We start from the raw sequence: 55,766 nt of genomic DNA on the forward strand, positions 1-55,766 counted from the left end.
GAGGCAATGCCTCGGCCCCCGAGGTATTTGCGGCAAGATGAAGACAAAGGGCGCTCCGATCGGGGCGCCCTTGCTCTTTCCTGGTGCAAATACTCCGGGGCGGAGGCGAAGCCGAGGGGCCTCACTCCCGCGCCTTGGGCGGCGTGCGCAGCCGGCTCGGGCTTTCGCCGGTCCAGCGCCGCCAGGCGCGCCAGAAGGCGGTGCCGTCGGCATAGCCGAGCGCGGTTGCCACCGCCTCGACGCTCATGCCATGTTCGCGCAGCAGGGTCTCGGCCCGGGCGCGCCGCACTTCGGCCAGCAGCCCGCTCAGGCTTTCGCCCTCGTCCGCCAGTCGCCGCTGCAGGCTGCGCGGCGCGATCCGCATGGCGGCGGCGATCGTCTCGAGCGTCACCGGCCGCACGCCGAGATGCAGCCCGATCAGCGCCGTCACCTGCTCGCGCGTCGTGTCCGCGTGATGCGCCTCGCCGACCAGATCGCCCAGATGCCGCTCGATCAGCGCAATCATGTCGGCATCCTCGGTCCGGTGCGGCCGGTCTGCCTCGGCGGCGGCCATGACGATCGCGTTCGCGCCCTGCGAGAACAGCACCGGCGCGCCGAACATCCGCGCGAGTGTCAGCGCCCCCGGACCCTCGGGATGGGCGAAATGCACCTCCTCCGGGCGCCAGCGGGTGTCAAAGCCGGTGCGGATCAGGGTGCAGATCCCGGCGAGGGTGAATTCGCTGTCCTGCCGGCAGGGGCGGGACTGCGGCGCGCTGATCATGTAGCGCAACACCAGATGCGCGCCGTCATCCTCGAGGCTGACCTGCGTGCCGCTTTGCAAGGCCCCGGACCAGCGCGCCAGCGCCGCAAGCCCGCGCCGGATCGTCGCCGCCTGCACCGCGCGCAGCCCGATCGGCGCGAGCGTGCCCGGCCGCATGCCGAAGCCGAGCCGCGCGCCAAGCAACGGGTCGCCCGCCAGCTCGGCCGCCTGTTCGAAGATGTCGAGATAGGCGGCGAGGGGAATCGGGGTGTAGAGGTCGTCGAAGATCTCGGCCGACAGCCCGTTGCGATGGAGCAAAATTCCCATTCTGCTCAAATCGTTATCAAGGTACGCGAAAATCGGCTCAAGAATTAGGGCCCGGACGGACGTGATTTTCGGCAGCGGCGCGTTGGACGGCGGCATTGGCGCGGTTTCTCCGTTCGAAACGGCCATTTGGCGTGAAGTATCGGATTTCTGGCGCAAGATGCAATGGTCTCGGGCCGGAGGCGGCAGGGTAACTCGTCCTTAAATGACATAACGCTGACAGGGATGATCACCAGATGGACAATCAGACAGGCGCAAATCGTCTGCAGGGAAATTCGATCGGCTTGACCCATATCGTGTTCTTCGTGGTCGCGGCGGCGGCGCCGATGACCGCGGTGGTGGGGGCGACGCCGCCGGCCTTTGCCTTCGGCAATGGCGCGGGCGTGCCGGGCGCCTTCATCCTGTCGGGCATCCTCTACCTGCTGTTCTCGGTGGGCTTCACCGCGATGACGCGGCACGTGACCGGGGCAGGGGCGTTTTACGCCTATATCTCGCGCGGGCTCGGCAGCGGTGCGGGGATCGGCGGCGCGCTGATGGCGCTGCTCGCCTATTTCGCGATCCAGATCGGCATCTATGCGCTCTTCGCAGTGTTCATGGCGGGGGCGATGGAAAGCCTGGGCGTCTCGCTGCCGTGGTGGGTGTGGTCGCTGGCGGTGCTGGCCGTCGTCGTGCTTTTCGGGCGGCGCAACATCGCGATCTCGGGCCGCATCCTCGGCCTGTGCATGATTGCCGAGCTGGTGATCTTGCTGCTTCTCGACATTGCGATCGTGATGCACGGCGGCGCCGAGGGGCTGAGCCTTGCGGGGTTCCGCCCCTCCGAGGTCTTCGGCCCCGGGCTTGGCGTCACCATGGTCTTCGTTCTGGGCGCCTATGTCGGCTTCGAGGCCACCGCGATCTTCGGTGAGGAAGCCTGCGATCCCGACCGCACCATTCCGCGCGCGACCTATGTCGCGGTGCTGCTGATCACCGCCTTCTATGCGGTCTCGACCTGGGCGATCGTGCAGTTCTACGGCCCGGCCGCGGTGACGGGCGCGGCGACCGAGAACCTCGACGGTTTCTACTTCGCCGCCGCCGAGACCATGCTTGGCCACTGGTCGGTGCAGGTGATGAATGTGCTGCTGCTGACCAGCCTCTTTGCCTGCCTGCTCTCCTTCCACAACACGCTCAACCGCTATTTCTATGCGCTCGGCCACGAGGGGCTGGCGTGGAAATCGCTCTCGGCGGTGCATGAGACGCATGGCTCGCCGCATGTCGCGGGGCTGGTGCAGGCCGGGCTCGTGGCGCTGATCATCCTGGGCTTCGGCCTCTCGGGTGCCGATCCCTACACCCTCGTCTTCTCCTGGATGTCGGGGCTTGCGGTGCTGGGCATCCTGGCGGTGCAGGTGCTGGTCTCGGTCGCGGTGATCGTCTTCTTCCGCCGCACCGCGCATCAGCGCTCGGTCCTCACCGTTCTCGTGGCGCCGGTGCTGGCCACGGCGGGGCTCGTCGGAGCGTTCCTCCTCGTCTCCTCGAACCTCACCCTGCTCACCGGCTCGGAAAACCCGATCGTGCTCGCCTTCCCCGAGATCGTGATCGCCACCGGCGCCTGCGGGCTGCTGTTCGCCGCCTGGATCAAGCGCACCCGGCCCGAGCAATTCGCCCGCCTCGGCCGCGCCTTCGACTGACCTTTCCCCCTGCCGCGACGATCCGTTGGTGCCCCCGGTGCGGGCGGCGCGCGGCAGGGCTCACCCTTTCTGCAAGCAGTGAAAGACCCAAGATGACTGCCCTTCCCAAGATCGACTTCCTCTACCTCTCCGAACCCGAGATGATCCGCGCCGGTGTCACCGACATGCCCGCCTGCGTCGATTGCATGGAAGAGATGTTCGGCCTGCTCTACAGCGGCGATTACCGCATGGCCGGCGCCAACAACGACAGTCACGGCGCGATGGTGATGTTCCCGGAAAACTCGCCCTTCCCGGACATGCCCAAGCCGACCGCCGACCGCCGCTTCATGGCGATGCCGGCCTATCTCGGCGGCAACTTCCGCACCGCGGGCGTCAAGTGGTACGGCTCGAACATCGAGAACCGGGAAAAGGGCCTGCCGCGCTCGATCCTGATGTTCACCCTCAATGACGCTGACACCGGCGCACCGCTGGCCTTCATGTCGGCGAACCTGCTCTCGGCCTATCGCACCGGCGCGGTGCCCGGCGTCGGCGCAAGCCACCTGGCGCGCAAGGACTCGAAGATCGTCGGCATCCTCGGGCCGGGGGTGATGGCGCGCACCGCACTTGCGGCCTTCATCGCGGTCTGCCCGCAGATCGACACGGTCAAGGTGAAGGCGCGCGGGCAGAAGAGCCTCGACACCTTCATCGCCTGGGTGAACGAGCATTACCCGCAGGTCACCACCATCGAGGTCGTCGACACGCTCGAGGCGGTGGTGCGCGGTTCCGACATCGTCACCTATTGCGCCTCGGGCGAGACCGGCGATCCGAGCCTCTATCCGATCGTGAAGCGCGAATGGGTGAAACCGGGCGCCTTCCTCGCGATGCCCGCCGGCTGCGAGATCGACGCCGGGATGGAGGCGCGGGACGTGCGCAAGGTGCTCGACAACACCGGGCTTTACGAGGCCTGGTTCGAGGAATGCCCGAAGCCCGCGCATCACACGATCCCGGTGATCGGGGTGAAGTTCATGGACATGATCGCCGAGGGCCGGATGGCGCGCGCGGATCTGGAAGACCTTGGCGCGATCGTCGCCGGCGTCACCCCGGGCCGGCGCAATGACGACGAGATCGTGCTGATGTCGGTGGGCGGCATGCCGGTCGAGGACGTGGCCTGGGGCACGATGATCTATCGCAACGCGCTCGCCCGGGGGATCGGCACGAAGCTGAACCTCTGGGACGTGCCGGCACTGCGCTGAGGAGAGCCGTCATGCAGGTGACCAAGATCAAGACCGGCTCGCCCTTCGAGGATCACGGCAGCTATTCGCGCCTTGTCGCGGTGGATGACTGGATCTTCGTGTCGAACACCGCCGGGCGCGACCCGGTGACGAAGGAGATCCCCGCCGAGATCGGCGCGCAGACCCGTCAGGTCTTCGCCAATGTCACGCGGGCGCTCGCCGCCGTCGGCTCGGGGCTCGAGGATGTGGTGATGAGCCGCGTCTTCATTCAGGACCCCGCCGACACCCAGGCGGTGATGACCATCGTCGGCGAGATGTTCCGCGGTATCGACCCGGCCACCACCGTGACCTGCCCGCCGCTCGGCTCGACCGTCTACCGCGTCGAGATCGAGGTGACGGCGCGGCGCGGCGCGGGCCGGGCCGAGACTGAACGGCGCGTGATCGCGCTGTGACCGACGGGCCCGCCGCCCTGTGTGCGGCGGGCCCTACCGACTTCCCCGACCGATTGTCCCGACCGAAGGAGATCCGCCATGGCGCCCGTTCAAACCCCCGTCCTGACCAGCCGCGACGCGCCCGAGAAGACGTCGGTCGTGGTGATCGGCGGCGGCATCGTCGGCCTGTCCGCCGCGCTGGTGCTGGCCGAGCGCGGCATCCCCGTCACCGTGCTGGAAAAGGGCCGGATCGGGGCGGAACAATCCTCGCGCAACCTGGGCTGGGTGCGCAAGATGGGCCGCGCGGCCCCCGATGTGCCGCTTGCACAGGCGGCGGACCGGCTCTGGGCCGCGATGCCGGCGCGGCTTGGTGCCGAGGTCGGCTATCGTCAGGCCGGGATCATGTATCTGGCCCGGACCGAGGCCGAGATGGCGATGCATGCCGACTGGCTGAAATCGGTTTCGGATCTGTCGCTCGACAGCCGGTTGCTGCGCCCCGCCGACATCGACGCGCTGGTGCCGGGCGGGCGCGGGCAGTGGGCGGGCGGCATCGTCACCCCGTCGGACGGGCGTGCCGAACCGACGCTTGCCTCGGCGGCGATTGCCGCGGCGGCGATCGCGAAAGGCGCGGTGATCGTGGAAAACTGCGCGGTGCGCACGCTTTCGCGCGCCGCCGGCCGGGTCTGCGGCGTGGTGACCGAACGCGGCGAGATCGCCTGCGAACAGGTGCTGCTGGCGGGCGGGCTCTGGTCGCGCCGCTTCCTCGGCAATCTCGGGATCTCGCTGCCGACGCTGCCGCTCGTGTGCTCGGTCTTCCGCACCGCGCCGATGGAGGGGCCGACCGAGATCGCCGTGGGCGGGCCCGACTTCTCCTTCCGCAAGCATCGCGACGGCGGCTTCATCATCACGCAGCGGGGCGCGCTTGGCGCGCCGCTGATGCTTGACCACCTGCTGATCGGGATGCGCTATCTGCCGATGCTGCGCGGCCAGCGCAAATTGCTGCGCATCGGCCTCGGGCGCGAGGCGCTGACCGATCTTTCCCTGCCGCGGCGCTGGCGGGCCGAGGCGATCTCGCCCTTCGAGCGGCTGCGCACGATGGACCCGCCGACGCGACCCGACCTGAACGCCGAGGCGCTGGCCAACCTGCGCGCCGCCTGGCCGGCCTTCGCAACTGCCCGGATCGTCGAGTCCTGGGCGGGGATGATGGACATCACGCCCGATTCACAACCGGTGATCGGGCCGGTCGAAAAGGTGCCGGGGCTGATGCTGGCCACCGGGTTTTCGGGCCACGGTTTCGGCACCGGGCCGGCGGCGGGGCAGCTTGCGGCGGATCTGCTGTGCGGCGCGCCGCCGATCGTCGACCCCGCGCCCTACCGGCTCGAGCGGCTCTGAAACGGAAACGGCGCCCCCCACAGGGGGCGCCGTCGTTTCGGGAGAGGGGGCCGGGGCCGGCCGCCCTTCAGAACAGGAAGTCGTTCGCCGAATAGGCCTGGTCCGCGCCGAAGTCGGTGACGTGGACGTTGTTCAGCAGGATGCTGTTGGCACCATCGACGATCATCGCGAAGCCGGTGCCGGCATCGGTGATGAGGTGGTTGCTCACCAGATCATAGAAATCGGTGATCCCGGTGACCCCGGTCAGCACGATCCGCTCGGCATCGTCGGCGCTGAAGTCCTGGATCACGTCGTTGCCGAAGCCGTTGGTGAAGACGAAGCGGTCGGCACCCAGTCCGCCATTCATCGTGTCGTTCCCCGCACCGCCGAACAGCCAGTCAGCCCCTGCGCCGACCCCGCCGATCAGCAGGTCGTTGCCGTTGCCGCCATTCAGCGCATCGTTGCCGTAACCGCCATAGAGACGGTCGTTGCCATCATTGCCACTCAGGCTGTCGTTGCCGTTGCCGCCGTCGAGGATGTCGTCGCCGGCCTCGCCGAACAGCCGGTCGGCGCCGTTCTGACCATAGAGCGCGTCGTTCTGCGTGCCGCCATAGACCGAGTCGTTGCCGTCGCCGCCCAGCAGCCTGTCGGCTCCGGTTCCGCCATAGAGCGTGTCGTTGTCGAGGCCGCCGTCGATCGTGTCGTTGCCGTCGCCGCCGCCGAGGGCGTCGTTGCCGGCGTCGCCGAACAGCTGGTCGGCACCGGCGTTGCCGAAGAGCACGTCGTTCTCGGTGCCGCCAAAGAGATTGTCGTTGCCGTCGCCGCCAAACAGCCTGTCGGCGCCGGCGCCGCCCGCGATGCTGTCGTTGCCAAGGCCGCCGTCGATCGTGTCGTTGCCGGCCTCGCCGAACAGCCGGTCTGCGCCGGTGTTGCCGTAGATCGCATCATTGCCGAGCTCGCCATGGATGACGTCGTTGCCTGCGCCCCCGCTGATGAGGTCGTTGCCGTCGCCGCCATAGATCAGGTCGGCCAGATCGGCTGCCGTGTCGCCGCCCTGGATCGTGTCGGCCCCCGTGCCGCCGAAGATCGTGTCGCGCCCGTCGCCGCCGCTCAGGCTGTCGTTGCCGTCGCCGCCCGCGATGCTGTCATCGCCCAGACCGCCGAGCAGCGTGTCGTCGCCGCCATTGCCGATCAGCGTGTCATTGCCGAGGTCACCCAGATAGTTGTCGTTCCCCGCGGTGCCGACGAAGTTGTCGTCGCCGTCGGTGCCCACGCCCTGGACCTGGCCGCCGGCGACGATGAACTGCCACACGCCGGTGACGCCGGTGTTGCCGGCGGTGTTCTCAAGCGAGAGCATCGCCCCCTGATAGCCGGAGGCGGGCAGCTCGTAATAGGTGTCGCCAAGCGAGAAGCCCGCCCGCGCCACGGTGCCGCCAAGTCCGCCGGTGCCGCCCGAGGCGTCGCCCGTCGTCCATTCCACGTCGGTATAGCGGAAGACGATCTCGACGTTGCCGTTGCCGCGGTCGAGCAGCTCGAGCTGGAAGGAGTTCTGCAGATCGGTGTGGGTGTCGTAATAGCCCACGTCGTTCCAGGTGATGACGAGCGAGTCGCGTGCCGCGTTGAAGTCCCAGAAGACGTCGCCGGGGTTGGTCACCGAGGTGCTGTCGCTGGTGTCGACGTCGGCCCAGAACGGGGCGACGATTTCGTAGTTGGTGTCGTCGATCGCGCCGGGGGTGTAGGTGCTCAGCCCGCCGCCGAAGGTGACGTTGCCGTTCGTGTTGACCGAGAAGGTGGTATAGGTCACGCCCCCGATCGTCAGCCCGTCCTCGAAGATCGAGGTGATGTCGATGTCGCTCTGGTATTCGTCATCGTTGTGATAGAGCACGTTGGCGCCGAAGGGCAGGAAGGCGTTGTTCGCGATCGGGGTGAAGTCGAGCACCGGCGGCGGGGTGATCCCGGTCAGCTGCACCAGCTGGTCGTCGAACTGTGCCTGTTCGACATCCCACAGCGTGTCGGTGCCGTCGACACCGCCGTTGTGGGTGATGGTGAAGGAGTTGTTCGCGTTCGCGGTGATCGTGTATTGCGCACGCACCCCCGAGAAGGCCACGGTATCGGTGCCGAGCCCGCCCTGCAGGATGTCGTTGCCCGCACCGCCGATCAGCACGTCATCCCCGCCGTTGCCGGTCAGGGTATTGTTCAGCTCGTTGCCGATCAGCAGGTCGGCCTGCGCCCCGCCCGCGGCATTCTCGATCTGCGCGCCATTGGCGATGGCGAAGCCGCCGTCGATGCCGCTGTAGGTGCCGCCCGAATTGGTCAGCACGCGCGAGAAGAAGCCGCCGGCGTTGTAATCGGGGTCGATGATCTCGGTCTGCAGGCTGGCCGAGAGATGCGAGAACATCGAGGTGTTCTGCAGCGCTGCGATCGAGGGGGCGGCGTCGTCGGCGATCTGGCTGCGGTCGAGCGTCGCGTCGTTGAGGTTGATCATCACCGAGTTGGCGCTGTTGCCGTAGCGGATCGTGTCGGTGCCACCGCTGTCCCAGATCGCGGCATAGGCGCGGCCGATGCTCATTGCGCCCTCGGCAAGCGACAGCGCCCCGCCGCGTGCGTCAAAGAGCGTATAGGTCGAGTTGCCCGCGGCATAGGTCTCGGCGCCGTATTGCTGCTGCAGGGCGGCGATGTCGAGCGCCATCATCGTGACGGCATGGCCATAGGAATCGGCATTGGTGGCGCCGGTGTAGGACATCACCGTGTAGCGCTCGTTGTCGAGGGCCGGGCCGACGCTGGTTGCCGCGGCGCCCTGGAACGGGTGATAGAGCCCGAGCCCGTGGCCGATCTCGTGGATCAGGGTCCAGTTCGCATATTCGCCGCCGCCCAGCTCGGCCGGCGTGTTCATGTAGTCGAGATTGCTGGTGAAGGTGCCGAAGCTCCAGTAATCGCCCGCGGTGCGCGCGGCGCTTTGCGGGAACAGGCAGAACCCCTCGAGCCCGGCATAGGCCGGGTCCGGCGTGTCCGAACTCACCAGCACGAGATCGGCGGTGGCCGCGGCGGTGGTGCGATCGGTCACCCGGCTGAAGTCGGTGGCGATCACGCTGTCGATCATCCGGAAGGCGCGTTCGGTCAGCGAGGTGAAGGCATAGGTCGTGTCCGCCATCGTCCCGTCGACGAAGTATTCGTTGTAATTGGTGCGGAATTCGCTGTCGAGATCGATGTCGCCACCGGTGCCGAGATAGTATTGCAGCGTCCCGTCGGCCCACACACGGTTGTTGGTGATGTCAGCCAGCATTTCCTGACCGGTTGCGGGGAGCGCACTGGAAATTGCGGCTTCTGCCTTGGTCTGGGCCATGGGGAATTCCCTCCGTCTCAAAATCTGTAAGGCGGAGTCATCCTGCCCTGATCCGGCGCCATTCCGGCCGCCGATCGCGGAACCTCCCCCCACGTCAACAAACTTGCCGAAAACGGCTCAACCGTCAATCGGACAAACGGCCGCGAGCACCGCGGAAAACTGTGCCGGGTGCGCCGTGGCGAGATGGGCGAGGGTGACGCGCCGGCCGGGGCCAAGGCCGCACAGGGTCACCCGCACCGCGGCCTCGGGGCGGTCGACGGCGATCCGGGCGAGGGCAAAGCCGGGCTGCGCGCTGCCGAGCCGGTAGCCAAGGATGACCGTCGGCCGGGTGAACTTGCCCGGGCCGAAGATCGCCGTGGCGAGCGCGTCGATCGTCACGCCGCGCGCCGCGGCCGCCGCGGTCACGTCCTGGCCATCAGGGCCGGCGGGCAGGTCCGCAAGCCGGGCGAACAGGTCCATCTGCACGCGCACCGAGGCGGGCGGCGCGGGGCTGTCGTCGCTGCGATAGCGGCGCAGGGTGCCTTGCGGCAGGGGCTCGCCATCATCGCGTGCGAGCGCGCCGGTGACACCCGTCCAGCTTGCGGGGATCGGCAGGTCGCGGCCTGCCTGCGGCAGGGAGGTTTCGGCGCCCATGGCGTGGCCTTTCGTGAACGGGGGGAGAAGCGGTGCGAGGGCGGGGGCGATCAGCGCCCCGGTCAGGCCGCGCAGCAGCGTCCGGCGACGGGAAAACGGCATGGCGGGCCTCCTTCTGCCGCGGGTCGGGTTGGCGGCATTTGGCGCCGAGGGCGGCGGTGCCGTCAACCCCCGGCGCGGGGCTTCGGCAATCCGCCGCAGGCCGGCGGGTGAAAAGGGGGGTTGCCGGCGCGCCGCCCGCGGCACATCTGTTGCCCAAACCCGGGCGGCAGGCAGGAGGCGCGGATGCACGGCGAATACAAGGTCCATGGCGGCAAGCTGGTGGTGGCCGATCTCGAGCTGCGCGAGGGCCGGCTTGCCCAGGTGCAGATCTCGGGCGATTTCTTCCTGGAACCCGGCGAGGCGATCTTCGACCTTGGCGCCGCGCTCGAGGGGCTGCCGGCCACGGCGACGGTCGAGGAGATCACCGCCGCGCTGCGCGCCGGGCTGCGCCCCGAGGCGGTGCTGGTGGGCTTCAGCCTCGAGGCCGTTGCGATCGCGGTGCGCCGCGCGCTCGGCGTCAGCCGCGGCTGGCGCGATTTCGAATGGCAGGTGCTTGACGGGGCGCCGCTGTCGCCGGCGATGCACCTGGCGCTTGACGACGTGCTGGCCCACGAGGTCGCAGCCGGCCGCCGTGCGCCGACGCTGCGCTTTTGGGAATGGGAGCGCCCGGCGATCATCATCGGCAATTTCCAGTCGCTGAGGAACGAGGTCGACCTCGAGGCGGCCGAGGAGCTGGGCGTCGAGACGGTGCGGCGGGTGACCGGCGGCGGCGCGATGTTCGTCGAGCCGGGCTCGACCATCACCTATTCGCTCTATGCGCCCGCCGAACTGGTCGACGGCATGAGCTTTGCCGACTCCTATGCCTTCCTCGACACCTGGGTGCTGAAGGCGCTGAACGATCTGGGCATCGATGCGGTCTACAAGCCGCTCAACGACATCGCGAGCTCGAAGGGCAAGATCGGCGGTGCGGCGCAAAAGCGCTATGCCGGCGGCGCGGTGCTGCACCATGTCACCATGGCCTATGACATGGACGCCTCGAAGATGATGCAGGTGCTGCGCATCGGCCGCGAGAAGCTGTCGGACAAGGGCATCGCCAGCGCCGGCAAGCGCGTCGATCCCGTGCGCAGCCAGACCGGGCTGGAACGCGGCGCGGTGATCGAGCGGATGAAGGCCACCTTCCTCGACCTGCACGGCGGCACCCCAGGCGCAATCACCGCCGAGGAGCTGGCCGCGGCCGAGACGCTCGCGCGCGAGAAGTTCGAAACCCCCGCCTGGCTGCACCATATCCCCTGAGCGCTCAGGGGCTCATCCAGCTCTGCTCCACCACCGCCTCCATCGCGACATAGCTCGAGGTGGCATGGACATGGGGCAGGGCGGAAATCTTCTCGCCCATGATCCGGCGGTAATCGGCCATGTCGTGCGAGCGCACCTTCAGCAGATAGTCGAAACCGCCGGCGATCATGTAGCACTCCTCGACCTCCTCGATCGCGCGCACCGCGGCGTTGAAGGCCGCAAGCGCGCGCTCGCGCGTGTCGCTCAGCCGCACCTCCAGATAGGTGACATGGGTCATGCCCAGCTTCAGCGGCGACAGGATCGCGCGATAGCCGGTGATCAGCCCCATCTCCTCCATCGCCTTGATCCGCGCCGCGACCGGCGTCTTCGACAGGCCGACGCGACGGGCGAGTTCCGTGATCGGCAGCCGGGCATTGGCGACGAGCTCGCTCAGGATCTTGCGGTCGGTGGCGTCGAGTGCGGGTTCCATGGTCTGAAATCGTCCTTCATTTTGGTCTGATCGGCTGCAGTATCGGCAATCATTGGTCACAGCGTCCAGTGCGATTCGGGTACAGAATCCGGAAATCGCCCTTCCGGAGTGCCGCCATGATCGCCAAGCCCGTCCCCGTCTTCCCCGCCCTCGAAGGGCCGGAAGTGAAATTCGCCCCCGAGGCGCCGCTGCTCGAACGGCTGGTCGCCACCGCGGCGATCTCGGCCGAGACCCGCGCCGCGATCTCGGCACGTGCGGCGGCCCTCGTCGGGCGCATCCGCTCCGAGGCGAAACCGACGCTGATGGAGCATTTCCTGGCCGAATACGGGCTGTCGACGCGCGAGGGCGTGGCGCTGATGTGCCTAGCCGAGGCGATGCTGCGCGTGCCCGACACCCAGACCATCGACGCGCTGATCGAGGACAAGATCGCGCCGGCGGAATGGGGCAAGCACCTCGGCACCGCCGCCTCGTCGCTGGTCAATGCCTCGACCTGGGCGCTGATGCTGACGGGCAAGGTGCTTGATGACGATTACCCGGGCGTGGCGGGCACGCTGCGCGGCGCGATCAAGCGCCTTGGCGAGCCGGTGATCCGCGCCGCGGTCGGTCGCGCGATGAAGGAGATGGGCCGGCAGTTCGTGCTGGGCGAGACGATCGAGGGGGCGCTGAGCAATGCCCGCACCCGCGAGGCGATCGGCTTCACCTACAGCTATGACATGCTCGGCGAGGCGGCGATGACCTCGGCCGATGCGGCGCGCTATGACGCCGACTACACCCGCGCCATCGCGGCGATCGGCAAGGCGGCGACCAAGGCCTCGATCCACGACAACCCCGGCATCTCGATCAAGCTCTCGGCGCTGCATCCGCGCTATGAGCTGGCGAACGAGGAGCGGGTGATGGCCGAGCTGGTGCCGGTGGTGCTGCGCCTTGCGCGGCAGGCCGCGGCGGCAGGCATCGGCATGCATGTCGACGCCGAGGAACAGGCGCGGCTGTCGCTGTCGTTCAAGGTGATCGAGGCGGTGATGGCCGATCCCTCGCTCGCCGGCTGGGAGGGCATGGGCATCGTCGTGCAGGCCTATGGCAAGCGCGCGGGCCTTGCGATTGATGCGCTTTACGACATGGCCTGCCGCTATGACCGCAAGATCTGCGTGCGGCTGGTGAAGGGCGCCTATTGGGACGCCGAGATGAAGCTGGCGCAGGTCGAGGGCCATCCGGGCTTCCCGCTCTTCACCTCGAAGACCGCGACCGACGTCAGCTATATCTGCCTGGCGAAGAAGCTCTTCGGCATGGGTGACCGGATCTTCCCGCAATTCGCCGGGCACAACGCGCATACCGTCTCGTCGATCCTCGAACTGGCCGAGGGCCGTCCGTTCGAGTTCCAGCGCCTGCACGGCATGGGCGAACGGCTGCATGACATCGTGCTGAAGGAAACCAAGGGCCGCTGCCGGATCTACGCGCCGGTCGGTGCGCATCGCGACCTTCTGGCCTATCTGGTGCGCCGCCTGCTCGAGAACGGCGCGAACTCGTCCTTCGTGCACCAGCTCGTCGACGAGAGCATCGCGCCCGAGACGATCGCACGCGACCCCTTCACCGCGCTTGCGACGGCCAAGGCGCCGGCCAGCCTTCTGGCGCCGGCCGATCTCTTCGGGCCGCGCCGCAAGGCCTCGAAGGGCTTCGATCTGACCGACGAGCGCGTGGTCGAGGCGATCGAGGCGGCGCGGGACTGCACCATCCCCGATGCCGCGCCGCTGACCGTCTCGCCCGCGACCGGCACCGCGCTGACCGTGACCAACCCCGCGACCGGCGCCGCCGTCGCGCAGGTGATCGAGGCCGATGCGGCGACGGTTGCCCGCGCCCTCGATGACGCCCGCGTCTGGGACGTGCCGGCCGCCGAGCGCGCTGCGGTGCTGCGCCGCGCCGCCGACCTGTATGAGGAGAACTTCGGTCCGATCTTCGCCACCCTCGCCGCCGAGGCCGGCAAGAGCTGGGGCGATGCGGTGGGCGAGCTGCGCGAGGCCTGCGACTTCCTGCGCTATTACGCCGCCGAGGGCGAGACCTCGGCCGCCGCGCCCCGTGGCATCATCGCCGCGATCAGCCCGTGGAACTTCCCGCTGGCGATCTTCACCGGCCAGATCTCGGCCGCGCTGATGGCGGGCAATGCGGTGCTCGCGAAACCGGCCGAGGCGACGCCGCTCATCGCCGCGATGGCGGTGCGGCTCCTGCATGCGGCGGGTGTTCCGGCTTCGGCGCTGCAGCTGCTGCCGGGGCCGGGCTCGGTCGTCGGCACGGCGATCACCTCGGACCCGCGGGTGAAGGGCGTGGTCTTCACCGGCTCGACCGCCACCGCGCAGCGCATCGCCGCGGTGATGGCCGACACCCTGGAACCCGGCACGCCGCTGATCGCCGAGACCGGTGGTCTGAACGCGATGATCGTCGATTCGACCGCGCTGCCCGAACAGGCGGTGCGCGACATCGTCGCCTCGGCCTTCCGTTCGGCCGGGCAGCGCTGCTCGGCGCTGCGCTGCCTCTATGTGCAGGAAGACATTGCGCCGCATCTTCTGGCGATGGTGAAGGGCGCGATGGACGAGCTGAAGCTGGGCGATCCGCGGCACTTCGTGACCGATGTCGGCCCGGTGATCGACGCCCGCGCGCAGGCCGGCATCCTCGACTATGTCGCCGCCCGCGAGGGCGCGGTGCTGCACCGCACCGCGGCGCCGGCCGAGGGCACCTTTGTCGCCCCGGTGATGCTCAAGGTCTCGGGCATCGCCGATCTCGAACGCGAGGTCTTCGGCCCGGTGCTGCATGTCGCCACCTTCCGGGCGGGCGAGCTCGGCACCGTGATCGAGGCGGTGAACGCGCGCGGCTACGGGCTGACCTTCGGGCTGCACAGCCGCATCGACGCCCGTGTGCAGGAGGTGTCCGAGGCGATCCGCGTCGGCAACACCTATGTCAACCGCAACCAGATCGGCGCCGTGGTCGGCAGCCAGCCCTTCGGCGGCGAGGGGCTCTCGGGCACCGGGCCGAAGGCGGGCGGGCCGCTCTACCTTGCGCGCTTCTTCGCGCCCGAGCCGGTCGCCGCGCCGAATGCGGCGCCGGCGGGCGTGGCCGATCTTGCGGCGATCCGCGCGGCGCTGGCGGGCTTTGCCGAGACGCAGGTCGAGGAACGGCTGATGCCGGGCCCGACGGGCGAGCTGAACCGGCTGAGCCTGCACACCCGTCCGCCGGTGCTCTGCCTCGGCCCGGGGGCTGCGGCCACCGCGGCGCAGGTCGCGGCGGTGCGCGCGCTTGGCGGCGTGGCGTTCGCCGTCGAGGGGCGGCTTGACCCGGCGGCGCTGGCCTCGCTCGAGGGCTTTGGTGCCGTGCTGTGGTGGGGCGATGCCGAGACCGGCCGGGCGATCGCGCGGGTTCTGGCCGCGCGTCCGGGCCCGATCGTGCAGCTGGTCACCGGCCGGCCCGACCGCGCCCATGTGCTGCACGAGCGGCACCTGTGCGTCGACACCACGGCGGCGGGCGGCAACGCGGCGCTGCTGGCGGGCTGAGCCCGACCGCCCTCAGATCGCGCGGTAATCCTCGGCGAGCCGCGCGATCTGGTCCGGCCGGTGATCGGCAAGGCCTGGCAGATCGACGATCAGCAGGGTCTCGCGGGTGCCGGCCATCGCGATCGGCCGGGCATCGGGCCCGGCGATCACCGACTGGCCCGAAAACGCCAGCCCGCGCTCGACACCGCAGTAATTCGCATAGGCGATGACCTGACGGTTCTCATGCGCGCGGGCCGGCACCAGCACGTTCTGCACATGCTCGGCCCCGGCCGGGTTCGCCGTCGGCACCAGGATCAGATCGACCCCGCGCGCGGCCAGCGCCGCGGCGTGCCCCGGAAACTCGATGTCATAGCAGATCAGCAGACCGCAGCGCCGCCCGTCGAAGTCGAAGACCGGCGGCGGCGCCTCGCCCGGGACGAAGCTCGTCTTCTCCATCTCGCCGTAAAGCTGGATCTTGCGGTAATGCGCGAGCAGCCGCCCCTCCGGGCTCAGCGCGACGGCACTGTTCCACACCCGGCCCTCGGCACGCTCGGCCCAGCCAAGGGTCAGGCCACAGCCCTCGGCCGCGGCCAGCTCGGCGAGCCGCGCGAGCCACGCGCCGCCGATCGGTTCGGCATCGCGGGCGTGCAGCTCGGGGCGGTTGTAGCCGGGCAGGTAAAGCTCGGGCGCAACCAGCATCCGCGCCCCCATGGCCGCGGCCGCGCGCAGCGCGTGGGTCAGCCGGTCGAAGGCGCCGGCGATGTCGCCGTCGGTGGGCAGGGCCTGATAGAGCGCGAGTTTCATTCTGTCTCCGGGAACGCAGGGCAGGGGCGGCGTGCATTCGACACGGCCCGCCGGCGAAGCGCAACCCCGTCCGCGCCGCGGCCCCCTGACACTTGCCCCGCGAGGGCATTTCCTCTAGGCCATTTCGCAACGCGAAACAAACCGTCGGACACGCCATGCGTCTTACCCGCTATTTCCTCCCCGTCCTCAAGGAAAACCCCGCCGAGGCGCAGATCGTCTCGCACCGCTACATGCTGCGCGCGGGGATGATCAAGCAGCAGGCGGCGGGGATCTATTCCTGGCTGCCGATGGGCTTCAAGGTGCTCAAGCGCCTCGAGCAGATCGTGCACGAGGAACAGATCCGCGCCGGGCACATCCCGCTGCTGATGCCGACGCTGCAATCGGCCGACCTGTGGCGCGAGTCGGGGCGCTATGACGCCTACGGCCCCGAGATGCTGCGCTTCAAGGACCGCCACGACCGCGAGATGCTCTATGGGCCCACGAACGAGGAGATGATCACCGACATCTTCCGTTCGCATGTCGAAAGCTACAAGTCGCTGCCGCTGACGCTCTACCACATCCAGTGGAAGTTCCGCGACGAGGTCCGCCCGCGCTTCGGCGTGATGCGCGGCCGCGAGTTCCTGATGAAGGACGGCTATTCCTTCGATCTGACGAAGGAAGACGCGCTGCATGCCTACAACCGCCACATGGTCAGCTATCTGCGCACCTACGAGCGCATGGGCCTGACCGCGATCCCGATGCGTGCCGACTCTGGCCCGATCGGCGGCGACAACACCCATGAATTCCTGGTGCTGGCGAAGACCGGCGAGTCGGAAGTCTTCTATGACGCCAAGGTGCCCGAGCTGAAGCTGGGCGACCGCACCGTCGATTACGACAACCGTGACGAGGTCGCCGCGATCTGCAAGGAGTTCACCACGCTCTACGCCCGCACCGACGAGACCCATGACGAGGCGCTCTTCAACCAGATCCCGGAAGAGCGGCGCTGCATCGGCCGCGGCATCGAGGTCGGGCAGATCTTCTACTTCGGCACGAAATATTCGGAACCGATGGGCGCCACCGTCACCACCCCCGACGGCGCCAAGGTGCCGGTCGAGATGGGCAGCCACGGCATCGGCGTCAGCCGCCTGATCGGCGCGCTGATCGAGGCGAACCACGACGAGAAGGGCATCATCTGGCCCGAGGGCGTGACGCCCTTCCACGTCGGCCTCGTCAACCTGAAGCAGGGCGATGTCGCGACCGACGCCGCCTGCGAGGCGCTTTATGCCGCGCTGAAGGCGAAGGGGCTCGACCCGCTTTACGACGACCGCGAGGAACGTGCCGGCGCCAAGTTCGCCACCATGGACCTGATCGGCCTGCCCTGGCGCATCACCGTCGGCCCGCGCGGGCTCGCGAACGGCCTCGTCGAGCTGACCTCGCGCCGCAGCGGCGAGAGCGAGGAGATGACCCCCGAAGCGGCCGTGGCGAAGATCGTCGAGATCTACGCCGGGATCTGATCCGGGCGACAGTTTCGCGAAAGGGGCGGGGCCACGGGCCGCCGCCCCTTTTTGCTGCGCCGCTGGAAAAGCTGGACTTGAGTAAAAAACTCGGGTAATCGCGTCTCCATCATTTGGAGGTGTCGATGAAACGGGCTGTGCTGATCGCGATGGCGTTCACTGCGCTGGCTGCGCCGCTGCGTGCCGGGGAGGGGGCCTATCCCTCGCTCGAGGCCTGGGGCGAGGCGCTGTTTTCCGACACCAACCTGTCGAAGAACCGCACCGAGGCCTGCGCCACCTGTCACGACCCGGCCGCCGGGTTCAGTGACCCGCGCGAGACCGCCGTGGGCCGCGCCGTCAGCTTGGGCGATGATGGCGCAAGCCTGGGTGACCGCAACGCGCCGACGGCAAGCTATGCGCGCTTTTCCCCGCCCTTCGGCCGCACCGCCGATGGCAAGTGGCAGGGCGGGCAGTTCCACGACGGCCGCGCCGCGACCTTGGCCGATCAGGCGAAGGGGCCGCCGCTGAACCCGATCGAGATGGGGATGCCCGATGTCGCGGCGGTCGCCGCGCGGCTGCGCGAGAACCCGCGCTATGTCGCGACGCTCGCCGCGCTGCGCCCCGGGGCCGACGACGCGGCCGCCTTCGACGCCATGGCCGAGGCGATCGCGGCCTACGAGGCAAGCGACACCTTCGCGCCCTTCGACTCGAAATACGACCGCTTCCTGCGGGGCGAGGCGAAACTGACCGATCAGGAGGAGCTTGGCCGGCTGCTGTTCTTCTCGAACCAGTTTACCAATTGCAACCTTTGCCATCAGTTGCGCGGCACTCCGGGGGCAGAAGAAGAGACCTTTTCCAACTATCAGTTCCATAACATCGGCGTGCCGGCGAACCGCGCGGTGCGCGCGGCGAATGGCGCGGCGCCCAACCGGGTGGACAGTGGCCTGCTGGAAAACCCGGCCGTCTCCGACCCCGCCGAGGCAGGCAAGATCAAGGTGCCGACGCTGCGCAATGTCGCCGTCACCGGCCCCTACATGCACAACGGCGTCTTTGCCGATCTGCGCACGGTCATCCTGTTCTACAACAGCTACAACACCAGGCGCCCCGAGCGGCACATCAACCCCGAGACCGGCGCGCCCTTCGATCCGCCCGAGGTGGCGCAGAACCTCTCGCGCACCGAGCTTGAGACCGGGCCGGCGCTTGACGATCAGCGCATCGACGCGCTGGTGGCATTTCTCAAGACGCTGACCGACGCGCGCTACGAACCGCTGCTGACCGATCCGTGAAGCGTGCAGAGGGGCAGCGGGCTTGACCTTTGCGCCCCGAAAGGCAAGGGTCCGGCGACCCTTGGGACGCATGTCATGGCCACTCGCACCGCACCTTTCTCCGGCTTCGAATTCCTGATCGCCTGGCGCTATCTGCGCGCCCGCCGTGCCGAGGGCGGGGTCTCGGTGATGACCTGGATCAGCCTGATCGGCATCATGCTGGGCGTCGCCGCGCTGATCATCACGCTCGCCGTGCGCGCGGGCTTCCGCGCCGAGTTCGTCGACACCATCCTCGGCTCGAATGCCCATGTCACCGTCTATTCCGCGCCGCAGGAGGTGGTTCCGGGCACCGGCATCTTCTCCTCGCTGATGCCCGACTATCAGGACCGCGCCGAACGGATCCGCAAGGTGCCGGGGGTGACCCGCGCCGCGCCGCTGATCCGCGGCCAGGCGATGGCGACCTTCGACGACCGCTCGAACGTCGCCGATGTCTATGGCATCTCGGCCGAGGATCTGGCCACCATCCCGCGCGTCGCCAATCCGAAGACCTCGCAAGGCGATCTTTCCCGCTTCGGCGAGGGCATCGCGATGGGGTCGGAACTCGCGCGCGAGCTCGGTGTGACGCTCGGCGACCGGGTGCGGCTGATCTCGCCCAACGGCGCCAAGACCGCCTTCGGCACCAGCCCGCGGGTGAACGCCTATGAGGTCGTCTATATCTTCACCGCGGGCCGCTGGGACATCGACCGCACCCGCGTCTACATGCCCTTCGCCGAGGCGCAGAGCTATTTCAACCGCGAGGCCGGCGCCGACGAGATCGAGGTCGACGTGACCGACCCCGAGCGCGTCGACGACTGGACGCCGCAGCTGATCGCGGCCGGCGGGGCGGGCACCATGCTGTGGAGCTGGCGCGACGCCTCGGGCAGCTTCCTGCGCGCGCTCGACATCGAGGACAACGTGATGTTCGTGATCCTTGCCGTGCTGGTGCTGATCGCGACGATGAACATCACCTCGGGCCTCATCATGCTGGTGAAGAACAAGGGCCGCGACATCGGCATCTTGCGCACGATGGGGCTGACCGAGGGCTCGGTGCTGCGCGTCTTCTTCCTGTGCGGCGCCTTCACCGGGGTGATCGGCACCGCGGCGGGCGTCGCCCTCGGCGTCGTCTTCGCGCTGTATATCGACCAGGTGATGGCCTTCGTGAACTGGCTGAACGGCGGCGGTGCCTGGGACCCTTCGATCCGCGGCATCTATGCCCTGCCGGCCAAGCTGCAGCCCTGGGACGTGACCAAGGCGGTGGCGCTGTCGCTCGGCCTGAGCTTCGTCGTGACGATCTTCCCCGCCCGCCGTGCGGCGCGGCTGAACCCCGTGGAGGCGCTGCGCTATGAATGACGTGCTGACGCTCGAAAACCTGGAGAAATGCTATAACCGCGGCAAGCCCGGCGAGATTTCGGTGCTGCGCGGTGTGAATTTGTCGATCCCGCGCGGGCAGGTCGTGGCCCTTGTCGCGCCCTCGGGCGCCGGCAAGTCGACGCTTCTGCACATCGCGGGGCTGCTCGACACCCCCGACAGCGGGCGGGTGGCGATCAACGGGCAGGAGCTGAGCGGCGCCTCCGACCGGCGCCGGACAGAGGCGCGGCGCAACGAGCTGGGCTTCGTCTATCAGTTCCACCACCTGCTGCCCGAGTTCACCGCCGAGGAGAACGTGATGCTGCCGCAGCTGGCGAATGGCGCGGGGAAGGCGGCGGCGCGGGCGCGGGCGGAGGCGCTGCTCGACCGCGTCGGGCTGTCGGGCCGCATCGACCACCGGCCTTCGGCGCTCTCGGGGGGCGAGCAGCAGCGCGTCGCCTTCTGCCGGGCGCTCGCCAATGCGCCGAGCCTTTTGCTGGCCGACGAGCCCACCGGCAACCTCGACCCGGCGACGTCCGACACGGTCTTCGGCGTGCTGATGGATCTGGTGCGCGAGACCGGCATGTCGGCGCTGATTGCGACCCACAACCTCGACCTTGCGGCGCGGATGGACCGCGTGCTGCGGCTCGAGGCCGGCGCGCTGACGGAGTGAGCGATGGAGCTTTACGGCATCAAGAGCTGTGACACGGTGAAGAAGGCGCTGAAGGCGCTCGACGCTGCCGGGCGCGAGGTCGCGTTCCGCGACGTGCGCGTCACGCCGCTGAGCGCGGCCGAGATCGACACCTTCCTGGCGGCCTTTGGCGAGAAGCTGGTGAACCGCTCCTCGACCACCTGGCGGGGGCTGAGCGAGGCCGAGCGGGCCCGCCCCGCGGCCGAGCTTCTGGCCGAGCATCCGACGCTGATGAAGCGTCCGGTGATCCGTGACGGTGCGAAGATGACGCTGGGCTGGGGCACGGCCGAACAGGCCGCCTGGCTTTGACGCCGGGGCCGCATCACGAAAATCCGACTCCGGAGGCGTGATTCCAAGGGGCGGGGCGGGGGTGTTTGGTCCTTGCGGGCGAGTCGTGCACCGCCTTGCCGGCGCTCTTCCGAAAGGAAAGATCCGGGCAGGGGCTGCCCGAATCGGGTCGGTTATCCGGTGCGTCTTGCCCCGGGCCGGCCGTCACGGACCGGGCACGGGGCGACGTGATCAGAGCAGCTTCAGATCGCCAGCCGAGGACCGGCCGTCGCGGCCCGAGATCATCTCGAAGCTGACTTTCTGGTTGTCGGCCAGGGACTTGAGGCCAGCGCGCTCGACAGCCGAGATGTGGACGAAGACGTCCTTGCCGCCACCATCGGGGGCGATGAAACCATAACCCTTGGTGGTGTTGAACCATTTCACGGTGCCAGTGGCCATACCGTATCTCCTATCAGTGTTCCCGGTGCGATATTGCGCCGGGCCGTGCAGCCAGGTCTTTCAGGTCGTCCGGCTGCCCCGAGAAGGGAGCGGTAGAAAGTCTGCGGTCACGCGTAAGAAAACCTGCCACAGGCGGACAAAAAATCAACGAAAAAAAAGGTGAGGGCCGAAGCCCTGCACCTTGTGGCATGAAAATCCGGCACTGCCTGTTTCGCGAGCGTTCAGCGCAGGTCGGGGGCCAGGGCCTCGGCGGTGAGCCGCGCGACGATCTCGTCAAGGCCCACGGTCTCGGTCCGGGTCTCGCCCAGATGGCGCACGGAAACGGTGCGCTCCTCGACCTCCTTCATCCCGATCGCGAAGATGTAGGGCACCTTGCCAAGCGAATGCTCGCGCACCTTGTAGTTGATCTTCTCGTTGCGGGTGTCGCATTCGGCGCGGATGCCGGCCTCGATGAGCTTCGCGGCGACCTCCTCGACGTAATCGTCGGCATCCGAGACGATCGAGGCGACGACGACCTGCCGAGGCGCCAGCCACAGCGGCAGCTTGCCGGCGTGGCTTTCGATCAGGATGCCGATGAAGCGCTCGAACGAGCCGAGGCAGGCGCGATGCAGCATGATCGGGCGGTGCTTCGCGCCGTCGACGCCGATGTAGCTCGCATCCAGCCGTTCGGGCAGGTTCGGGTCGACCTGCAGCGTGCCGCATTGCCAGTCGCGGCCGATCGCGTCGGTCAGCACGAATTCGAGCTTCGGCCCGTAGAAGGCGCCTTCGCCCTCCTGGATCTCGAAGTCATAGCCCGCCGCCTTGCAGGCATTGCCAAGCGACGCCTCGGCGTGGTCCCAGCTTTCCTCGCTGCCGATGCGCTTCTCGGGGCGGGTCGACAGCTTGATGCGCCAGTTGGTGAAGCCGAGGTCGGAATAGACCTGCGCGAGGAAGTCGATGAACTTCTTCGTCTCGGCCTCGATCTGGTCTTCCATGCAGAAGATATGCGCGTCGTCCTGGGTGAAGCCGCGCACGCGCATGATGCCGTGCAGCGCGCCCGAGGGCTCGTAGCGGGCGCAGGACCCGAATTCGGCCAGACGCAGCGGCAGGTCACGATAGGACTTGATGCCATGGTTGAAGATCTGCACGTGGCAGGGGCAGTTCATCGGCTTGAGCGCGTTGACGACCTTTTCCTTCGCGCCTTCCTCGTCGACCTCGACGATGAACATGTTCTCGCGGTAGTTCGCCCAGTGGCCCGATTTTTCCCACAGGTTCCGGTTCACCACCTGCGGCGTGTTCACCTCGACATAGCCGTCCTTGCGCTGGCGGCGGCGCATGTAGTCCTGCAGCGTGGTGTAGATCGACCAGCCGTTCGGGTGCCAGAACACCTGACCGGGCGCCTCTTCCTGCATGTGGAACAGGTCCATCTCCTTGCCGAGCTTGCGGTGGTCGCGTTTCGCGGCCTCCTCGAGCATGGTCATGTGCGCCTTCAGGTCATCGCGGGTGCGGAAGGCGATGCCATAGATGCGCTGCAGCATCGGCCGCGTGCTGTCGCCCAGCCAGTAGGCGCCGGCGACATGGGTCAGCTTGAAGGCGTCGGCGGGCACCTGGCCGGTCGACTGCAGATGCGGGCCGCGGCACAGGTCCTGCCAGTCGCCGTGCCAGTACATGCGGATGTTCTCGCCCTCGGGGATGCGGTTCACCAGCTCGACCTTGTAGGGCTCGCCGGTCTCCACATAGTGCTGGATCGCCGCCTCGCGCGACCAGACCTCGGTGCGCACGGGTTCGCGGGCGTTGATGATCTGCTTCATCTTCGCCTCGATCGCGCCCAGGTCCTCGGGGGTGAAGGGTTCGGCCCGGTCGAAGTCGTAGAACCAGCCGTAATCGCGCACCGGCCCGATCGTGACCTTCACATCCGGCCAGATCTCCTGCACGGCGCGGGCCATGATATGGGCGAGGTCATGGCGGATCAGTTCCAGCGCCGGCACCTGATCCTTCATCGTGTTGATCGAGATCCGGGCATCGGCGTCGATCGGCCATTGCAGGTCGAAATGCGCGCCGTTCACCTGCGCCGAGATCGCCGCCTTGGCGAGCGATTTCGAGATCGAGGCGGCAACCTCGCCCGCGGTCACGCCGGCCGCGAATTCGCGCTTGCTGCCATCGGGAAAGGTGAGGGTGATCTGAGACTGGGACACGGTTGGTCCTCCTCGTCGGTTTGGCGCCCACGGAGCGCCCGGTTGCGGGTTATGATCGCGCGGGTATGCGCCCGAAGCCGGGGCAAGTCAACATGCCGCGGCGCGGCGCCGGGGGCGGCTCAGCGGCGGAAGCTGATCGGCAGGGTGAAGCTGTAGCTTGGCTCGGTCAGCGAGGCGGGGGCGGGCGGGAAGCGGCCGGCGCGGCGCACGGCGTCGAGTGCCGCGGCATCGAGCGCGGCGCTGCCCGAGCCCGTGGCGATGCGCGCCGCGGCAAGTTCCCCCGCCCGCGTCACCGTCAGGAGCACCGTCACCCGGCCCTGCGCGCGCCCCGCGGCAGTGGGGTAGCGCTTCTGCCGTTCGATCCGGGCGCGGATCGCGGCGCCCCATTCGGCGCGGGCCGAGCGGATCACGCCCTCGGTCAGCGAGGGCACGTCGGCGCTGCCGTTCACGCCCTGCGCGCCGCGCCCGCCGCTGCCCGCGGCACGCTGCCCGGCGACCGAGGCGGTGGCGCCGCCCGGCTTGCGCGGGGTCTCGGCCGGCTCGCGGCGGTTTTGCTTCGGCGCGGGTTTTGCGGTGGGTTTGGGCGGGGCCGGGTCCGCCTGCGGTGCGGGGGGGCTGTCGGGGGCGGCGGCGGCCGGGGCAGGGGCCTTCGGCGCTGCCGGCAGGGGCGGCGCGGTGGCCAGCTCGGGCAGGGCGATCTCGGGCGGTGCCTCGATCGTGGGCGGGCTCGGCGGCAGGGTCAGTTCGGGTTCGGGAACCTCAACCCGCTCCCAGCTGTCGACGAGCGCCTGAAGGTCGGCATCGGCCGCGGCAAGGGTGATCATCGCGTCACCGCCGTCCCCCGCCGAGGGCGCGCCGCCTTCGGGCAGCCCGATCCCGAAGACCGCCAGATGCAGCCCGAGCGCAAGCGCGAGGCACGTCAGGGCTTCGAGGGCGGGGCGGGCGCGCATCGCTCAGCTCCCCGTCGCGATCAGGTCGACGCGCGCAAAGCCAAGCGCACCGAACTGCGGCAGAAGCGCGGCCAGCGCCTCGGCCGGCGCGGCGCGGTCGGCGCGCAGCGACAGCCGAGGCGGCACCGTGGCGCAATCGGTCCGGTCACAGAAGGCCGCGCGGGCCGAGGCGAGGGCCGGCAGCACCGCGGCGGCGTCGCCCGTCGCCTCCTGAAAGCCAAGCTGCCCGTCTGCCCCGAGGAACAGGGTGAACTCGCCTGCCGCCTCCTCGGCCGCCCGCGCCTCGGGCGGGTCGGTCGCGAAGGGCTCGGGCGGGGCGATCTTCGCCGCCAGCAGGAAGAAGATCAGCAGCAGGAAGACGACGTTGATCATCGGCAGCAGCGTGACATTTGGCGGCCGGCGCGGCGGGGGCGAGAAATCCATCGCTCACTCCACCACGATCAGCCGGGTGAAGCCCGCGCCCCGCAGCGCGTCCATCACCGTCACCAGATCCTGCACCCCGGCCGCGCGCGGGCGCAGCACCACCGGGTCGTCGGGCCCGGTGGTCAGGGGCGCAAGCGCGGCGCCGAGCCCCGCAAGCGGCGTCGCGATGCCATTGAGCGTCACCGCCCCCGCGGGGCCGACCTCGACCAGCCGCGGCGGGCCCTGCCAGTCGCCACCGGTGCCGGTGGCCGCGACAAGGGGCAGCGCGGTTTCGGTGTTGAAGCGCGAAGCCAGCATGAAGAAGACCAGCAGCAGAAAGACCACGTCGATCATCGGCGTCAGGTCGGGGCGCCGGCGCGGGCGTCTTGCGCCGAAGGCGAACATCAGCCGGCATCCCCGGGATGGTCGGCGCCCGAGCGGCCGGCGGCGACGAAGATCCGGGTCGCAAGGTCTTCCATGTCGTGGCGCAGCCGGTCGATCACCGACTCGAACCAGGTCAGCGCGACCTGGGCCGGAATCGCGACAGTCATGCCGGCGGCGGTGGTCAGCAGCGCCTCCCAGATGCCGCCTGCAAGCGTTGCCGGGTCGGCGTGGCTGCCGGCCTCCTGCAACGCCTGAAACGCGCCGATCATGCCCGTCACCGTGCCGAGCAGGCCCAGAAGCGGCCCGATCGTCGCCGCCAGCTCCAGCCCGCGCAGCCCGGACTGAGCTTGCGCCAGCAGCGCACGGGCCTCGCGTGCGGTCTCCTCGCGCGCCTCGGTGTCGCCCATGGCTGGATCGCCCGCCGTGGTCATCGCCGAGCGGGCGAGCCGTGCGCGCAGGCTGCGCCGGCCCGACAGCATCGCCAGCGCCGTCGCCCGCTCGCCCTGCCGCCACAGCGCGACGGCGGCCGCGCTTTGCGCCCCGCCCGACCAGGCGCCAAAGGCAATCAGCCGCCAGATCTTCCACAGGATCAGCGCCACCGTCGCGACCGAGAGTGCGGCGATCGCCCACATCGCCGGCCCGCCAAGGTCCAGCATGCCGCGCAGCCGCTCGGCCCCCGCCATCACCGACAGCCCCTGTGCCGTTCCCGTTTCCATCCGCCCGCTCCTTCGCCTTTGCCAGCAGGGATAGGGGCGCGCGCGGCGTTTGTCGATGCCCGGGCGGGGCGCGGCTTGAGCCTGCGACCGCGCGCCGCTAGGGTGGCCGCGACCGGAGGCAGACCATGACCGATTTCATCACCACGCCCGAGGGGCGCCGCATCGCCTATAACCGCTCGGCCGGCGAGGGGCCGGGCATCGTCTTCCTGCACGGGCTGAAATCCGACATGGAGGGGGTCAAGGCGCTGGCGCTCGAGGCCTGGGCGCAGGCGCAGGGGCGCGCCTTCCTGCGGCTCGACGTGTCGGGGCACGGCGCCTCGGGCGGTGTCTTCGAGGAGGGCGCGATCGGCGACTGGTTCGAAGATGCCCGCGCTGCGATTCGTGCGCTGTGCGCCGGGCCGCAGGTGGTGGTGGGCTCGTCGATGGGCGGCTGGCTGGCGCTTCTGCTGGCCCGCGACTGCCCCGATCTGGTGGCCGGGCTCGTCACCATCGCCGGCGCCCCCGATTTCACCGAGGACGGCTATGTCGCCGCCTTCACCCCTGCGCAGGCCGCGGAACTCGAGGCGCAGGGCTACGTCGATCTGCCCTCGGAATACGGCGCGCCCTATCGCATCACCCGCCGCCTGATCGAGGAGGCGCGCGGCCGGCTGGTACTGCGCGATCCGCTGCGGCTCGCCCTTCCGGCGCGTTTCCTGCAGGGCACGGCCGATACCGCGGTGCCGGTGTCGGTGGCGCTGCGGCTGTTCGAACATGCCGAGGGCGCCGATATCCGCCTGACGCTGGTCAAGGGCACCGATCACCGCTTCTCCGACCCGGACGATCTGCGCCTGATCGAGGCGACGGTGGGCGAGGTGCTGTCGCGCCTGTGATCCGCGGAACCTTGCCCGCCGTGCCGTGCATGGGGTTTCCCCGGCCACCGATCCGGGGCACACTGGCGCAAAGAGCGCCACAGGCGCCACAGGCAGAGGTGAGCAGGCATGACGGCAGACCCGCTGGTCTTCCTTCCGGGATTCTTGTGTGACGCAAGGCTGTTCTGGCATCAGATCCTCGATTTCTCGGCCGATCGCACGGTGATTGCGGCGCCGCTGCTGGGCGCCTCGGTCGAGGAGATGGCCGAGACGGTGCTCGCGACGCTGCCGCCGCGCTTCTCGCTCGTCGGGCACTGGCTCGGCGGGCTCGTGGCGATGGAGATCCTGCGCCGCGCCCCCGACCGGGTGGCCGAGATCGCGCTGATCGACGTCTCGCCGCTTTCCGAAAGCCCGCAGGCCGCCGCGATGCGCGAACAGCGCATCGTCAAGGCCCGCGCCGGACGCCTCGACGAGATGGTGCTCGAGGAGATCCCCGCCACCGCGCTTGCCCCCGGCGAGGGGCGCGAGGCGGTGCAGGCGCTGCTGCTCGAGATGGCCGACGCCTTCGGCCCCGAGGGGTTCGCCCGGCAAAGCCGCGCCCTGATGCGCCGCCCCGACCAGCAGCGCGCGCTGCGCAATACCCGCGTCCGGGCAATGCTGATCTGCGGCGAGCACGACACGATCTGTCCGCCGCGCCGGCACGAGTTCCTGGCCGAGCTGATGCCGCATGCCGCGTTCCGGCTGATCCCCGCCGCGGGGCATCTGAGCCCGCTCGAGCGCCCGCTCGAGGTCACCCGGGCGCTGCGCGACTGGCTCGACGCGCCACTGCTGTTGCGCTGAGGGCAAGTTGATGTTTCGAAACCCGATGACATGCGCTAACATCGCCCCTAGGGGAGAGCTGCCCTTGGCAGCGCCGGTGCCGATTTTGGCTCCGGCAGGGAGGATGATTGATGAAAGGGATTGAGCTCTGCGTCGCGCGCAGCGGCAGGGAACGGATTGGGATCTGGAAGGCACGCCGCCGCGGCCCGGTTCTGGTCAGCGGCTGCTCGGCGAATGCGGGCGCGCTTTGCGTCGCCCGGGCCGCATTTTCACTCCTCGAATGTGAGGTGCATCTGCTGCGGCGCATCTCCGAGGCGCATCACAGCAGCGCGCTCGGCCGCATCGCGGAACGCGCCGTGGCCGGCCTCGCAATGCCCGACGGCGGCCGCTGAGGCCGCCGCCGCTGTCGTTCAGATCCCGCGCGACAGCGCGGCCACGCCGGTGCGCGCCACATCGACCAGGCCCAGCGGCCGCATCAGCTCGGCGAAGGCGTCGATCTTCTCGGGCGTGCCGGTGACCTCGAAGACGAAGCTCTCGAGCGTGCTGTCGACCACGTTGGCGCGGAAGATATCGGCCAGACGCAGCGCCTCGACCCGCTTTTCGCCGGTGCCCTGCACCTTGAACAGGGCCAGTTCCCGCTCGACCGGCTGCGCCTCGATGGTCAGGTCGATCACCTCATGCACCGGCACGATGCGGCCAAGCTGCGCCTTGATCTGGTCGACCACCGCCATCGTGCCGCGCGTCACGATGGTGATGCGCGACCGGTGCCCCTTGTGGTCGATCTCGGCCACGGTGAGGCTGTCGATGTTGTAGCCGCGCCCCGAGAACAGGCCGATCACGCGCGCGAGCACGCCCGCCTCGTTGTCGACGATCACCGCAAGCGTGTGCGAGCTTTCGACCTCCGAGTGGGTGTCGCGCAGGTCATAGGCGGAATGCGAGGTCGCGCCCTTCTTGATGTTCAGAGCGGCCATTGCCTCTCTCCTCTTGCAGAATTGCTTTCATCTTGCCCGAAATACCTCGGGGGTCCGGGGGCAGGGCCCCCGGCCTCGCGTCACACCAGCGCCGCACCCGACGCGAAGGCCTCGGCATCGGCCGCAAGCAGCATCTCGTTGTGCGGCTTTCCCGAGGGGATCATCGGGAAGCAATTCTCGTGCTTCTCGACCAGGCAGTCGAACAGCACCGGCCCGTCATGTTCGAGCATCTCCATGATCGCGTCATCGAGATCCTTCGGATCCGAGCAGACGATGCCCTTCCAGCCGAAGGCCTCGGCCAGCTTGGTGAAGTCGGGCAGGCTTTCCGACCAGCTCTGCGAATAGCGCCCGCCGTGCAGCAGGTCCTGCCATTGCCGCACCATGCCGAGCCGCTCGTTGTTCAGGATGAACTGCTTCACCGGCACGCGGAACTGCGAGCAGGTGCCCATTTCCTGCATGTTCATCAGCCAGCTCGCCTCGCCGGCGACGTTGATGACGAGCGCGTCCGGATGCGCGATCTGCACCCCGATCGAGGCCGGGAAGCCATAGCCCATGGTGCCGAGCCCGCCCGAGGTCATCCAGCGGTTCGGCGCGTCGAAATGCAGGAACTGCGCCGCCCACATCTGGTGCTGGCCCACTTCGGTGGTGATGTAGCGGTCGCGGCCCTTGGTCAGCGCCTCGAGCCGCTCGAGCGCGTATTGCGGCTTGATGACGGTCTCGGAGCCCGCATAGGCGAGGCAGCGGACCTTCTTCCACTCCTCGATCCGGCCCCACCATTTCGCCAGCCCCTCGCGGTTCACCTTGCGCCCGCGCGCCTTCCACACCTTCAGCACATCCTCGAGCACATGGCCGACATCGCCGATGATCGGCAGGTCGACACGCACGATCTTGTTGATCGAGGAGGCGTCGATATCGACATGCACCTTGGTCGACTTCGGCGAGAAGTCCGAGACGCGGCCGGTGATGCGGTCGTCGAAACGGGCGCCGAGGTTGATCATCAGGTCGCAGTCATGCATCGCGAGGTTGGCCTCGTAGAGACCGTGCATGCCGAGCATCCCGAGCCAGTTTTTGCCCGAAGCCGGATAGGCGCCAAGCCCCATCAGCGTCGAGGTGATCGGGAAGCCCGTCGCATCGACCAGCTCGCACATCAGCTGGCTTGCCGCCGGCCCCGAGTTGATCACCCCGCCGCCGGTGTAGAAGATCGGCCGCGCCGCGGTCTCCATCAGCTCGACGAGCTTGGTGATCGCCTCGATATCGCCTTTCACCTTGGGCTGGTAATTGGCGACATTGGCCTGTTTCGGTCCGGTATAGGTGCCGGTGGCGAACTGCACGTCCTTCGGCAGGTCGATCAGCACCGGGCCCGGGCGGCCCGAGGTCGCCACGTGGAAGGCCTGATGGATCACCTCGGCCAGCTTGTCGGCGTCCTTCACCAGCCAGTTGTGCTTGGTGCAGGGGCGGGTGATGCCCACGGTGTCGGCCTCCTGGAAGCCGTCGGTGCCGATCATGAAGGTTGGCACCTGGCCCGAGAAGACGACAAGCGGGATGCTGTCCATCAGCGCGTCGGTGAGCCCGGTCACCGCATTCGTCGCGCCCGGACCCGAGGTCACCAGCACGCAGCCCGGCTTGCCAGTCGAGCGGGCATAGCCCTCGGCCATGTGCACCGCAGCCTGCTCGTGGCGGACCAGGATGTGACGGATGTCGTTTTGCTGGAAGATCGCGTCATAGATCGGAAGGACGGCGCCGCCCGGGTAGCCGAAGATCGTGTCGACCCCCTGATCCTTCAGCGCCTGCACCACCATTTCCGCGCCGGTCATCTGCCGTGACATCTTTCTCTCCATTCACCGGGGCGCGCTGCCCCCAACCCGTTTCGCAACAAAAAGCCCCCGCTTTGCTGGCGAGGGCGCATGGGAACCATCATGGTCAAACCGTCACCGGCCCATGCGCGTGTCCCCTACGACGATAAGAAGCGAGAGCATCGCTGATCCTTTCCATTGCGTTGGGGCGGACATTAGGGGGGCCGGAACGGGGCGTCAACGGGAAATCCGCAAAGAAAGTGTCGCGCCGGCGTTCCGAACGTTGCGAAAATTGCGCAATCTGGCGATCTGTGGGCAATAAAGCGAAAATTCCCGGGGTGTTGCGCGGAGGGCTGCGGGGCACCGGGACAATTTCGCGCACCGGCAACGGTGAGTCGGGGGCGCGGAAGGCGCCTCTGGCGGGCGTTGGCGGCGGGGCCGAGGGACCGGGCGCGGCCCGGGGCCGCGCGCGGGCGGCCGCCCCGGGGACGCAGGCGCGCTCGGGGCGCGCTCCGATGGGCGCGCGGCGGGCAGCCGGGGAAGGGTTGCGAAAATGCCGGGATCGGCTTCCCGGATCTTCCGTCCAGCTTTCCTCTCGCGCAAGATAATGTTAACGGCACCCCTTGTCGGACGACTCTGTGCATGCCAGGGCAAACTGGTCAGGAAACACGACCAGATCGGCCAAATTTCTTGACCTGTGGCCAGAACCCGTCCAAGGAAATCGCAAGCCCCGGATCTGGGGGCGCAAAAAGGGAAGGGGAGGATGAGATGGGCGCTTTGCTGGCCCTTTCACGTCTGATCGACCGCATCAACGAGTTCATCGGCAAATCCGTGTCGTGGCTCATCCTGATCGCGGTTCTGGTCAGCGCGGTCAACGCGACCGTTCGCAAGGTCTTCAACGTATCGTCGAATGCCTGGCTCGAGCTGCAATGGTATCTCTATGGCGCGGCCTTCCTGTTCGCTGCCGCCTATACGCTGAAGCAGAACGAGCACATCCGCATCGACATTCTCTACGGCGCCTGGTCGCGCCGCGTGCAGCACTGGATCGACCTTTTCGGCCACGTCTTCTTCCTGATGCCGATGGTCACGCTGATGATCTATCTGCTCTATCCCTACGTCATGCGCGCCTATATCTCGGGCGAGGTCTCGACCAACGCCGGCGGGCTGATCCTGTGGCCGGCGAAGGCGCTGTTGCTGTTCGGCTTCGCGCAGATGTTCGCGCAGGGGATTTCCGAGATCATCAAGAAGATCGCGGTGATCCGCGGCGATCTGGCCGATCCCTTCCCCGCGACCGGCCATCACGGCCATGATGCGATCGAGCAGGAGGAGGCGCTCTGATGATGGAGCTCATCGCCCAGAACATGGCGCCGATCATGTTCGTCTCGCTGATCTTCTTCCTGCTGCTCGGCTATCCGGTGGCCTTCTCGCTCGCCGCGAACGGGCTTTTGTTCTTCATCATCGGGGTCGAGCTCGCGCCGCTGTCGGGGGGCTCGATCAACCTCAGCTGGCCGCTTCTGAACGCGATGCCGGAGCGGTTCTGGGGGGTGCTCAGCAATGACACATTGCTGGCTATTCCCTTCTTCACCTTCATGGGGATCGTGCTCGAGAAATCCGGCATGGCCGAGGACCTGCTCGACACCATCGGCCAGCTCTTCGGCCCGATCCGCGGCGGTCTGGCCTATGCGGTGATCATCGTCGGCGCGCTGCTCGCCGCCACCACCGGCGTCGTCGCCGCCTCGGTGATCGCGATGGGGCTGATCTCGCTGCCGATCATGCTGCGCTATGGCTATGACCGGCGCCTCGCCTCGGGCGTGATCGCGGCCTCGGGCACGCTGGCCCAGATCATCCCGCCCTCGCTCGTGCTGATCGTGCTCGCCGACCAGCTCGGCCGCTCGGTGGGCGACATGTACAAGGGCGCGCTGATCCCCTCGCTCGTGCTGACGGCGATCTACATCGGCTATGTGGCGGTGATGTCGATCATCCGCCCGCAGTCGATGCCGGCGCTGCCGAAAGAGGCGCGCACGCTCGGCTCGGGGGTGACCTCGCTCGTCGTCGCGCTCGCGCTTGGCGCTGCGGTCTTCTACGGCACCTTCCGCTGGCTCGACACCGGCTCCAATGCCGCCAATGCCGAGATGCTGGCCGCGACCGTTGCGGTGATCGTGGTCTATGTGCTCGCTCTGCTCGACAAGGGGCTGAAGATCAACATGATGAGCCGGCTGGCGCAGCAGGTGGTGATCGTGCTGATCCCGCCGCTCGCGCTGATCTTCCTCGTGCTCGGCACCATCTTCCTCGGCATCGCGACGCCGACCGAAGGCGGCGCCATGGGGGCCGTCGGTGCGCTGCTGCTGTCGGCGGTGAAGAGCCGGCTGACCTTCCCGGTGGTGCGCGACGCGCTGGCCGCCACCACCCGGCTCTCGGCCTTCGTGATGTTCATCCTTCTGGGCGCGCGGGTGTTCTCGCTCACCTTCTACGGGGTGAACGGGCATCTGTGGGTCGAGCATCTGCTGACCTCGCTGCCGGGCGGCGAGCTGGGCTTCCTCGTCGTCGTCTCGCTGCTGGTCTTCTTCCTCGCCTTCTTCCTCGACTTCTTCGAGCTTGCCTTCATCATCGTGCCGCTGCTGGCGCCGGCCGCCGACGCGATGGGGATCGACCTGATCTGGTTCGGCGTGATCCTCGGCGTGAACATGCAGACCTCCTTCATGCACCCGCCCTTCGGCTTCGCGCTGTTCTTCCTGCGCTCGGTGGCGCCGAAGGAGGCCTATGTCGACAAGCTGACCGGGCGGAAGATCGAGGCGGTGAAGACCTCGCAGATCTACTGGGGCGCGGTGCCCTTCGTCGCCATCCAGATCGCGATGATCGGGATCGTCGTGGCCTTCCCGGGGATGGTGATGCACTACAAGGGCAAGCCGGTCGATACCTCGAACGTCAGCTACACGCTGCCGACGATGCCGGGGCTTGGCGGCCTCGGCGCGCCGGGTGCGGCCCCGGGCGGCATTCCCGCGCCGGGCGGGCTTGGCCTGCCGCCGATCGGCGCACCGGGAGCGGCGCCGGGATCGGCCCCGGGCGGTGGCCTGACGCTGGGCACGCCGACGCTGGGCGGCCCGCCGCCCGGCCTTGGCGGCGCGGCGCCGGCAACCCCGGCTCCGGCCCCGCAGGAGGGCGCAAGCTCGGGCGTGCCGGCCCCGATGGGCCTCGGTGGCGCCCCGATCACCGGAAACTGAGACCACGCGGCGGCCTTCGGGCCGCCGCTTTCGTTTCGGGGACCCGCCGCAGTGCCGCGACATTCTCGCTGCGGTTGCACAAGATTCGTGCCGTCAACCCTTTATCTGGCGCGCGCTTCGGGGCAAGCTCTTGCACGGGGCAGGGGGCGCGGCCAGTCTGGGCGCGAACAGTCCCCTTCGGCAGATGCCGCGCCGACCCGGTGCGGCCAGAGACAAAGACGGTTTCAACATGGCGATTTCCAAGGCACTTGCGGACGAGTTGGAACGGCGGCGCGCGGTTGCGCTGGCAGGAGGTGGCAAGAAGAAGGCCGAGGATCGCCACGCCGAGGGGCGGATGACCGCGCGCGAGCGGCTCGAGGCGCTGTTCTCGCCGGGCACCTTTCAGGAGTTCGGCCTGCACGCGCGCCACAACACTCGCCACTTCGGCATGGAAACGCGCGAGATCCCGGGCGATGGCGTGATCACCGGCACGGGCTTCGTCGATGGCCGGCCCGTCGCCGCCTTCAGCCAGGACTTCACCGTCTCGGGCGGCTCGCTGGGCGAGATCCACGCGAAGAAGATCTGTCACACCCTCGATCACGCCGGCAAGGCCGGGGTGCCGATCATCGGCTTCAACGATTCGGGCGGGGCGCGGATCCAGGAAGGGGTCGGCGCGCTCTCGGCCTATGGCCAGGTGTTCTACCGCAATGTCCAGCTCTCGGGCGTGGTGCCGCAGATCTCGGTCATCGCCGGGCCCTGCGCGGGCGGCGCCGCCTATTCGCCGGCGCTGACCGATTTCACCATCATGACCCGTGAACACGCGCAGATGTTCATCTGCGGCCCCGAGGTGATCCGCGCCGTCACCGGCCAGGCCACCAGCATGGACGAGATCGGCTCGGCCGAGGTGCAGGCCTCGGTTGCCGGCAACATCCATTTCATCGCCGAGGATGACGCCCATGCCGTGGCGCTGGTGCATCGGCTGCTGTCCTTCCTGCCCTCGAACAACATGATGGACCCGCCGCACCGGATCGAGCCCGAGCTGGCGATCGCCGACGACCCGGTGCTCGACGATCTGGTGCCCGAGGACCCGAAGGCGCCCTTCGACTGCCGCAAGGTGATCGAGCGGCTCGCGGACGAGGGCGATTTCCTCGAGGTGATGGCGGAATTCGCCGCGAATATCGTCATCGGCTTCGGCCGGATCGGCGGCATCGTCGTGGGCTTCGTCGCGAACCAGCCGATGGTGAAGGCTGGGGCGCTCGACATCGACGCCTCGGACAAGGCGGCGCGTTTCGTGCGGTTCTGCAACATCTTCAACATCCCGCTGGTGACGCTGGTCGATGTGCCGGGATTCCTGCCCGGCGTGCACGAGGAACGGCGCGGCATCATCCGCCACGGCGCGAAGATGCTGTTCTCCTATGCCTCCTCGACGGTGCCGAAGATCACGGTGATCATGCGCAAGGCCTATGGCGGCGCCTATATCGCGATGTGCAGCCAGGACATGGGGGCGGATCGGGTCCTTGCCTGGCCCTCGGCCGAGATCGCGGTGATGGGGGCGGAAGGGGCGGTGAACATCCTCTACCGCAAGGAGCTGGCCGAGGCCGAGGACAAGCGCGCCAAGGCCAAGGAGCTGGCCGACGAATACCGCGCGGAATTCGCCTCGCCCTATCTCTCGGCCGGGATGCTCTTCGTGTCGGACGTGATCCCGCCGCGCCAGACGCGTTCGGCCGTGGCGTTGGCTCTGCGCGGGCTGATGTCGAAACGTGAGACGCGGCCGCCGAAAAAGCACGGCAACATCCCGCTGTAAGGAATTGGCCATGCTGGACAATCTTGAACTGATCGGCACGGGATTCGCGGTGGTGATGCTGGTGCTGGCGGCCCTGTGGGGGATGAGTGCGCTGGTCAGCCTCGCCTTCATCCGCGCGGCCGCCGCGCCGAAACCCGCCGCCCCGGCGCCCGCACCCGTCGTGGCGCCGGGCGTGCCGCCCCATCACCTCGTCGCGATTGCCGCGGCGGTGGCCGAGACGCTGGGGGCCGGGGTGCGCATCACCCGCGTCGCGGCGCCCGGCCACAAGGTCGAGGGCTGGCCGATGGAAGGCCGGATCGAGACCTTCACCGCGCATCGCATCCGCACCGACTGGGGCCCGACGCGGCCCACGCTCGGCGGCGAAACCCCCGACATCCTGAGAGGACATCAGCCATGAAACGCTTGCGGATCACTGTCGAAGGCATCGCCTATGAGGTGACGGTCGAAGAGCTGGACGCGGCCGCCGCCGCGCCGGCACCGGCTGCCCCCGTCACCGCGTCCCGACCCGCCGCCGCCCCGAAGCCGGTGGCCGCGCCCGTGGCCGCGGCGCCCGCGGCCCCGGCCGGGCCCGGGGCTGTGCCCAGCCCGCTTGCCGGCACCGTGGTCAGCATCGCCGTCTCGGTCGGCCAGACCGTCGCCGCGGGCGATCTTCTGCTCGTCCTCGAGGCGATGAAGATGAACACCAATATCGGCGCGCCGCAGGCCGGCACGGTGAGCGCGGTGAACGTCGCCCCCGGTGCCACCGTGACCGAGGGGCAGATCCTCGTCACCCTGGCCTGACGGGAGACCGAGATGGAGGGCTCGAAGCTCGAACAGCTCTGGTCGCTCACTGCGATCCCCGACGTCACCTGGCAGATGGTGGTGATGTGGGGCGTCGTCGCGGTGCTTTTCTACCTTGCGGTCTGGCGCCAGTTCGAACCGCTGCTGCTGATCCCGATCGCCTTCGGCGCGCTTCTGGCCAACCTGCCGACCGAGGGGCTGGTGAACGCGCCGGTGAACGGCGAGGCGGGGGGGCTTTACTACTACATCTCGATGGGGGTGAAGCTCGAGATCTTCCCGCCGCTGATCTTCCTCGGCGTCGGTGCGCTGACCGATTTCGGCCCGCTGATCGCCAACCCGCGCACCTTGCTGCTGGGGGCTGCGGCACAGTTCGGCGTCTTCGCCACCTTCTTCGGGGCGACGCTGATCGGCTTCACGCCGCAGGAGGCCTCGGCAATCGGCATCATCGGCGGGGCGGACGGTCCGACCTCGATCTTCCTCGCGAACAAGCTGGCGCCGCATCTGCTCGCGCCGATCGCGGTCGCGGCCTACAGCTACATGGCGCTGGTGCCGATGATCCAGCCGCCGATCATGCGCGCGTTGACCACCGAGGCCGAGCGCAAGATCCGGATGAAATCGCTGCGCCAGGTGTCGCGGCTGGAGAAGCTGATCTTCGCCGGGCTGGTGACGGTGGTGGTGATCCTGCTGGTGCCGGCCGCCTCGGCGCTGATCGGGATGCTGATGCTCGGCAACTTCCTGCGCGAGAGCCTGGTGACCGAGCGGCTGACCAAGGCGGCGCAGAACGAGGTGATCAACGTCACCACCATCCTGCTCGGCACCTCGGTCGGCATCACCATGACCGGCGAGCGCTTCCTCGAGCCCTCGACGCTGAAGATCCTGGCGCTTGGTGTCGTGGCCTTTGGCGTGTCGACGGCGGCGGGGGTGCTGATGGCGAAGTTGATGAATCTGTTCTCGACGACCAACAAGATCAACCCGCTGATCGGCTCGGCGGGGGTCTCGGCGGTGCCGATGGCGGCGCGGGTGAGCCACAACGAGGGGCAGCGCGCCGACCCGAACAACTATCTGTTGATGCACGCGATGGGGCCGAACGTGGCGGGCGTGATCGGCACGGCGGTGGTCGCAGGCTATTTCATCGCCTGGTTCGGCGGCTGATCCGGATCGCCCGCGGAAATGCAAAACGCGCCCCAAAGGGGCGCGTTTTCGTTTCCGGACGGGGCAGGGGGTCAGGCCGCGCGGACCGGCGGCTTGCGGCTGCCCTTCGGTGCCTCGGGGGCATTCGCGTCGATGAACTCGAGGATCAGCGGGCGGATGTTCTTGCGCCAGCTCGAGCCCGCGAAGATCCCGTAATGGCCCGCACCCGGCTCGAGATGCTGGGCCTTCTTCGCCTCGGGCAGACCGGTGAGCAGTTTCAGCGCCGCAACACATTGCCCGGGCGCCGAGATGTCGTCATGCCCGCCCTCGACGGTGTGCACCGCGACCGAGGTGATCTTGCCGATGTCGACGCGCTTGCCCTCGATGGTGAAGCGGTTCTGCGCGATCTCGAGCCCCTTGAAGATGCGCTCGACGGTCGAGAGATAGAACTCGGCCGTCATGTCCATCACCGAGAGGTATTCGTCATAAAAGACGTTGTGGTGGTCGCGCTCGCTGCCCTCGCCCTTGGCCTCGGCGACGATCTTCTTCTGGAAGGCGTCGGCGTGCTTTTCCATGTTCATCGAGATGAAGGAGGCGAGCTGCATCAGCCCGGGATAGACCATCCGCCCCGCGCCCTTGTACTTGAAGCCGACGCGCTGGATCACCAGCTGCTCGAGCTGGCCCATGGTGACGCGGCGGCCGAAATCGGTGACCTCGGTGGCGGCGGCGTCGGGGTCGATCGGGCCGCCGATCAGGGTCAGCGTGCGCGGCTGCGCGGCGGGGTCGGCCTCGGCCAGATAGGCGGTCGCGGCCAGCGTCAGCGGCGCCGGCTGGCACACCGCGATGACGTTGATGTCGGATCCGAGGAAGCGCATGAAATCGACGAGGTAGAGGGTGTAATCCTCGATGTCGAACTTGCCCTCGCTCACCGGAATGTCGCGGGCGTTGTGCCAGTCCGTCACGTAGACTTCACAGTCGGGCAGCAGGCTCGCCACCGTGGAGCGGAGGAGAGTCGCATAATGGCCCGACATCGGGGCAACGAGGAGCACGCGGCGCGCCATCGGCGCGCGGCCCTGCACCTTGAAATGCACGAGCGACCCGAAGGGCTTGTCGAGCAGGGTCTCGACCTCGACGGTGTGGTCGCGGCCATCGGCGCCGGGGATCGAGCGGATCCCCCAGTCGGGCTTGATCACCATGCGCGCAAAGCTGCGCTCGGTCACCCGGCCCCAGGCCGAGAGCAGTTTGAACATCGGATGCGGCGTCAGACCCCAGACCGGGTAGGAGGCCATGGCGCGCGCCGAAGCACCCATCCACTCGTTCGTGTTCCTGATGGTCTCCATCAGGTCGTAGCTCATCATGCCCTTCATCGTAACGCCCTCGTCCGAGTGAAAAATCCCTCAAAACGCCGCTTTACGCTTCCCCGAAGGCGACGTTATGCTCCCCTTGATTAGATTAGGGAGGATTGATCGTTATGACAACAAGAGACGAGGTCCCCGTTGCTGCATCGCAGCAAATGAAGGATAATCTCGCGAAGATCGAAGCCCTGACTCAACGCCTGGTTGATGCCCTGGCGAAGAAGCGCCCGCCGAATCCGGCGATCGACGGGCCCGGCCTCGACCTTTACCTGAACACCAGCGCGGCCTTGCTCAAGGAGCTGGCCGAGAATCCCTCGAAGATTCTCGAGGCCCAGGTGAACTACTGGGGCCAGGCGATGAAGCATTACGTCGAGGCGACGCATGCGCTCGCGCAGGGCGCGTTCAAGGCGCCGCCCGATCCGGGCCCGAAGGACCGCCGCTTCACCAACCCGCTGTGGGACACCCACCCCTATTTCAACTTCGTCAAGCAGCAGTATCTGATCTCGGCGAAGGCGATGGAGGATGCGGTCGAGCGCATCGAGGGGCTCGATCCGGTCGACCGCCGCCGGCTGACCTATTTCACCAAGCAGATCGTCGACATGATGGCGCCGACGAACTTCCTCGCCACCAATCCCGACGCGCTGGAAAAGGCGGTGGCGACCGAGGGGGCGAGCCTCGTGCAGGGGCTCGAGAACCTGGTGCGCGACGTCGAGGAGAACAAGGGCGAGCTGATCGTCACGCTCTCCGACAAGAACGCCTTCGCGGTCGGCAAGAACATCGGCACCGCCGAGGGCTCGGTGGTGTTCCGCAACCGGATGTTCGAGCTGATCCAGTACAAGCCGACCACCGAGAAGGTGCACCGCACGCCGCTGATCATCTTCCCGCCGTGGATCAACAAGTTCTACATCCTCGACCTGAAGCCGGCGAATTCGCTCATTCGCTGGATCGTCGACCAGGGCTTCACCCTGTTCGTGGTCAGCTGGAAGAACCCCGACGCAAGCTATGCCGATGTCGGCATGGACACCTATGTGAGCGAGGGCTATCTGACCGCGATCGAGCAGGTGAAGGAGATCACCGGCGAGAAGAAGGTGAACGCGGTCGGCTATTGCATCGCCGGCACCACGCTGAGCCTGACGCTTGCCCTGCTCGAAAAGCGCAAGGACAAGTCGATCAACTCGGCCACCTTCCTGACCACGCTGACCGACTTCTCGGACCAGGGCGAATTCACCGCCTATCTGCAGGACGATTTCGTCGGCGGCATCGAGCATCTGATCAAGCATCAGGGCGTGCTGGCCGCAAGCTTCATGCAGCGCACCTTCTCCTTCCTGCGCGCGAACGACCTGATCTATGCGCCGGCGATCCGCTCCTACATGATGGGCGAGGCGCCGCCGGCCTTCGACCTGCTCTACTGGAACGGTGATTCGACGAATCTGCCCGGGCGGATGGCGGTCGAGTATCTGCGCGGGCTGTGCCAGGAGGACCGCTTCACCACCAAGGGCTTCCCGCTTCTGGGCGAGACGGTGAAGATCTCCGAGGTCAAGGTGCCGCTCTGCGCGCTCGCCTGCGAGACCGACCACATCGCGCCCTGGATCGCCTCGTTCAACGGCATGGCGCAGATGGGATCGGCCGACAAGACCTTCATCCTGTCGGAATCGGGCCATGTCGCCGGGGTGGTGAACCCGCCGACGAAGAAGAAATACGGCCATTACACCTCCGAGGCGCCGATCGAGGACCCGAACGAGTGGAAGGCGAAGGCGACCTATCACGAGGGCAGCTGGTGGCCGACCTGGGGCGCGTGGCTGGCCGAACGCTCGGGCGCGATGGTCGCGGCACGGGTTCCGGGCGATGCGAAGCACCCCGAACTGTGCCCGGCTCCCGGCACCTATGTGAGCGAGGTGGTGACTGCCTGATCGGGCAGCGCCGGCTCTCCCAAAGGTTGAAAATTTTCTGCGGCGCAGCATATTTCTCTTGAAATGCTGCGCCGCAGCATTTATAACTGTCCGTAAGCGAAGGGGCCCTCGCCCATCCCACACCCGGGCCCGCAGATCGGAGCAAGAAAATGGCCAAGACCCAGGACTTCACCAAGATCATGCAGGACATGATGTCGTCGATGCCGATCGACGCGACCAAATTCCAGGACACCTTCAAGGCGCAGGCTGCGCTCGGTGAGAAGATGGCGAAGGTTGCCCTCGACGCCGCCGAGAAGTCGACCGAAGTCACCTCCAAGTGGGCCAAGGATACGCTCGCCAAGGTCGGCTCGCTCGCCAAGTCGAAGGAAGAGCCCGCGGAATACGCCAAGGCGATGAGCGACTTCGCTTCGGCCTCGGCCGAAATGGCCGCCGAAAACCTCGCCGCCTTCGCCGAGATCGCGAAGAAGGTGCAGATGGAAACCGTCGAGCTGATGCTGGCTGCCGGCAAGGACTTCTCGGAAGATGCGACCGCCGCGGTGAAGAAAGCCACCGAGGAAGTGACCGCCGCCGCGAAGAAGGCCACCACGGCCGCGGCCACGAAGTAAGAGAACCTCCCGCGCCCGGCTTCCTCCTCCCAGCCGGGACCGGACCTAAAGGGCAGGCCTTGGCCTGCCCTTTTCTTTTGTTGCTTTTGCCCGGGCACCGAATAATCTTGCTGCAATGCAGGAAGACGCCCGGGAGGACACGATGGCCGAAGATGCAAAGCCCTTGCTGATCAAGCGCTATGCCAGCCGCAGGCTCTACAACACCGAGACCAGCGACTATGTCACGCTCGAGGACATCGCGAGCTTCATCCGCGAGGGGCGCGAGGTGCAGATCGTCGATCTGAAGACCGGCGACGACCTGACCCGGCAATACCTGCTGCAGATCATCGCCGAGCACGAGAGCCGCGGCGAGAACGTGCTGCCGGTCGATGTGCTGACCGATCTCGTGCGCAGCTATACCACTTCGGCGCAGTCGGTGGTGCCGCAATTCCTCGCCGCCTCCTTCGAGATGCTGCGCGAGGGGCAGTCGAAGATGATGGAGAACTTCTCGTCCTTCCCGAATCCGATGGCCTCGATGCCCGGTTTCGAGGCGCTGCAGCGTCAGCAGCAGGCGTTCCTGAAGTCGATGATGGCGGGCTGGAGCACCGCCGGTTCGACGGGGCCTGACGACGAGACCGCAGCAAGCGACGCCGCGAAGGACCGCGAGGAACTCAGCACGATCAAGAAACAGCTCGCGGACCTGCAATCGAAGCTGTCGAAACTCTGATCCCGACCGGGAGGGGGCGCTGCCCCAATGCCAAAGGGGGCCTCGCGGCCCCCTTCGTCATTCCCCCGGAGACTTTGTGCCAGGAAAAGGCCTCGCCGCGAAAAGCCCTCCGGTTTTCTCCTTGCCGGAAATACCTCGGGGGTGAGGCCCGGCAGGGCCGAGGGGGCAGCGCCCCCTCTGACCCGGTCGACGTCAGGCGACTTCGGCGAAGACCTTCCTCAACGCCTTGTCGAGTTTGTCGAACATCTCGTCCATCTGCGCCTCGGTCAGGATGAACGGCGGGCAGAGCACGATCGACTGACCGAGCGGGCGGCAGATCAGCCCCATGTCGGTGCAGGTGTTGGCGATCCGCTCCGACACGCTCAGCTTGCCGTCGAACAGGGTCTTGGTGGCGCGGTCGGCCACCGCCTCGAGCGCCCACATGTAGCCCACGCCGCGCAGCTCGCCGATGTTCGGGTTCTGCGCGATCTGCGCGAGCCCCGCCTCCATCCGGCCCGACAGCCGCTTGACGTTGTCGGCCAGCCCCTCGTTCATGATCACGTCGATCGCCTTCAGCGCGATCGCGCAGCCGACCGGATGGCCCGAGGCGGTGAAGCCGTGCGGAAACTCCTCGATCGCCTCCGATGCCGCCTGCACCCGGTTCGCGAGGTCCGGCCCGAGAATAACCGCGCCCATCGGGAAATAGCCCGCGGTCAGGTTCTTCGAGGAGATGATCGCGTCGGGCATGAAGTCATAGGTCTCGCTGCCCCAGGTCGCGCCGGTGCGCCCGAAGCCGCAGATCACCTCGTCGGCAATCAGCGGGATGCCGTATTTCTTCAGGATCGGCGCCACTGCCTGGAAATAGCCCTTCGAGGGCGGAATCACCCCGCCCGCGCCCATCACCGGCTCGGCGAAGAAGCCGGCGATGGTGTCGGCGCCTTCGGTGATGATCGTCGCCTCGAGCTCGGCCGCAAGGCGTGCGGTGAACTGCTCCTCGGTCTCGCCCGGGCGGCCGAAACGCCAGTAATGCGGGCAGCCCAGATGCAAAAAGCCCGGCAGCGGCAGGCCGAAGACCGAATTGTAGGGCTTGCCGGTCATCGAGGCCGAGACCGCGGTGACGCCGTGATAGGAGTTGATCCGGGTCAGGATCTTGCGTTTCTGCGGCTTGCCCTCGGCGCCATGCAGGAACCACAGGATCTTGACCATGGTGTCATTCGCCTCGGAACCCGAGTTGGTGTAGAATACCTTGCCGCTTGCGAAGGGCGAGACCTCGACGAGCTTCTCGCTCAGCATCACGGTCTGGTCCGACATCCGGCCGAAGAAGGCGTGATAGCCCGGAAAGCGCGCATACTGGTCCTGCGCCGCCTTGATCAGCCCGGGGTGGTCAAAGCCCGCGACCATGTTCCACAGCCCCGAATTGGCATCGAGATACTGCCGCCCATGGGTGTCGTAGATGTAGGGGCCCTTGCCGTGCGTCACCACGACCGTGCCGCGCTCGTGCACCGAGGGCAGGTCGGTAAAGCCGTAGAGCGAGAATTCGTCGGCCTTCGACTCCCAGCTGTTGTCACGCATGTTGCTCTCCTTTCGCGATCCGGCCACAGGCTATCCGCGCCGCGGCCGGCGTCAATGGGGCGCGCCGCCGCTCCCCCGGGGCAGAATGCACGCAGGACGTGCATCGCGGCTTGCCAAAGCGATCAGGGCCCGCGCATTCTGCGCGCGACGTGCAGGAGGCGGCGAATGGCAGGGCAGCGGGAGCGGATCAGCCTCTGGGCGGTGGAGGTGCTGGTGGCTCTGGCCGAGGAAGGGGCGATCACCGCCGCCGCGCGCCGGCTTGCGGTCTCGGCCTCGACCGTCAGCCAGCAGATCGCCGCGCTCGAGGCGGCGCTTGGCGCCGAGCTCGTCGACCGCAGCGCACGCCCCTTCGCCCTGACCCAGGCCGGCCGCGCCTTCCTGCCCCATGCCGAGGCGATGCTTGACGAGCTCGCCCGTGGGCGCGCCGGGGTGGGGTTGGCCGACCCGTCCGGGCTGCGCAGCTTTCGCCTCGGCATGATCGAGGATTTCGAGGCCGAGGTGACGCCGCTTTTGCTGGCCGGCATGGGGGCCGAGCTCACCTCCTGCCGCTTCCTGCTCGAGACCGGACCGAGCCACCGGCTGGCGGCGCAGCTCGAGGCGCGCGCGCTCGACATGACCGTTGCGGCCGAGATCGATGGCAGCCGCGAGGGGCTGACGGTGCTGCCGCTCCTGACCGAACCCTTCGTCGCGGTCTGGCCCGAGGGGCATGTGGGCGCGACATTGCCTTTCCTGCACTACAGCCCGCGCACGCTGATGGGCCGCCAGATCGCCGCCCATCTTGCGCGCGAGGACGCGGCCCCGACGCATCGCTTCGAAATCGACAGCTACCCCGCCATCCTCGCGATGGTGGCGGCGGGGCAGGGCTGGTCGATCCTGACCCCCTCGGGCGTGCACCACGGCGCACGGGCGGGAGTGACGCTTGCGCCGCTGCCGGTCGCCCCGCTCGCACGCAAGATCGTGCTGAGCGCACGGGCCGGCACGATGGCGGACCTGCCGGCGCGGGTGGCGGGCCGGCTGCGCGGCTTGCTCGCCGCCCGCATTGTTGCCCCGGCACTGGCCGAGGCGCCCTGGCTTGAGGGCGCGCTGCGGGTCGAGGGGCTCTGAACACGGAGGCCGTGCAGGGGAAACCGGAGCAGGGGGGTGTGCGCCCATGGCGCTCACCTGCGGGATACTGGGAGCAAATGGACGCGGAATGGAGCGGGAGATCCGGCAGGAACCCGCGCGGGCGGCGCTGTTTTCTCCTTGCCAGAAATACCTCGGGGGTGAATTTTGCCGAATGGCAAAAGAGGGGGCAGCGCCCCCTCCTTCGGGCGCCCCGTCAGGGGCGCAACCTGTGCTGTCTTGTGCCGCTCAGACGAGGCGGCTCTGTTCCTTGGCGGCCTTCACCAGCCCGGCGAAAAGCGGATGCGGCGCGAAGGGTTTCGACTTCAGTTCCGGGTGGAACTGCACGCCGATGAACCAGGGGTGATCCTTGACCTCGACGATCTCGGGCAGACGGCCATCGGGCGACATGCCCGAGAACACCAGCCCGCAGGCCTCGAGCTTGTCGCGATACTTGATGTCGACCTCGTAGCGGTGGCGGTGGCGTTCCTCGATCTGCGTCGTGCCATAGACCTCGGCGACCTTCGAGCCTTCCTTCAGGATCGCGGTATAGGCGCCAAGCCGCATCGTGCCGCCCTTGTCGTCGTCGAGCTTGCGCTCGACCCGGTGGTTGCCCTGCACCCATTCCTTCAGGTGGTAGACGACCGGGGTGAAGCGCTTCTTGCCGGCCTCGTGGTCGAATTCCTCCGAGCCCGCGTTGGTCACGCCGGCAAGGTTGCGCGCCGCCTCGATCACCGCCATCTGCATGCCCAGGCAGATGCCCAGGTAGGGGATGCCCTTCTCGCGCGCATATTGCGCGGCGCGGATCTTGCCCTCGGTGCCGCGCTCGCCGAAGCCGCCGGGCACCAGGATCGCGTTGAACTGTTCAAGATGCGGGCCGGGGTCTTCGCGCTCGAAGATCTCGGCGTCGATCCATTCGGCCTTGACCTTGACCCGGTTCGCCATGCCGCCATGGGTCAGTGCCTCGGCGATCGACTTGTAGGCGTCCTCGAGCTGCACATACTTGCCGACGATCGCCACCTTCACCGTGCCCTCGGCATGGGTCAGCCGGTCCATCACGTCTTCCCAGCGGCTCATGTCGGGCTTCGGCGCGGGCGAGATGCCGAAGGCATCAAGCACCGCCTGATCGAGGCCGACGCGGTGATAGGCGAGCGGCGCCTCGTAGATCGACTTCAGGTCATAGGCCGGGATCACCGAGTCGGGCCGCACGTTGCAGAACAGCGCGATCTTCGCGCGTTCCTTGTCCGGGATCGGGTGTTCCGAACGGCACACCAGCACGTCGGGCTGCAGCCCGATCGAGCGCAGCTCCTTCACCGAATGCTGTGTCGGCTTCGTCTTCAGCTCGCCGCTCGCCGCCAGATAGGGCAGCAGGGTGAGGTGCATGAAGATGCACTGCCCGCGCGGCCGTTCCTGGGCGAATTGCCGGATCGCCTCGAAGAAGGGCAGGCCCTCGATGTCGCCGACCGTGCCGCCGATCTCGCACAGCATGAAGTCGACCTCCTCGTCGCCGACGGCGATGAAGTCCTTGATCTCGTTGGTGACGTGCGGGATCACCTGGATCGTCTTGCCGAGATAGGCGCCCTTGCGCTCCTTCTCGAGCACGTTCGAATAGATCCGGCCGGAGGAGACGGAATCGGTCTTGCGTGCGCTCACCCCGGTGAAGCGTTCGTAATGGCCGAGGTCGAGGTCGGTCTCGGCGCCGTCATCGGTGACGAAGACCTCGCCATGCTCGAAGGGCGACATCGTGCCCGGGTCGACGTTCAGATAGGGATCGAGCTTGCGCAGCCGCACCGAGAATCCGCGCGCCTGCAGCAGCGCGCCCAGTGCCGCGGAGGCAAGGCCCTTGCCGAGCGATGAAACCACACCGCCGGTAATGAAGACGTAACGTGCCATGGAAGCCCCCGTGATCAGCCAAAACCTGTTTCATATCCCGAAGCGATGCTCCGGGATCACGGGGCTTAATATCTACACGATTCGCGGCCTGCCCGCAACCGGACCGCAAGACATTGGGTAAACTGTGACGCTTTGCCCCAAGACTGGTGTCAGGGGCGAAGGCCGCGGCCCGCTCAGTTGGCGGGCGGCGGCGTCACCGGCGCGTCGGTCGCGGCCGGAGGCAGCTCGATCGGCGGCGCGGCCGGGGTGGCGGGCGCGGTGGTCGCGGGCGCCGGGGTGGTGAGCTGGTCGACGACCGAGGCGTCCGAGGCCGCACGTGCGGCCAGGATGGTCAGCGTGACCGAGGTGATGATGAAGCCCGCCGCGAAGATCCAGGTCAGCCGGGTCAGCGCGTTCGCCGCCTGCCGGCCGGTCATCACGCCGCCGGTGCTCCCCATGCCGAGCCCGCCGCCTTCGGAGCGCTGCAGAAGCACGACGCCGATCAGGAGCAGCGCAAGGATCAGGTGGATGGAGAGGACGACGTTTTCCATGAGGGGTGCGGGGCCTTCTTTCAACCGACGCGCCTATCTAGGCGTATGAGGGCCGCCGCGCAAGCCGTTTCCCGGCGAAACCGCGACCGTCCGTCGCTGCCGTGCCGCAAACTTGACCGGACAGCCCGAAAAACGGTTTCCCCCCGGGGCCACGCCCGCTATATGTCACGCGGTTTTCACAACCCTGCAGGAGTGGGATATGGCCAACGTCGTGGTTGTCGGAGCCCAATGGGGCGACGAGGGCAAGGGCAAGATCGTCGACTGGCTGAGCGAGCGCGCCGACGTCATCGCGCGGTTCCAGGGCGGTCACAACGCGGGCCACACGCTGGTCGTGAACGGTGTCGTCTACAAGCTGAACGCGCTGCCCTCGGGCGTGGTGCGCGGCGGCAAGCTCAGCGTGATCGGCAACGGTGTCGTGCTCGATCCGTGGCACCTGCTGAACGAGATCAAGAAGATCGGTGAACAGGGGGTCGAGATCACCCCCGACAACCTGATGGTGGCCGAGAACACCCCGCTCATCATGCCGTTCCACGGCGAGCTCGACCGCGCCCGCGAGGCGCAGGCGGCGGGCTCGAACGCGAAGATCGGCACCACCGGCCGCGGCATCGGCCCGTGCTATGAAGACAAGGTGGGCCGTCGCGTGATCCGCGTCGCCGACCTCGCCGATCCGGCGACGCTCGAGCAGCGCGTCGACCGCGCGCTTGTCCACCACAACGCGCTGCGCGCCGGTCTCGGCCTCGGGCCGATCGACCGTGCCGCGCTGCTGAAGGAGCTGAACGCGATCTCGGCGGCGGTGCTGCAATACGCCAAGCCCGTCTGGAAGGTGATGAACGAGATGCGCCGCGCCGGCAAACGCATCCTCTTCGAGGGCGCGCAGGGCTCGCTTCTCGACATCGACTTCGGCACCTATCCCTATGTGACCTCGTCGAACGTGATCGCCGGGCAGGCGGCGACGGGTGTCGGCCTCGGGCCGAATGCGATCGACTTCGTGCTCGGCATCGTCAAGGCCTACACCACCCGCGTCGGCGCCGGCCCGTTCCCGACCGAGCTGCTCGACGCCGACGGCGACCGTCTGGGCGAGCGTGGCCGCGAGTTCGGCACGGTCACCGGGCGCAAGCGTCGCTGCGGCTGGTTCGATGCGGCCCTGGTGCGCCAGACCTGCGCGATCTCGGGCATCAACGGCATCGCGCTGACCAAGCTCGACGTGCTCGACGGCTTCGACACGATCAAGATCTGCACCGGCTATTCGCTTGACGGCGAGGTGCTCGATTATCTTCCGACCGCGGCCGAGGCGCAGGCGCGCTGCACGCCGATCTATGAAGAGGTCGAGGGCTGGAAGGAATCGACCGAGGGGGCGCGGTCGTGGAACGACCTGCCCGGCGCCGCGGTGAAATACGTGCGCCGGATCGAGGAGCTGATCCAGTGCCCGGTCGCGATGCTCTCGACGAGCCCCGAGCGCGACGACACGATCCTCGTCACCGACCCCTTCGCGGACTGAGATGGCGCTCGGCTACAAGACCCGCAAGCGGCTGGCGCTGCTTGCGCTTCTGGTCGGGCTGCCGGCCTATATCATCGTCGCGGTGAGCGTGGTGAACATGGCCGAGGCCCGCTGGGGGATGATGCCCTGGTGGGGATCGCTCGCGGTCTATGTCGGGCTCGGCGTCCTCTGGGCGCTGCCGCTGAAGCCGGTCTTCACCGGCGTGGGCCAGCCCGACCCGGACGCCAAACGCGACTGAAACGCAAAACGGAGGGGCTTGCCCCTCCGTTTTTCTGTCATCGGTGCCTGAGCTCAGGCGCGCTTTTCGAAATATTGCGACTGTTCGGTGATCGCGTATTGGCCGCGCTTCACCTTGGCGATCTTGCCCTGGCGCAGCAGCTGGCCGAAGCTGCGCAGCCGGTCCTCGCGGCTGAAGCTGCCCTCGCCGATCGCGGTCACCTTGCTCATGATCTGCGGCGGCGAGAAATGCGGCCGGCCCTCGACCTGCGCGGTATAGGCGGCGGCGGCCTCGAGCAGATCCGACAGGCCCTGCGTGCCGCGCGCCTGCGCGAAGTCGGCAAAGCTTTCGGCGCCGCCCTGCGGGGCGACGACGTCCTCGGCCAGAAGCTGCGCGGTGCTGACCCGGCGCGGGCGCACCGGCATCGCCGGCTGCACCGCGGGCGCCGTCTGGATCTGGTCGACGCGCTGCTCGGAAACCAGCACGAGCGGCGCCTGGCGCGGCTCGACCGGCTCGGGGCGGGCGCTCGCCACGCCGTGCAGCACCGGGCGGCGCGGCCGCACGGCATGGGTCAGGTCGTCGCGATAGGGGCGGGTCTCGTCTGCCGCCTCTTCCTTGCGGCCACCGCGCGCCAGCCGTTCGGCCACCGTCGCCGCGACCGCCGCCTTGAGGTGCGCGATCGCGGAAAGACGGCGGCGATTCTCGTGCCCCGAAAGCTGGGCGTCGGCCTCTTCCATCAGCCGTGTCACGTCGTCCTCATGCGAGGCGGCGGCAGGCGTCTGAGCGATCCGGCGCGGGATGACGGGGGCGGCGGGCTCCACCACGGCAGCTTCGGTGGCCTCGAGGGCCTCGTCCGGCAGCATCGCGGCGATCTGCGCGGCCATCTCCTCGGGTTCGATCCCGGCAGGCGCCTCGGCCTCGGGTGCGAGGGCAACCTCCGGCAGCGGCGCCTCTTCGGGCGCCGGCGCGGTCTCGCCGAGATGGGCGGCAAGGGCCGCAGCGATCGTGTCCTCGGCCATCTCCTCGGGGGCGAGGGTCTCGGCCGCGCGCGTGTCGAGGGCGGGGGCCTCGGCGGGCTCCTCGCTCAGCGCTTCGAACGCCTCGGGGAAATCCCAGTCCTCCGCCGCGGCGGCCAGCGCCGCATCGGTATCGGCGCCGGTCAGCGCTTCGCCCTCATCCTCGTCGAAATCTTCCTCGAGCGCGGCAAGCTCGGCCATCAGCTCGGCTTCCTGCTCGGGGGTGAGCGCCGGGCCGTCGTCTGCAGCCGGCACGGTTTCGGCGGCAAGACGCGCCGCGACCAGGGCCGCGACATCCTCCTCCGTGGGCGCCGCATCGGCAGAAACTGCCTCGACCTCCGGCGCCGCAGGCGGCATCTCGGCGGGCGCCGCGGCGACCGGCGCGGGCTCGATCCGGCGCACCTTGATGACCCGGGCGCGCAGCGGCGGGCGCGGCGCCTCGACCTCGGGGGCGGCGACTTCCTCGGCGGCCGCGGTCATCTCGGGCTCTTCGGTTGCATGACGCGCCGCGCGTCGGGCGGCATGGCGTTCGGACAAGCCCGGCGGCGACACGGCTTCGGACGACTGCGCCGCCGCGCTCGGCTCGGCCGGGGCCTCCGCCTCGGTTTCAGGCTGGCCGGCTTCGGGCAGTTCGACGCCCGCTTCCGGCAGGAACATGGCCGCGAAATCCGCCTCTTCGACGAGGGGCTCCTCGACGACCGCCTCCTCGACGACGGTCTCCGCCGCGACGGGGGCTTCGATGGCGGGTTCCGGCTCTGCGGGTTCCTCGACCGGGGCTTCGGCCGCGGGCGCGATCTCTTCGAGGTCGGAGGCGAGGGGCTCCTCGAACGCGGCGGGGGCCTCGGCGATCGGTTCCTCGGCGACCGTCTCCTCGGCAATTTCGGCCACCGGCTCGGCCTCGGGCATCGACTCGCTCACCGCGACCGGTGCTTCGGCCGGCGCCTCAATCGCCTCCTCGATCGGCGCCACGGCGGGCGTCGTGGCGGCCGCGGCCTTCGCCGTGGCCACGGCGGCCCGGATCCGCTGCAGTTTTGCCGCGACCGATTCGCTCACCGGGTCGGCGCTTTGCGGGACCACGAAGGGGACAGGCTCCGGCGCGACCGGGGCTTCGGGTTCGGAGCGGACCGGCTCGGGCGCCTCGGCTGCGGGGGCCGCGACCACCGGTTCCTCTGCCACGGGGGCGGAAACCTCGGACGAGGGCGCGGCGGTCGGCGCGGGTTCGGGGGCGCGGATCTCGGCGGGGGCAGGCGCGGTCTCCTCGGCCTGACGCAGGATCACGCCGTTGCGCTGGATCTTCGCCTCGACGCGGCGCTGGATCTCGCGCTCGGCGATGCGGTGCAGCATCTCGGCGTCGGGCTGTGGTGGCTCGGCGCCGAAATAGCGGTCATCGGCGGCCAGATCCCGGAAATATTCCGCGATCGCCTTCATCGTGTTGAACGGCTCGTCGAACCCCTCCAGCGTGCAGGAGAAGGTGCCGTAGGAGACGGTCAGAATCTTGCTTGCACCAACCATGGAACGCTCGCTTTCTACTAGATCCGGTTCCGTCCACGATCCTGTTGAACTGGTGCTTTCCCGTGAACGGAAAAAGGCAAATGCAGGGAATTTTTCCGGTCGCGGTTGTGCTTTCCTGCCTTAATCGCCATCAATCATGGCATGGAAAGACACATTGTCCAGTATCGTGGCGGGGTGACCCTGCTTGGCGGTGGCGCGGTCGAGGCGGCGGATCTGCACGCCGCGCTGGCGCTGGCGCCGGCGCTTGTGGCGGCCGATGGCGGTGGTGACCGGGCGCTGGCCTTCGGGCTGATGCCCGAGGCGGTGATCGGCGACATGGACAGCCTGAGCCCGGCCGGTGCGGCGGCAATCGGTCCCGCGCGCCTGCACCGCATCGCCGAGCAGGACAGCACCGATTTCGGCAAATGCCTGACCCATGTCGGGGCGCGCTTCTTCATCGGGCTGGGCTTCACCGGGCTCAGGCTCGACCACACCCTTGCCGCGCTCAGCGATCTGGCGCAGCGGCCCGACCGCGCCGTGGTGCTGATCTCGGAAGACGAGCTGATCTTTCGCGCCCCGCCCGAGATCGCGCTCGACCTGCCGCTGGGGGAGCGGCTGTCGCTGTTCCCCTTCGGTCCGGCCTCGGGCACGGCAGAGGGGCTGCGCTGGCCGATCGAGGGGCTGAATTTCACCCCCGCCGGCCGCGTCGGCACCTCGAACGAGGTCAGCGGCCCGGTGCGGCTTTGCCTGGCGGGAGAGATGCTGGTGCTGCTGCCGAAGCGGCATCTGGCCGGCGTGCTTGCCGCGCTCGGGTTGCGGTGATGCGCTCGCGGTGGATGATGTAGAGCCCCGAGCCGGTGATGATCGCGACGCCGATCCAGGTCAGCAGGTTCGGGAAGTCGCCGAACACCAGATAGCCGAAGAGCGTGGCGGTCAGCATCTCGAAATAATGCAGCGGCGCCAGCGTCGAGGAGGGCGCGAAGGACAGCGCATAGCTCATCGCCATGTGGCTGACCGTCGAGGCGATGCCGACGCAGGCGCACCACAGCCAGAAGATCCCCTCGGGTCGGCCGAAGCTCAGCTCGCTCAGCCCGCTGCTGCTGCCAAGCGCCAGCAGCGGCAGGCACAGCAGCGTGGCGAAGACCGCGGTGTGGAACTGCATCACAACCGGGTCGACATCGCGCGACAGCGCCCGCGTCAGCAGGATGTAGAGCGCGAAGCTGACCGCGGTGCCGAGCGGAAAGAAGGCCACGGCGCCGAAATGGCTGAAGGACGGCTGGATCACGAAGAGCGCGCCGATGAAGCCCACGACCGAGGCCGCAAGGCGCCGCGGCCCGACCTCCTCATGCAGCACGAAGCGGCCGATGAACAGGATCACGAAGGGCTCGACGAAGGCGATGGCCAGCGCATCGGCGATCGGCATCACCTGCACCGCGGCGACGAAGCAATAGGTCGCCGTCATCGAGACGAAGGCGCGCGCCACGCTCAGCGCGAGCACCCGCCCGCCGATCCGCAGCGGCAGCCGCAGCGCGACAACCAGCGGTGCCATCAGCAGCCCCTGCACGACATAGCGGCCAAGCGTGACGGTGCCCACCGGCACCGCCTGCGCGGCCAGTTTCGAGGCCACGTCGATCAGCGGCGCCAGCGCGCAGAAGGTGAGCATCAGGGCGATGCCGGGAAAGATGCGGTCCGGGCGTGTCATCCGGAACCGCTATCGCCCCGCGCGGGCGCCGTCCATCCTGAAAGTGACGACGCCCTGCCGGCGGGCTCAGCCGCGGCGGTCGCGCGCGATCTCGGCAAGGAGCCGCTCGCAGGCGGCGGCGGCGAAATCAAGGACGGCGCGGTCGGTGAAGCGGCCGTCGGTCATGCGCTGATGCACGCCGCCGATCACCACCTCGGGCGTCGCGACCGGGCGCGAGAGGGTCGAGGCAAAGGCCTCGCGCAGCTGGTATTGCGCCCGCACGCCGCCGGTCGAGGCCATCGAGCAGGTGACGATCAGCACCGGCTTGTCCTTCAGCGGCGAGGCGAAGGCCGGGCGCGAGGCCCAGTCGATGGCGTTCTTCAGCACGCCGGGAGTGCCGTGGTTGTATTCGGTCGAGACGACGATCAGCCCCTCGGCCGCCTCGATCGCGCCGCGCAGCGCCGCGACGGGGGCGGGGCGGGGCTCGATGTCGAGATCCTGATTGTAGAGCGGCAGGGCGCCGATCGGGGCGATGGCGGTCTCGGCGCGCGGCGCGATCTCGGCAGCGATCGCCTCGAGCACGGCGGCGCAATAGGAGGCCTTGCGCAGGCTTCCGGGGATGCCCAGCAGGCGGAAGGGGGTGGTCATGGTCGGTCCGGTCCTTGTCTTCGGCCGCCCGAAGCGGCCCTGCGGATGGCTATATATCGAAAGATGTGCTATCCGCTTTCGTGAAGCAGCCAAATGCTGCGGAGGAACGGCCATGCTGCCCGAAGACGCCCCCACGCCGAACCCGGTCCTTGCGCTGTCGCGCGACCATGCCCGGGGCGCCCGTGTCGGGCGCCATGCGCATACCTGCGCGCAGCTGATCTTCCTGCTGACCGGGGCGATGCGGATCGTGCTTGATGACCGGGTGTTCTCGGTGCCGCCGGGGCAGGCGGCCTTCCTGCCGCATGGCGTGCCGCATGCCGCCGATTACACCGAGCGCAGCGCGGTGCGCATGGCCTATCTCGACCCCGCGGCCTTTCCCGATCTGCCGCGCGAGACCGCGGTGCTGCCACTTGGCGGGCTGCTGCGCGAACTGGTGTTGCGCGCGATCGCGCTCGACCCCATGGCGCGCTGGAGCCCGGCCGAGATGCGCGCGATGCAGGTTCTGGCCGACGAGATCTGCCGTGCGCGCGATCGGGCACCCGGCCTCGCGCTTGGTCGCGACGCGCGGCTGCGGCGGGTGACCGAGGCGCTCGTCGCCGATCCCTCTGACCGGCGCAGCCTGCCGGACTGGGCGGCGACCGCTTCGGTGGCCGAGCGCACGCTGGCGCGGCTGTTCCTGCGCGAGACCGGGCTCTCCTTCGCGCGCTGGCGCACCCGGCTGCAGATCGCCCGCGCGGTCGAGGCGCTGGCCGCTGGCCGCCCGGTGACGCAGATTGCCTATGATCTCGGCTATGCCAGCCCCTCGGCCTTCACCGCGATGTTCACCCGCGAGACCGGGCATCCGCCGCATCTGAGCCGCGCCACGCTGCCCGGTGCCGAAGATGGCCGCCCGTCTTTCTCCTTGCCCGAAATACCTCGGGGGTGAGGCCCGTCAGGGCCGAGGGGGCAGCGCCCCCTTTTGGCCCGAGGGATCGGTGCCCGGCCGGGGCAGGGGGGCGCTGCCCCCTCTGGCCTGCGGCCATTCACCCCCGGGATATTTGAGGCAATTGGAAGCGGAGAAGGCTGGTTGCTTGCCCGGCGTGCGCCAAGGGCACCCGGCCCTCGCTTGCGCTTCGGGCGTTCGCCAAAGGCACCCGGCCCTGCGCTTGCGCTTCGGGCGTTCGCCGCTTTGAACGCTCCACTGGAGCTTTCAATCCCGGCGCGATGCGCCGGGACCGCGGCTCACCCCATCCGTTCGGAGGCGTAGGAGCCGGGGCTGGCCGGGAAGACCACGGTCTTGCTGCCGTTGATGAAGGCGCGGTGGTGGATATGGGCGTGGATCGCGCGGGCGAGCACCTGCGCCTCGACATCGCGGCCAAGGCTCACGTAATCCTCGGGCGACTGCGCATGCGTCACACGCACCGTGTCCTGCTCGATGATCGGGCCCTCGTCGAGATCGGCGGTGACGTAATGCGCCGTCGCGCCGATGAGCTTCACGCCGCGCTCATAGGCCTGCTTGTAGGGGTTGGCGCCCTTGAAGCTCGGCAGGAAGGAGTGGTGGATGTTGATGATCCGCCCCGACATCTTGGCGCACAGCGCATCCGACAGGATCTGCATGTAGCGCGCCAGCACCACGAGCTCGGCCCCGGTCTCGTCGACCACGCGCAGCAGCTCGGCCTCGGCCTGGGGCTTGTTCTCCTTCGTGACGCGGATGTGGTAGAAGGGGATGTCGTGGTTCACCACCACCTTCTGATAGGTCAGGTGGTTCGAGATCACGCCGACGATCTCGATCGGCAGCGCGCCGATGCGGGTCCGGTAGAGCAGGTCGTTCAGGCAATGGCCGAAGTTCGACACCATCAGCAGCACCTTCATCTTGCACGCCTGATCGTGCAGCGCCCAGTCCATGCCGAAGGCCTCGGCGATCGGGGCGAAGCCCGCCTCGAGTGCCTCGCGGCTGGCGCCGGTCTGCGATTCGATGCTGACGCGCATGAAGAAGCGGTGGTTCTGCGCGTCGTCATACTGGTGCGAGTCGGAGATGTTGCAGCCGTTCTCGGCCAGATAGCTGGCGATCGCGGCGACGATGCCGCGGGTCGTCTTGCAGGTCACCGTAAGCACGTAGGAAGTCATTCTCGGGTCCTTCGCTGGGCCCTTGCGGGCGTGTTGGGGGCAATCTCTCCTGCCGCGCGACCGAGGGCCAGCCGGGATACGACGCGAAGGGCGCGAAAAGCGGCGCG

At 68.3% G+C, this 55,766-nt stretch carries 49 protein-coding genes; 28 read left to right on the forward strand and 21 right to left on the reverse strand.

Annotated features, from left to right (window positions below; translation table 11 throughout):
- Window positions 1-121: 121 nt before the first annotated feature.
- Window positions 122-1,066, reverse strand: coding sequence for an AraC family transcriptional regulator (locus tag DYS74_RS14120; RefSeq protein ID WP_183077545.1), 945 nt, complete (start codon window positions 1,064-1,066; stop codon window positions 122-124).
- Between the two features lie 281 nt (window positions 1,067-1,347).
- Here DYS74_RS14120 and DYS74_RS14125 point away from each other — a divergent pair, with 281 nt between their 5' ends.
- The 4 genes from DYS74_RS14125 (at window position 1,348) to DYS74_RS14140 (ending at window position 5,761) form a co-directional block, all read left to right on the forward strand.
- Entirely contained in the window at window positions 1,348-2,727 is a 1,380-nt protein-coding gene (locus tag DYS74_RS14125; RefSeq protein WP_240664708.1) for an APC family permease, read from the forward strand.
- A 92-nt stretch (window positions 2,728-2,819) separates the two neighbouring features.
- Window positions 2,820-3,959, forward strand: a complete 1,140-nt coding sequence (locus DYS74_RS14130) for a tyramine oxidase subunit B (protein ID WP_121534337.1) — start codon at window positions 2,820-2,822, stop codon at window positions 3,957-3,959.
- Between the two features lie 11 nt (window positions 3,960-3,970).
- Window positions 3,971-4,390, forward strand: a complete 420-nt coding sequence (locus tag DYS74_RS14135) for a RidA family protein (protein WP_121534338.1) — start codon at window positions 3,971-3,973, stop codon at window positions 4,388-4,390.
- Window positions 4,391-4,468: 78 nt separating this feature from the next.
- A complete protein-coding gene (locus DYS74_RS14140; RefSeq protein WP_121534339.1) occupies window positions 4,469-5,761 on the forward strand; it encodes an NAD(P)/FAD-dependent oxidoreductase in 1,293 nt (430 codons plus the stop codon).
- 67 nt (window positions 5,762-5,828) lie between these two features.
- Here DYS74_RS14140 and DYS74_RS19055 read toward each other — a convergent pair whose 3' ends face one another.
- Together DYS74_RS19055 and DYS74_RS14150 are read right to left on the reverse strand one after the other, a co-directional pair.
- Window positions 5,829-9,083 carry a nidogen-like domain-containing protein gene (locus DYS74_RS19055; RefSeq protein ID WP_121534340.1) on the reverse strand — a complete coding sequence of 1,085 codons (3,255 nt, stop codon included), beginning with the start codon at window positions 9,081-9,083 and terminating at the stop codon, window positions 5,829-5,831.
- 117 nt (window positions 9,084-9,200) lie between these two features.
- A complete protein-coding gene (locus DYS74_RS14150) occupies window positions 9,201-9,818 on the reverse strand; it encodes a hypothetical protein (RefSeq protein ID WP_121534341.1) in 618 nt (205 codons plus the stop codon).
- Window positions 9,819-10,001: 183 nt separating this feature from the next.
- Here DYS74_RS14150 and DYS74_RS14155 point away from each other — a divergent pair, with 183 nt between their 5' ends.
- Window positions 10,002-11,051: a lipoate--protein ligase family protein gene (locus tag DYS74_RS14155; RefSeq protein WP_121534342.1), complete on the forward strand. Its 1,050-nt coding sequence runs from the start codon at window positions 10,002-10,004 to the stop codon at window positions 11,049-11,051.
- Between the two features lie 4 nt (window positions 11,052-11,055).
- On the opposite strand, the gene DYS74_RS14160 is transcribed toward DYS74_RS14155, so the two are convergent.
- Window positions 11,056-11,520 (reverse strand): Lrp/AsnC family transcriptional regulator, encoded by a 465-nt coding sequence (locus DYS74_RS14160; protein WP_121534343.1) that lies wholly within the window; start codon window positions 11,518-11,520, stop codon window positions 11,056-11,058.
- Window positions 11,521-11,636: 116 nt separating this feature from the next.
- Here DYS74_RS14160 and putA point away from each other — a divergent pair, with 116 nt between their 5' ends.
- On the forward strand, window positions 11,637-15,056 hold the full coding sequence (gene putA, locus DYS74_RS14165; RefSeq protein WP_121534344.1) for a bifunctional proline dehydrogenase/L-glutamate gamma-semialdehyde dehydrogenase PutA: 3,420 nt from the start codon (window positions 11,637-11,639) through the stop codon (window positions 15,054-15,056).
- 12 nt (window positions 15,057-15,068) lie between these two features.
- Here putA and DYS74_RS14170 read toward each other — a convergent pair whose 3' ends face one another.
- On the reverse strand, window positions 15,069-15,839 hold the full coding sequence (locus tag DYS74_RS14170) for a nitrilase-related carbon-nitrogen hydrolase (RefSeq protein ID WP_121534345.1): 771 nt from the start codon (window positions 15,837-15,839) through the stop codon (window positions 15,069-15,071).
- A 155-nt stretch (window positions 15,840-15,994) separates the two neighbouring features.
- Between DYS74_RS14170 and proS the strand changes: the two genes are divergently transcribed.
- From proS to DYS74_RS14195, 5 genes are all read left to right on the forward strand, one after another.
- Window positions 15,995-17,332 carry a proline--tRNA ligase gene (proS, locus tag DYS74_RS14175; RefSeq protein WP_121534346.1) on the forward strand — a complete coding sequence of 446 codons (1,338 nt, stop codon included), beginning with the start codon at window positions 15,995-15,997 and terminating at the stop codon, window positions 17,330-17,332.
- Window positions 17,333-17,457: 125 nt separating this feature from the next.
- Window positions 17,458-18,597 (forward strand): cytochrome-c peroxidase, encoded by a 1,140-nt coding sequence (locus DYS74_RS14180; RefSeq protein WP_121534418.1) that lies wholly within the window; start codon window positions 17,458-17,460, stop codon window positions 18,595-18,597.
- A 75-nt stretch (window positions 18,598-18,672) separates the two neighbouring features.
- Window positions 18,673-19,965, forward strand: a complete 1,293-nt coding sequence (locus DYS74_RS14185; RefSeq protein WP_121534347.1) for a lipoprotein-releasing ABC transporter permease subunit — start codon at window positions 18,673-18,675, stop codon at window positions 19,963-19,965.
- Window positions 19,958-20,635: an ABC transporter ATP-binding protein gene (locus DYS74_RS14190; RefSeq protein WP_121534348.1), complete on the forward strand. Its 678-nt coding sequence runs from the start codon at window positions 19,958-19,960 to the stop codon at window positions 20,633-20,635. Before DYS74_RS14185 ends, DYS74_RS14190 begins: the two co-directional genes overlap by 8 nt.
- Window positions 20,636-20,638: 3 nt before the next feature.
- Window positions 20,639-20,962, forward strand: coding sequence for an arsenate reductase family protein (locus tag DYS74_RS14195; protein WP_121534349.1), 324 nt, complete (start codon window positions 20,639-20,641; stop codon window positions 20,960-20,962).
- 210 nt (window positions 20,963-21,172) lie between these two features.
- On the opposite strand, the gene DYS74_RS14200 is transcribed toward DYS74_RS14195, so the two are convergent.
- The 6 genes from DYS74_RS14200 to DYS74_RS14225 all read right to left on the reverse strand — a co-directional run bounded on the left by DYS74_RS14200 (window position 21,173) and on the right by DYS74_RS14225 (window position 26,005).
- A complete protein-coding gene (locus DYS74_RS14200) occupies window positions 21,173-21,379 on the reverse strand; it encodes a cold-shock protein (protein WP_113900742.1) in 207 nt (68 codons plus the stop codon).
- 221 nt (window positions 21,380-21,600) lie between these two features.
- Window positions 21,601-23,553 (reverse strand): threonine--tRNA ligase, encoded by a 1,953-nt coding sequence (thrS, locus tag DYS74_RS14205; protein WP_121534350.1) that lies wholly within the window; start codon window positions 23,551-23,553, stop codon window positions 21,601-21,603.
- Between the two features lie 119 nt (window positions 23,554-23,672).
- Window positions 23,673-24,503 carry a TonB family protein gene (locus DYS74_RS14210; RefSeq protein ID WP_121534351.1) on the reverse strand — a complete coding sequence of 277 codons (831 nt, stop codon included), beginning with the start codon at window positions 24,501-24,503 and terminating at the stop codon, window positions 23,673-23,675.
- A 3-nt stretch (window positions 24,504-24,506) separates the two neighbouring features.
- Window positions 24,507-24,926, reverse strand: coding sequence for a biopolymer transporter ExbD (locus DYS74_RS14215; RefSeq protein WP_121534352.1), 420 nt, complete (start codon window positions 24,924-24,926; stop codon window positions 24,507-24,509).
- Between the two features lie 3 nt (window positions 24,927-24,929).
- A complete protein-coding gene (locus DYS74_RS14220) occupies window positions 24,930-25,310 on the reverse strand; it encodes an ExbD/TolR family protein (protein ID WP_121534353.1) in 381 nt (126 codons plus the stop codon).
- Window positions 25,310-26,005 (reverse strand): MotA/TolQ/ExbB proton channel family protein, encoded by a 696-nt coding sequence (locus DYS74_RS14225; RefSeq protein ID WP_121534354.1) that lies wholly within the window; start codon window positions 26,003-26,005, stop codon window positions 25,310-25,312. Before DYS74_RS14225 ends, DYS74_RS14220 begins: the two co-directional genes overlap by 1 nt.
- 125 nt (window positions 26,006-26,130) lie before the next feature.
- On the opposite strand from DYS74_RS14225, the gene DYS74_RS14230 reads away from it, so the two are divergent.
- From DYS74_RS14230 to DYS74_RS14240, 3 genes are all read left to right on the forward strand, one after another.
- Window positions 26,131-26,874: an alpha/beta hydrolase gene (locus tag DYS74_RS14230; RefSeq protein WP_121534355.1), complete on the forward strand. Its 744-nt coding sequence runs from the start codon at window positions 26,131-26,133 to the stop codon at window positions 26,872-26,874.
- A 108-nt stretch (window positions 26,875-26,982) separates the two neighbouring features.
- Window positions 26,983-27,693 carry an alpha/beta fold hydrolase gene (locus DYS74_RS14235; RefSeq protein ID WP_121534356.1) on the forward strand — a complete coding sequence of 237 codons (711 nt, stop codon included), beginning with the start codon at window positions 26,983-26,985 and terminating at the stop codon, window positions 27,691-27,693.
- Window positions 27,694-27,803: 110 nt separating this feature from the next.
- A complete protein-coding gene (locus tag DYS74_RS14240) occupies window positions 27,804-28,064 on the forward strand; it encodes a hypothetical protein (RefSeq protein ID WP_121534357.1) in 261 nt (86 codons plus the stop codon).
- Between the two features lie 18 nt (window positions 28,065-28,082).
- Here DYS74_RS14240 and ilvN read toward each other — a convergent pair whose 3' ends face one another.
- Both ilvN and DYS74_RS14250 read right to left on the reverse strand, forming a co-directional pair.
- A complete protein-coding gene (ilvN, locus tag DYS74_RS14245) occupies window positions 28,083-28,643 on the reverse strand; it encodes an acetolactate synthase small subunit (protein WP_121534358.1) in 561 nt (186 codons plus the stop codon).
- A gap of 80 nt (window positions 28,644-28,723) precedes the next feature.
- Window positions 28,724-30,469, reverse strand: coding sequence for an acetolactate synthase 3 large subunit (locus DYS74_RS14250; RefSeq protein ID WP_183077546.1), 1,746 nt, complete (start codon window positions 30,467-30,469; stop codon window positions 28,724-28,726).
- Window positions 30,470-31,204: 735 nt separating this feature from the next.
- Between DYS74_RS14250 and DYS74_RS14255 the strand changes: the two genes are divergently transcribed.
- From DYS74_RS14255 to DYS74_RS14280, 6 genes are all read left to right on the forward strand, one after another.
- Complete coding sequence (locus DYS74_RS14255) at window positions 31,205-31,774, forward strand: TRAP transporter small permease subunit (RefSeq protein WP_121534360.1); 570 nt, start codon at window positions 31,205-31,207, stop codon at window positions 31,772-31,774.
- Window positions 31,774-33,657 (forward strand): TRAP transporter large permease, encoded by a 1,884-nt coding sequence (locus DYS74_RS14260; protein ID WP_121534361.1) that lies wholly within the window; start codon window positions 31,774-31,776, stop codon window positions 33,655-33,657. Before DYS74_RS14255 ends, DYS74_RS14260 begins: the two co-directional genes overlap by 1 nt.
- A 229-nt stretch (window positions 33,658-33,886) precedes the next feature.
- Window positions 33,887-35,440, forward strand: a complete 1,554-nt coding sequence (locus tag DYS74_RS14265; protein ID WP_121534362.1) for an acyl-CoA carboxylase subunit beta — start codon at window positions 33,887-33,889, stop codon at window positions 35,438-35,440.
- 10 nt (window positions 35,441-35,450) lie between these two features.
- A complete protein-coding gene (locus DYS74_RS14270) occupies window positions 35,451-35,837 on the forward strand; it encodes a hypothetical protein (protein ID WP_121534363.1) in 387 nt (128 codons plus the stop codon).
- Window positions 35,834-36,220: a biotin/lipoyl-containing protein gene (locus DYS74_RS14275; protein ID WP_121534364.1), complete on the forward strand. Its 387-nt coding sequence runs from the start codon at window positions 35,834-35,836 to the stop codon at window positions 36,218-36,220. Before DYS74_RS14270 ends, DYS74_RS14275 begins: the two co-directional genes overlap by 4 nt.
- Before the next feature lie 12 nt (window positions 36,221-36,232).
- A complete protein-coding gene (locus DYS74_RS14280; protein ID WP_121534365.1) occupies window positions 36,233-37,372 on the forward strand; it encodes a sodium ion-translocating decarboxylase subunit beta in 1,140 nt (379 codons plus the stop codon).
- A 71-nt stretch (window positions 37,373-37,443) separates the two neighbouring features.
- Here DYS74_RS14280 and phaZ read toward each other — a convergent pair whose 3' ends face one another.
- Window positions 37,444-38,718 carry a polyhydroxyalkanoate depolymerase gene (gene phaZ, locus DYS74_RS14285; RefSeq protein WP_121534366.1) on the reverse strand — a complete coding sequence of 425 codons (1,275 nt, stop codon included), beginning with the start codon at window positions 38,716-38,718 and terminating at the stop codon, window positions 37,444-37,446.
- A gap of 104 nt (window positions 38,719-38,822) precedes the next feature.
- On the opposite strand from phaZ, the gene phaC reads away from it, so the two are divergent.
- The 3 genes from phaC (at window position 38,823) to phaR (ending at window position 41,927) form a co-directional block, all read left to right on the forward strand.
- On the forward strand, window positions 38,823-40,616 hold the full coding sequence (gene phaC / locus DYS74_RS14290) for a class I poly(R)-hydroxyalkanoic acid synthase (RefSeq protein WP_121534367.1): 1,794 nt from the start codon (window positions 38,823-38,825) through the stop codon (window positions 40,614-40,616).
- Between the two features lie 149 nt (window positions 40,617-40,765).
- Window positions 40,766-41,221 carry a phasin family protein gene (locus tag DYS74_RS14295; RefSeq protein ID WP_121534368.1) on the forward strand — a complete coding sequence of 152 codons (456 nt, stop codon included), beginning with the start codon at window positions 40,766-40,768 and terminating at the stop codon, window positions 41,219-41,221.
- Between the two features lie 142 nt (window positions 41,222-41,363).
- On the forward strand, window positions 41,364-41,927 hold the full coding sequence (gene phaR / locus DYS74_RS14300) for a polyhydroxyalkanoate synthesis repressor PhaR (RefSeq protein WP_121534369.1): 564 nt from the start codon (window positions 41,364-41,366) through the stop codon (window positions 41,925-41,927).
- A gap of 192 nt (window positions 41,928-42,119) precedes the next feature.
- Here phaR and DYS74_RS14305 read toward each other — a convergent pair whose 3' ends face one another.
- Window positions 42,120-43,478 (reverse strand): aminotransferase, encoded by a 1,359-nt coding sequence (locus DYS74_RS14305; protein WP_121534370.1) that lies wholly within the window; start codon window positions 43,476-43,478, stop codon window positions 42,120-42,122.
- A 165-nt stretch (window positions 43,479-43,643) separates the two neighbouring features.
- Here DYS74_RS14305 and DYS74_RS14310 point away from each other — a divergent pair, with 165 nt between their 5' ends.
- Window positions 43,644-44,582: a LysR family transcriptional regulator gene (locus tag DYS74_RS14310; protein WP_121534371.1), complete on the forward strand. Its 939-nt coding sequence runs from the start codon at window positions 43,644-43,646 to the stop codon at window positions 44,580-44,582.
- 246 nt (window positions 44,583-44,828) lie between these two features.
- On the opposite strand, the gene DYS74_RS14315 is transcribed toward DYS74_RS14310, so the two are convergent.
- The gene (locus DYS74_RS14315) at window positions 44,829-46,472 is read right to left on the reverse strand and encodes a CTP synthase (protein ID WP_121534372.1); all 1,644 of its coding nucleotides are present in this window, start codon (window positions 46,470-46,472) and stop codon (window positions 44,829-44,831) included.
- 173 nt (window positions 46,473-46,645) lie between these two features.
- Window positions 46,646-47,002, reverse strand: coding sequence for a preprotein translocase subunit SecG (gene secG, locus DYS74_RS14320; RefSeq protein ID WP_121534373.1), 357 nt, complete (start codon window positions 47,000-47,002; stop codon window positions 46,646-46,648).
- A 199-nt stretch (window positions 47,003-47,201) separates the two neighbouring features.
- On the opposite strand from secG, the gene DYS74_RS14325 reads away from it, so the two are divergent.
- Window positions 47,202-48,500 carry an adenylosuccinate synthase gene (locus DYS74_RS14325; RefSeq protein ID WP_121534374.1) on the forward strand — a complete coding sequence of 433 codons (1,299 nt, stop codon included), beginning with the start codon at window positions 47,202-47,204 and terminating at the stop codon, window positions 48,498-48,500.
- A 1-nt stretch (window position 48,501) separates the two neighbouring features.
- A complete protein-coding gene (locus tag DYS74_RS14330) occupies window positions 48,502-48,738 on the forward strand; it encodes a DUF2842 domain-containing protein (protein WP_121534375.1) in 237 nt (78 codons plus the stop codon).
- Between the two features lie 53 nt (window positions 48,739-48,791).
- Here DYS74_RS14330 and DYS74_RS18710 read toward each other — a convergent pair whose 3' ends face one another.
- On the reverse strand, window positions 48,792-51,245 hold the full coding sequence (locus DYS74_RS18710) for a hypothetical protein (RefSeq protein WP_183077547.1): 2,454 nt from the start codon (window positions 51,243-51,245) through the stop codon (window positions 48,792-48,794).
- A 141-nt stretch (window positions 51,246-51,386) separates the two neighbouring features.
- Between DYS74_RS18710 and DYS74_RS14340 the strand changes: the two genes are divergently transcribed.
- Complete coding sequence (locus DYS74_RS14340) at window positions 51,387-52,046, forward strand: thiamine diphosphokinase (RefSeq protein ID WP_121534376.1); 660 nt, start codon at window positions 51,387-51,389, stop codon at window positions 52,044-52,046.
- On the opposite strand, the gene DYS74_RS14345 is transcribed toward DYS74_RS14340, so the two are convergent.
- On the reverse strand, window positions 51,949-52,926 hold the full coding sequence (locus DYS74_RS14345; RefSeq protein ID WP_121534377.1) for a DMT family transporter: 978 nt from the start codon (window positions 52,924-52,926) through the stop codon (window positions 51,949-51,951). The genes DYS74_RS14340 and DYS74_RS14345 overlap by 98 nt on opposite strands.
- A gap of 66 nt (window positions 52,927-52,992) precedes the next feature.
- The gene (locus tag DYS74_RS14350; RefSeq protein ID WP_121534378.1) at window positions 52,993-53,553 is read right to left on the reverse strand and encodes an NADPH-dependent FMN reductase; all 561 of its coding nucleotides are present in this window, start codon (window positions 53,551-53,553) and stop codon (window positions 52,993-52,995) included.
- Between the two features lie 112 nt (window positions 53,554-53,665).
- On the opposite strand from DYS74_RS14350, the gene DYS74_RS18500 reads away from it, so the two are divergent.
- Window positions 53,666-54,478 (forward strand): AraC family transcriptional regulator, encoded by an 813-nt coding sequence (locus DYS74_RS18500; protein WP_183077548.1) that lies wholly within the window; start codon window positions 53,666-53,668, stop codon window positions 54,476-54,478.
- A 296-nt stretch (window positions 54,479-54,774) separates the two neighbouring features.
- Here the strand turns inward: DYS74_RS18500 and purU are convergent, their stop codons facing one another.
- On the reverse strand, window positions 54,775-55,659 hold the full coding sequence (gene purU / locus DYS74_RS14360; RefSeq protein WP_121534379.1) for a formyltetrahydrofolate deformylase: 885 nt from the start codon (window positions 55,657-55,659) through the stop codon (window positions 54,775-54,777).
- Window positions 55,660-55,766: the final 107 nt, after the last annotated feature.

Source organism: Paenirhodobacter hankyongi, assembly GCF_003664585.1.
Lineage (GTDB): Bacteria > Pseudomonadota > Alphaproteobacteria > Rhodobacterales > Rhodobacteraceae > Rhodobacter > Rhodobacter hankyongi.

Bases quoted from the DNA above. Each gene is read 5' to 3' on its own strand.
- DYS74_RS14120 (WP_183077545.1), bottom strand. From the start codon at position 1,066: ATGGGAATTTTGCTCCATCGCAACGGGCTGTCGGCCGAGATCTTCGAC.
- DYS74_RS14130 (WP_121534337.1), top strand. From the start codon at position 2,820: ATGACTGCCCTTCCCAAGATCGACTTCCTCTACCTCTCCGAACCCGAG.
- DYS74_RS14135 (WP_121534338.1), top strand. From the start codon at position 3,971: ATGCAGGTGACCAAGATCAAGACCGGCTCGCCCTTCGAGGATCACGGC.
- DYS74_RS14140 (WP_121534339.1), top strand. From the start codon at position 4,469: ATGGCGCCCGTTCAAACCCCCGTCCTGACCAGCCGCGACGCGCCCGAG.
- DYS74_RS19055 (WP_121534340.1), bottom strand. From the start codon at position 9,083: ATGGCCCAGACCAAGGCAGAAGCCGCAATTTCCAGTGCGCTCCCCGCA.
- DYS74_RS14150 (WP_121534341.1), bottom strand. From the start codon at position 9,818: ATGCCGTTTTCCCGTCGCCGGACGCTGCTGCGCGGCCTGACCGGGGCG.
- DYS74_RS14155 (WP_121534342.1), top strand. From the start codon at position 10,002: ATGCACGGCGAATACAAGGTCCATGGCGGCAAGCTGGTGGTGGCCGAT.
- DYS74_RS14160 (WP_121534343.1), bottom strand. From the start codon at position 11,520: ATGGAACCCGCACTCGACGCCACCGACCGCAAGATCCTGAGCGAGCTC.
- putA (WP_121534344.1), top strand. From the start codon at position 11,637: ATGATCGCCAAGCCCGTCCCCGTCTTCCCCGCCCTCGAAGGGCCGGAA.
- DYS74_RS14170 (WP_121534345.1), bottom strand. From the start codon at position 15,839: ATGAAACTCGCGCTCTATCAGGCCCTGCCCACCGACGGCGACATCGCC.
- proS (WP_121534346.1), top strand. From the start codon at position 15,995: ATGCGTCTTACCCGCTATTTCCTCCCCGTCCTCAAGGAAAACCCCGCC.
- DYS74_RS14180 (WP_121534418.1), top strand. From the start codon at position 17,458: ATGAAACGGGCTGTGCTGATCGCGATGGCGTTCACTGCGCTGGCTGCG.
- DYS74_RS14185 (WP_121534347.1), top strand. From the start codon at position 18,673: ATGGCCACTCGCACCGCACCTTTCTCCGGCTTCGAATTCCTGATCGCC.
- DYS74_RS14190 (WP_121534348.1), top strand. From the start codon at position 19,958: ATGAATGACGTGCTGACGCTCGAAAACCTGGAGAAATGCTATAACCGC.
- DYS74_RS14195 (WP_121534349.1), top strand. From the start codon at position 20,639: ATGGAGCTTTACGGCATCAAGAGCTGTGACACGGTGAAGAAGGCGCTG.
- DYS74_RS14200 (WP_113900742.1), bottom strand. From the start codon at position 21,379: ATGGCCACTGGCACCGTGAAATGGTTCAACACCACCAAGGGTTATGGT.
- DYS74_RS14210 (WP_121534351.1), bottom strand. From the start codon at position 24,503: ATGCGCGCCCGCCCCGCCCTCGAAGCCCTGACGTGCCTCGCGCTTGCG.
- DYS74_RS14215 (WP_121534352.1), bottom strand. From the start codon at position 24,926: ATGGATTTCTCGCCCCCGCCGCGCCGGCCGCCAAATGTCACGCTGCTG.
- DYS74_RS14220 (WP_121534353.1), bottom strand. From the start codon at position 25,310: ATGTTCGCCTTCGGCGCAAGACGCCCGCGCCGGCGCCCCGACCTGACG.
- DYS74_RS14225 (WP_121534354.1), bottom strand. From the start codon at position 26,005: ATGGAAACGGGAACGGCACAGGGGCTGTCGGTGATGGCGGGGGCCGAG.
- DYS74_RS14230 (WP_121534355.1), top strand. From the start codon at position 26,131: ATGACCGATTTCATCACCACGCCCGAGGGGCGCCGCATCGCCTATAAC.
- DYS74_RS14235 (WP_121534356.1), top strand. From the start codon at position 26,983: ATGACGGCAGACCCGCTGGTCTTCCTTCCGGGATTCTTGTGTGACGCA.
- DYS74_RS14240 (WP_121534357.1), top strand. From the start codon at position 27,804: ATGAAAGGGATTGAGCTCTGCGTCGCGCGCAGCGGCAGGGAACGGATT.
- ilvN (WP_121534358.1), bottom strand. From the start codon at position 28,643: ATGGCCGCTCTGAACATCAAGAAGGGCGCGACCTCGCATTCCGCCTAT.
- DYS74_RS14250 (WP_183077546.1), bottom strand. From the start codon at position 30,469: ATGTCACGGCAGATGACCGGCGCGGAAATGGTGGTGCAGGCGCTGAAG.
- DYS74_RS14255 (WP_121534360.1), top strand. From the start codon at position 31,205: ATGGGCGCTTTGCTGGCCCTTTCACGTCTGATCGACCGCATCAACGAG.
- DYS74_RS14260 (WP_121534361.1), top strand. From the start codon at position 31,774: ATGATGGAGCTCATCGCCCAGAACATGGCGCCGATCATGTTCGTCTCG.
- DYS74_RS14265 (WP_121534362.1), top strand. From the start codon at position 33,887: ATGGCGATTTCCAAGGCACTTGCGGACGAGTTGGAACGGCGGCGCGCG.
- DYS74_RS14270 (WP_121534363.1), top strand. From the start codon at position 35,451: ATGCTGGACAATCTTGAACTGATCGGCACGGGATTCGCGGTGGTGATG.
- DYS74_RS14275 (WP_121534364.1), top strand. From the start codon at position 35,834: ATGAAACGCTTGCGGATCACTGTCGAAGGCATCGCCTATGAGGTGACG.
- DYS74_RS14280 (WP_121534365.1), top strand. From the start codon at position 36,233: ATGGAGGGCTCGAAGCTCGAACAGCTCTGGTCGCTCACTGCGATCCCC.
- phaZ (WP_121534366.1), bottom strand. From the start codon at position 38,718: ATGAAGGGCATGATGAGCTACGACCTGATGGAGACCATCAGGAACACG.
- phaC (WP_121534367.1), top strand. From the start codon at position 38,823: ATGACAACAAGAGACGAGGTCCCCGTTGCTGCATCGCAGCAAATGAAG.
- DYS74_RS14295 (WP_121534368.1), top strand. From the start codon at position 40,766: ATGGCCAAGACCCAGGACTTCACCAAGATCATGCAGGACATGATGTCG.
- phaR (WP_121534369.1), top strand. From the start codon at position 41,364: ATGGCCGAAGATGCAAAGCCCTTGCTGATCAAGCGCTATGCCAGCCGC.
- DYS74_RS14305 (WP_121534370.1), bottom strand. From the start codon at position 43,478: ATGCGTGACAACAGCTGGGAGTCGAAGGCCGACGAATTCTCGCTCTAC.
- DYS74_RS14310 (WP_121534371.1), top strand. From the start codon at position 43,644: ATGGCAGGGCAGCGGGAGCGGATCAGCCTCTGGGCGGTGGAGGTGCTG.
- DYS74_RS14315 (WP_121534372.1), bottom strand. From the start codon at position 46,472: ATGGCACGTTACGTCTTCATTACCGGCGGTGTGGTTTCATCGCTCGGC.
- secG (WP_121534373.1), bottom strand. From the start codon at position 47,002: ATGGAAAACGTCGTCCTCTCCATCCACCTGATCCTTGCGCTGCTCCTG.
- DYS74_RS14325 (WP_121534374.1), top strand. From the start codon at position 47,202: ATGGCCAACGTCGTGGTTGTCGGAGCCCAATGGGGCGACGAGGGCAAG.
- DYS74_RS14330 (WP_121534375.1), top strand. From the start codon at position 48,502: ATGGCGCTCGGCTACAAGACCCGCAAGCGGCTGGCGCTGCTTGCGCTT.
- DYS74_RS18710 (WP_183077547.1), bottom strand. From the start codon at position 51,245: ATGGTTGGTGCAAGCAAGATTCTGACCGTCTCCTACGGCACCTTCTCC.
- DYS74_RS14340 (WP_121534376.1), top strand. From the start codon at position 51,387: ATGGAAAGACACATTGTCCAGTATCGTGGCGGGGTGACCCTGCTTGGC.
- DYS74_RS14345 (WP_121534377.1), bottom strand. From the start codon at position 52,926: ATGACACGCCCGGACCGCATCTTTCCCGGCATCGCCCTGATGCTCACC.
- DYS74_RS14350 (WP_121534378.1), bottom strand. From the start codon at position 53,553: ATGACCACCCCCTTCCGCCTGCTGGGCATCCCCGGAAGCCTGCGCAAG.
- DYS74_RS18500 (WP_183077548.1), top strand. From the start codon at position 53,666: ATGCTGCCCGAAGACGCCCCCACGCCGAACCCGGTCCTTGCGCTGTCG.
- purU (WP_121534379.1), bottom strand. From the start codon at position 55,659: ATGACTTCCTACGTGCTTACGGTGACCTGCAAGACGACCCGCGGCATC.